Source organism: Staphylococcus pettenkoferi (assembly GCF_002902685.1).
Taxonomy (GTDB): Bacteria; Bacillota; Bacilli; order Staphylococcales; family Staphylococcaceae; genus Staphylococcus; species Staphylococcus pettenkoferi.
Window position 1 is genome coordinate 1 of record NZ_PPRN01000001.1, and the last position, 57,671, is coordinate 57,671.

Here is a 57,671-nt window from a genome sequence, read left to right on the forward strand (position 1 = left end):
TCTCGAATTCAGTCAGCAACTGCGTAGGACCACACTCAACTAATTCCTCTCGCTCTTAGAGCTCTAGGAATGGATTTTCGTTGTGGTCGAGTTCCATCATGCGTCTCGAGTCGACATTGAAAATATAATAAAGATTCATTTTAAGCGTGATTTTCATCTATCTCAAACACTAGTTTCTGTTAGTGTCCCAGCCTCTTTTTCTTCAATATTTATAATTTTGATTTGTATAAAAAGTAAAGCCTAGGACGCGTAGATATAATGATTCTGCGCGTCCTAGGCTTTTGTGGTATTTAAATTTTCCAATCCTATTTTGAATCAAAGTAATAGAATAAACGATTGAACCGTAAGAATAAATGACTTTCTGCACGTGAGAAGCTATGAACTATAGTGATAGAAAATTTATGCCTCTCCTGTTTCAATCTTCCAACTTTCAGATTGATCACGAATACTTAGAAAGTCTCGGTAGATACCATGTTCTTGCATGAGTTCTTGATGCGTTCCGCGTTGTACAATTTGTCCTTCATCTAAGACGATGATTTGATCAGCATTCTTGATAATATTAATCTTGTGCGCGATAGTAATCATAGTCTTCCCTTCACTCAAATGATCAATGGCACTTTGAATTAAGTGCTCGTTCTCTGGGTCAATGCTTGCTGTAGCCTCGTCAAAGATGATAATAGGCGCATCTTTCAATATCGCTCTTGCAATAGAAATACGTTGTTTCTCTCCGCCTGAGAGATTATTCCCTTTCTCATTAACCACTGTTTGATACCCTTGAGGTAAAGACATAATAAAGTCGTGACACTGAGCCTGTTTAGCCGCTTCAATAATGTCACTTTTAGTCGCCTCAGGCTTACCAAAGAGAATATTATTATATATCGTATCATTAAACAGATAGACTTTCTGAAATACCGTACTGATTTGCGACATTAATGAGGGAAGTGTCATTTCGCGAATATCGATTCCGCCTACTTTAATATTACCCTTGTCGATATCATAGAAGCGCATCAACAAATTACACAACGTCGTCTTCCCGCTACCCGAAGGTCCGATGATAGCGAGAGAGGTACCTGGTTGAACTTCCAAGGTCACATCATTAATCACCTTTTTATTGGAAAATGAGAAGTCAACATGGTCAAACTCAATTTTATGCTGTTGAACAGCAATTTCATGACCACCTTCATCTAGAGTAGGTGCCTCTTTAATTTGTTGCAAATCTTCTAGTGTGACTGCAATCATTTCTAATACATGAGCAGCACTATTAATGTGTTCAATACTTTCAAAAATGATAAATGAGAAGATAGAAAGCATAATTAACGTCGATAGATCAATATGGCCATTAAAATACAACATTACAGCACAAACTACAATGAAGACCGAAATCACTTTCAAACTTAGCAGATGAAGTAAATTAAACGGTGTATATTGCAATTCCACTTTAGTGTTTACACGCTTGCTATTATTTACCGCTGCGTAGAAACTTTTTAAACTTGTATCTTCTTTTGCGAAAGTCTTAATTACCTTAATACCTCTAATCATTTCAATAACTTTTTCAATCAATTGATTTTGTTGCTGATGATATAAAGGTGCATTTCTCTTACTCATTCTTTCTAATAAAAAGATACTTATCAGCGATAAGATAACGCCTAATAAAGCAACAAGCGCTACTTGAACAGATATAGTTAACAATGAAAGTATTAATACAGAAATAAGTATGTAACCATTGATGACGATATCTATCATTTTCATCGTATAATTTTCAAGAAAGGTTAAATCTGTGGTAACGGTCGTAGTTAAATTATTTGTCGTTTGATCATCGAAATATCCTAATTTAACCCCTTTCAACTTTTCACCGATCTTCAAACGTTCATCAGCTGTCATCTCATACGCAATACTTTCATGTAATCTACTCTTTGCATATGTCATCACAAAACGACCAGCAACGAGAAAGATCATCGCCAAAAAGACATTGAATATATCTTTATTGCTAATAGTTTCTTGTGACATGATTCGCGCAAATACTTGGGCAGCTAAAAAAATGGATAACGCAATAAGAATTGAATTGGCAAACGATAGCATAAATCCTGCAATCATTCTTCCTTTATATGGTGCCATCCAGTGTAGTATACGAAATGTAATTCTAAACATTTGTGAGCTCCTTTCATGATGACTTAGTTACGAAGACACACCCCAATTTCTCGAATCGATATGCGTTTGTCACATGTGATGGTATAACCCTTTCTGTTCGATTAACGCTTTATGCGTGCCTTTCTCAAGCAGTTGTTTCTCTCCTATAACGAGAATCTGATCTGCATTTTTAATCGTTGAGAGTCGATGTGCAATAACGATAAGTGTCTTGTTATGCGTTAAACTCGCTATCGCTTGTTGAATTTGTTGTTCGCTACCTGGATCAATATAAGCTGTAGCTTCATCAAGAATGACGATAGGTGCATCTTTTAACAACATTCGCGCAATAGTAACACGTTGCTTCTCTCCACCCGACAATTTATCACCAACTGAACCTACTACCGTGTCGTATCCTTCTGGTAACACGCTAATGAAATCGTGACAATAAGCTAACTTCGCTGCATGAATCACTTCTTCATCTGTAGCTTCAGGTTTCCCTAATTTGATATTATCTTTAAAGCTTAAATTGAGTAGAAAGTTGTCTTGATCAACAAACCTAATGAGTTCATTAAGATCTTTAGGTGAAATATCTTTAATGTTTACACCACCAATGTAAATATCACCACGTGTCGTGTCCCAAAAGCGTAATAGCAATTTCGCGACTGTTGATTTACCACTACCAGAAGGCCCTACGAGTGCTGTATAAGTCCGTTCAGGTATTTCAAAAGAAAGGTGGTTAAATATCATATCTTGTTCAGTATTATGATATGAGAAACCCACATCTTTAAAAATAATATCTTTAGTCTGAGGAAGACTTGGTTGCTTAGATTCTGGCAATTCATCGATCTCTAAAATAGTTGTCACATCTAATATGGCGTATTGTATAGATTTAATTTGATTAATGTAATTAGTGAAGTTTCGAATAGGTGCAACTACACCGAGAGATAGTACTAAACAGAGAAAAAATTGAGCGTTATTAAGTTGATGCACTGAAACCAAATACATTCCCATAGGTAAGACGCCTACGAATGTCGAAGGTAGTAAGCTTAAGCATAAACTCATGTATCCCCAAGTATCTCGAAACCAATTGAGTGTATGTGTCTTGTAATTATGTACAGCATCTCTATACTTTTGATAAGAAGTCTGGGACTGATTAAAGGTCTTAATAACTTCAATCCCTTCGATATATTCAACAATAGAACTATTCATATAGTTACTCGATTTCACCTGGTTATCATAGGTTGCATCGAACCCAGACATCAGCCGTTGAAATGCGAATAGTGATAGAGGTAGCGTAATTAATAGCGCGAGAGCTATTCTCCAATCAATGATGATCATAGAAATAAATATCGCTAATGATAGAAGAAGATTACCAATGACTTCAGGTATCAGGTGCGCCAGTGGCAATTCAATCTTTTCAACCTTATCTACAAATAAACTTTTAAGTTCTCCAATACTTTTACTTTCAATCACACCTAGAGGTAATCGCATCAGTTTCTGAGCAAGCCTTACTCTAATTTGACTTAAAATGTGATAAGCGGAAACGTGTGATAGTACAGTTGAAGCTCCAAAGCTGATTATTTGTATAATATACGCACTAACCGCAATCACAATGTAGATTTTAATCTCGTTAGAACTTCTGGCACCTTCAATAATCTGTAATATTAAGCGATAAATCGCCCAATAAGGAATAAGGCCAGCAAAAACACTTAATATAGATAGTAATGTAGAGCATAGTAACCTTAATTGACTCCCCTTACTAAATTCCCATAAGCTACTCATCCAATGTCGATGATTATTCATACAACGATTGCTCCTTTCTAAGATGTCTCCTCTTATATATCAATTGTGAAAAATCTATATCACTTTACCTTTGTATTGTTCAATATATGTAAGTTAACTATATACTAATTGATAACGATTATCAATATCATATAAAGATATTTATTTTCCCCGCTTTTCCCTCTAAGTTTAACGTGAGTCTCTTAGTAATCCTTAAACCTAAACAACACAAAGCAAGCCCTCCAACAATTGAAATCAACTGTTGAAGGGCTTATCGCCTATATCATATATTATTTTTTCTTCTCTTTACCTTCTGGACCAGACTTATAGTTGTAATCTGATGGCTTAATCTTGTCGAAATCTGGGTTGTCGTAGAATCTGAACAAGTCACCATTTAATACGTTGTCACTCATTTCAAGGTCTTTCACCGTTTGATTCTTACGTTTGTCGAAGTCTTTCGGTTTCTTAGTTAACGGTTTGTTATCTTTATTAGAATAAATACGACCATTCACGTATTTGTAATCTTTCGTAACGAAGTCACCGTTTCTGAATGGGACGGTATCGTTATGATCTTTAGATAACATATCAGTACCCATCATGAGGTAGTTATCTGTTTTAATGCCTAGTAAGTGTAACAACGTTGGCATAACGTCTTGTTGTCCAGCATACGTATGGTCAACTGTTCCTTCTTTACCAGGAATCTTCAACCAGAAACCTGTACGGTTCAAGTCAGTGAATTTCGCTGGAGTGATCTTTTCACCTAACAGTTTTTCCATCGCATTATTATGGTTTTCAGAAATACCGTAGTGGTCACCGTAAATCATGATGACAGAGTCTTTATAAACACCTTTTTTCTTGAGATCATTAATAAATTGCTCTAATGATTGGTCAAGATAATGTGCAGTTTGAATGTAACCATCTACAGTTGAATCACCTGTATTCGGTTTATCTATAGATGCATCTTGTTCTTTTAATGTAAATGGATAATGGTTCGTCAACGTAATTAAGTGCGTATAGAATGGTTCATTCTCTTTAGAAATGTAATCTACTGACTTTTTAAAGAATGGTTTATCTTTCAAGCCTAAGTTCTCTAAATTGTCTTCAGACATATCATAGTACGTTGCATCATAGAACTTATCGATACCGAAATGTTTATAGATTTGGTCACGGTTCCAGAATGTCTTGTAGTCCCCATGCATTACGCTCGAAGTATAGCCTTGTTTCTGATGGAGAATAGCCGGCAACGACTGATACGTATTGTCACCTTTCAGTGAGTACGCTGAACCTTGAGGTAAGCCGTACAAGCTATTATCCATAGTAAACTCAGAGTCTGATGTCTTACCTTGACCTGTTTGGTGGAAGAAGTTTGGATAATATCTAAAATCTTCATTTCCTGTTGATAATTTATTGATAAATGGTGTTACCTCTTGACCATTTACTTTCTTATTCACTAAGAATGTTTGGAAACTTTCTAAGTGAATCTTAATGATATTTTTCTTCTTCGCAGCACCGTAATACTCAGGGTTAGGTTTCGTATTCTTCTGTTTCGTATAGTTTAACACTTTCGTTAAGTCGTCTTCGTTAGCTAACGCTTTCTGTTGATTGTTCTGAATTGTCTTCACGCCATCATAAACAGTGAAGTTATACGGTCCTAAATATTTTACTAAGTATTTGTGGTCAAATGTACGTGTTAATAATTCAGGACGGTTAGATTCTGCAAAAGCTAAGTTTAAGAAGAATAGTGCAACAGCAGCTGCCATTACAACAGGTACAAACTTTTTACTAAATGCGCGTTTATCTAACCATTTATGTTTAAAAATTAAAATAAAAAGGTAAACGATAATATCGATAAAGTAAACAAAGTCGTACCATTGGAAAGAAGCACCTACTGCGCCACCCATAGAATCGACGTTACTGACTTGGTTTAACGTACTAAATGTTAAAAAGTCAGAGAAGAATCTAAAGTAAACGACGTTCGCGTATAATAGGAAAGTCAACAAGAACCCGCCTATAAAGATAAACCAGTATGCTTTCTTACCTTTGAAGAATAAGAAGATACTCAGTATCAACGCGATTAAACTATATGGATTCATTAATAATATTAAATTCTGTACTAATCCTTTCACACCTAAAGAAAAATCAACGTAGTATGAAAAGTATGTTTTTAACGTAATTGTGAGTACGGTTAATAGAAAAAACGCAAAAAGAGACAATTTCTTTTTGTGCAGGCTCATGTTTGTTCCCCCGATTATTTAGATCTGAATATGTAGGTTCATCTATTTCCCTTACATACCATCTTTATACTAGTTCGTCATTGTTATCCAAAAGCCCGATAAGGCAAGCATAAGATCTTCAATACATATAACACTAGATGGTCGAGTAACCCTTCAAACCATGCAATCTTATACTTTGATTTCATTTACAACTTCGAGTTTTCAGAAATAGCCTAAAACTCTCTAATTTTCTTATAAAACGTTATAGGTGTCGCTTACCTTCTCATAGTCATAAGCGACAACATTGACTTATTTTCACTAAATTTTTCCATTTCATCATTCTCTTTGCATGACTTGATTAATCAACCAATCGAGCTCAAAGAGATAGTTCAGTTTAATAATATATAGCAAATTATAGTAAATATCAAGTAAAAAGTGACTTTTACAAGCCACCCTACTCAATTCAAAAGTGCGACATGACAGAGATCATGCCTTATTCATCTTCTTACCTAAGAAACATAGGATTACTAAATTATAGAACGTTTCGCGTCATAAATCATCAGACTTTAGGCCGAAGTTACATTAAGCTCTATCTCAGCCTTAGAGTACTCGCACCTCGACCTCGTCATTCCTCTAAATTTAAACACGCACCTATTTCAACATTTCTAATTGCATGCGATATTCAATGGCATGGAACAACTGATTGAGCCAGTTACTATATTTCACGAGATTCTTCTCAGCTGTTTGAACGTCGATAAATTGGAACTTCAAACGTGTCCCTTGATGTTTCTGAGCCAATTTCGACAGGTGATAGCTCGCAATCGTGCCAATCTGCGGATAACTGCCCAACGTAAAATGATCATTGAGCAAGATGATAGGCGTTCCATCACGTTTCACTTGAATCGTACCTCGCTTCACTGATTGGTGACGTGGCATATCATCATAGAATGCTTGAACAGGGGTACCTTCAACCAACATTCCGATACGGTTGGCTTTGCTCGTTACCTTGTACTCGCTCGTCGTAAAGCGTGTCAGCATCTCTTGTTCAAAGTCTTCCGTACCTTTATTCGGAATTACGTGGAAGACATCTGAGATATAGTTAAATGACAACGCATAACCATCGACACCCCAATCCGCTTGATGTGTCTCTGCCAAATTCTCAAAGAGTTTATGATGTCGTTCGGTATAATCCCGTTTCATATTAATTTCGTCACCTTTACGCAATGCACGACCATGATGGCCACCAATTTGTGCTTTGAAGTCAGTAGAAGCAGACCCGAGCCAGTCGTCTAGTTCAAATCCTCCACCGATAGCGAGGTATAAACGAGAGGTATGGCGCGTTTCAGTAAAATGTAAGACGTCACCCTTATCGACGAGATACAATTTATTAGGATAAATTTCCATATGTTGCGTTGCTGCTTTGAAATTCCCACCACAAATGGCAATTAACGTGGGTTCGGTAAAACGAATACTCGCCATTTGATTGGTCATTTCTAACGTTGCTTCACCTTTATCATTAGCGACGAGACGATTCGCAATTTCATGGGCAAGCGTATCCATTGCACCACCTGGTATCACACCATTATGTTCGTAACCCTGTCTCCCGAAATCTTGAAAGTTGGAGAACAATCCTGGCTCTTCAATTATGATTGACATGGTTGATACCCTCCTAGTTCAACATCTTCTGGTCGTTGCGCTTTAAACTGCACGCTATCCCCTAGTTTTAAAGATGTAAAGTCTCTTTTTGACGGATCAAAGAGGCGCAGTGGCGTATAACCGATAACTAGCCAATCCCCATATGTATCCGTCGTAGTAATGCCTGTCTTTTTACCTTCAATAATGACTGAACCCGCTGGAATAAAGGACTTCTTCTTACCTGTATAATTCACGTATAATGACTCATCCATACCCGTGAGATACGGAAAGCCAGGTGAGTAGCCCATCATTGAAACGAAATAGGTAGGTGTTGTGTGACGTTCGATAAATGTTGCCTCATCAATTTGATAGTCCTTTATGAGCTCATTCAGATCTGGTCCGTACTGACCACCATAAATGACCGGAATTTCATTAATGACGTCATCATGATTCTCATACTTGATTTCTAATTGAATCGATTCGACTAATTCTTTCATATATAAATAAGGCGAAGCAATGTCATAATGTTTAATCATATCTCGCGCATCATAACAAATCATCATGTCAGATTCAGTTGGTACAATTTCAGTAATAAACGGATAATTTCGCGATAATAAATATTTTCTTAAAGCGAGTAAATCTTCCGTTAGATCTTTCGAGACTTCTTTCTCAATTGAGACGACAATCGCTTGGTCTCCTTGACTATATATCTTCATTTGCTCACCTCATTATTAATTATCACTCATGGTAAAATAAGCCCAAACCTCGAACGATGAACTTCACAATTTCTTGTACTAGATAATAAATGACAACACTCTCTACTATCAGCATCACAACTATAATCACTTGTTGCATGAGGTATGATAGATGTTTCTGATACCGTTTGATAGCACAATACGTTAACACTACGATAAGCACAGCACACAGCAACCAGATGATGATCATTCACTCGCCTCATTTATTCTAAAATCATGTCCTACCATAAAAATGTTCGCCTAACTTTGATTCATATCAGGCTTGACACTTCTATTAAAACTAACTTAACTTGTGTCATCTTATTCTTACACTATTTTATAGATGAATGTCGACCTCGGCAACCTCTCGCAAACTATTAATCATGTACACCTTGACCTGTTGCGCTCGAAGTTTCTCGATTAACTCCGCTTTCTGATAGTTTCTTATCTGCAATTTCCCAGTTGCTAAAAGTTCTCGACGTTTACATCCTTCCAATAAATCTCCGTCATTTGCTGGCGTGTACCATTCACCCGCTTCTTCAATGACGACATTACCGATATCAAATTCTAACACCTTGCCATCTGAACGATATAGTAAAATCAAATCCGTTTGATGATCATGTTCTAAATGGCTTCGATCTGTCGTTTTATGCGTCACCACTGATGGATCGGCGGATGGATGACTAGGTTGAAATCGCGCACTAAAACGTGATTTAGTCGGTAATTCTGCAATTTCTGATGTCACTTCTCCTTGGGCATCCACTCGCACTTTCAGTCGCCATACCTCATTGGGATAGTGCGACATTAAATACTCAATTTCTCTGTGCCAGTTCTCAGGGTCGAATTGAAAGTTCAAATCGTCACATGCATGTGCTATTCTTTCATAATGGTAACGTAGACGGGGAATCTTGCCTTTCTCTAAACGCATCGTTTCAAATAATTGCATTATAATTGCTCCAATATCTTCGTTTTATCCTTAAACTCTTGAACCTCTTGAGCAGGATCTGAATCAATCGTAATACCAGCACCTACACCATAACGTGCTTGCTCATCCACATATTCCACCGTTCGAATCGGAACATTGAAGATACTTTGCCCGCTCGGTAACATCAGGCCGAGCGTACCACAATAAATATAGCGTGGTATTTGTTCTAAATCGGCGATGTAACGCATCGTATTGAGCTTCGGTGCACTTGTGATCGAACCACATGGGAAGAGCGCTTGAAAGATTGTGTTCAGCGAAGTCTCTGACGTCACTTCGCCTGTTACCATTGAGGTCATTTGATACACCGTTTCGTATGTCTCAATCGCAAATAAATGATGCACATCGACACTACCTGTTTGGGCAATACGCGCAATATCATTTCTTAACAAATCAACAATCATGACGTTCTCCGCTTGGTCTTTCTTCGATTGCGTGAGGTGTTGATAGTTCGCCTCATCTTCCGCTTCATCTGTAGCACGTGGCGCTGTCCCTTTCATCGGCTTACTTACAATGGTATTCGGCCGTCCCCCGAAGCTCCCTTTTTGGAAGAAGAGCTCTGGTGAGAAAGACGCAACTTGTACTTCATCAGTATCGAAGAGTGCCGCATAATTCCCATGCCCTTTCGCTAACAAGGCATAGTACAAATCTGCAATAGGTTGACGAATCGCATCAGTTAAACGGGTTGTATAGTTCACTTGATACGTATTTCCTTTGACAATCGCATCTTGTACACGTTGAATATGGTCTTGCATCGTTTCGTCACTCAACTGAAATGTAAACTGCTGTTGAGGTTCGTGCGTTGCGGTCTCAAATTCTCCGTCGTAATATTGAATGCTATCAAAGATGTAAGCAGCCGCGTAGACATAGTCTTCTGGTGGCGTCACCGTCGTCATCTCAGGATTAAATGCACGTGCTGATTCGTAAGGTAGATACAGTGCGACGTAATAGCCTCTCTTCTGCATATATTCAGCAAAGCGCACCACTTCTTGCACTTCCGAAAGTTGCACCGCGATACGTTTCGTCACAAACTGTTCAAGCGACGCATGGTGCGTTTCAAAGTCATCTGAGTTCACGTAATAGCGGTAGTTAAATTGGATTTGCATGACGTTCTCCTACCTTTTCTAAAAATAGCTGAATTTGTGCACGTCCATACTCACTCAAGATGGACTCAGGATGATATTGCACACCGTAAATCGGCAATGAATGATGCATCACACCCATTGGAATCCCATCCTCATTCGTCGCACACACTTTCAATGGTTCAGTTACATCGCCTGCCATCAACGAGTGATAACGCATCACGTGGAAGCCTTGACTTAAATGTTCAAATAGTCCTTCGTTATCATGCGTAATCGCTGTCGTGTGACCATGAACAGGACGGTCACTATGTATGATTTGACCACCATAGTAAGCAATCATGAATTGAAAGCCGAGACACACACCGAGAATGGGTATCTCTGTTTCATAACGATGAAAAATATCATAGAGCTGCGGATAATCTTCAGGTCGACCCGGCCCAGGTGAAATAATTAACCCCGTCGGATTGAGTGCCTCAAGTTGTTCGACATTCGCTTCAGTACTACTGATGACTTGTATTGACGCCCCTAACTGTTGTTGAATTAAATCTACTAAATTATATGTAAATGAATCTTGATTATCGATCATGACCAGCATATATGCGCCTTCTTTCCATCCCCATAATTAATTCACTTACCTTTATTATCACAAATCTGTCCTTGATTTTACAATACAAATATATTATTCTTGTGAACGAACATAGCGCAAATTAACGCCAATCAAACAATATGAATACTCACAGAGGTTCCTAGCTTATAACCCTCTATAAAAAACTAGACCCGTGATGACACGTCTATCTTTTTTATAGAGATAGGCGTTTTTTTATGAGGTCATAAGTGGGAACGCAAATTAAAGGAGCGACTTACGTAATGACTGAACAAACTTTAGACAAAGAGAAAGCCATTGTCGTGTTTAGCGGTGGCCAAGATAGTACGACATGCCTGTTCTGGGCTAAGAAACATTTCGAACATGTCGAATTGGTCACTTTCCAATATGGACAACGTCACGACAAAGAAATTGAAGTAGCGGAAGCGATTGCGAAAGAACAAGGGCTGAAACATCATGTGCTCGATATGTCCTTGTTATCACAACTCACACCTAACGCGCTTACGCAACACGATATGGACATTGAACAAGAAGGTGACGAGATGCCAAATACGTTCGTCCCTGCACGCAACCTGCTCTTCTTGTCCTTTGCAGGCGCCCTGGCTTATCAACTCAATGCGAAGAATATCATTACCGGCGTCTGCGAAACGGACTTCTCTGGCTATCCTGATTGCCGAGACAGCTTTATCAAATCAATGAATGTCACACTGAGCTTATCTATGGATAAAGATTTCGTTATTCACACGCCGCTTATGTGGTTAGATAAAAAAGAAACATGGGCCTTAAGCGATGAGCTTGGTGTCTTAGACTATATCCGCCACAATACACTTACTTGTTACAACGGTGTCATCGGAGAAGGATGTGGCACTTGCCCAGCTTGTCAACTTCGTGCACGTGGCTTAAATGCCTATCTTGAAGAAAAAGGAGAGAAATAAGATGTTCCAACAAATGTATCCTTCAATCAACCATAAATACTCATTTGAACTTAATAAAGACTTCAATTTCTCTGCAGCACACTATATTCCTAATGAAGATGCTGGCAAATGTATGCGAACACACGGACATACTTATTTCGTCAATTTAACCATCGTTGGAGATGAGTTGGATCACAACGGTTTTTTAGTTAATTTTAGCGAATTAAAGCAACTGGTACACGGTCAGTTCGATCACCATTTATTAAATGACCTGCCCGCATTTGAAGGTCAAAGTCCTTCTACTGAAATTGTGGCTCAAACGGTTTACGAAATGGTTCAAGAACATCTCGACCAACGTGACAATCAACCGAAATGCGCGCAAGTATTCGTGCGAGAAACACCTACAAGTTACGTCCGTTATATCGCGAAGGAGTTTCGTCATGGCTAAGATTCCTGTATTAGAAATATTCGGCCCTACGATTCAAGGTGAAGGCAAAGTCATTGGGCGCAAGACGATGTTCGTCCGCACTGCCGGGTGTGACTATCGCTGTGACTGGTGTGACTCTAGCTTTACGTGGGACGGCAGCGCTAAAGATGAGATTCGCATGATGACAGCTGATGAGGTCTATGAAGAGTTAAAAGAGGTCGGTGGCGATTACTTTAACCACGTCACAATTAGTGGTGGCAACCCTGCTTTGATCAAAGCGATTCAAGATCTCGTCGACCTCTTTCAAGAGAAAGGCATTTACACTGCACTCGAAACTCAGGGCAGTAAGTATCAACCGTGGATGCGTCAAATCGATGACTTAACGATCAGTCCGAAACCACCTAGTTCAATGATGAAACCAAACCTCCCACTACTGGATGAGGTCATCGAACAATGCGTACACGATACACTCAACTTAAAAGTCGTTATCTTTGAAGAAGCTGATTTCGACTTTGCGAAGATGATTCACCATCGTTATCCATCTATCCCGTTCTATTTACAAGTGGGCAATCCTTATCTTGAAGGCGAACACGTGGATAATCATACTGACAAACTTCTCTTGCTATACGAAGATCTCGTCGACCGCGTTATGAAGAGTAGCGAGATGAATGACGTTTATGTTTTACCACAACTCCACACGCTGCTATGGAGTAATACGAAAGGTGTGTAAGAATTCCATCTTTGAAGCGCTAGTACAAGGCGCATGCTGTTAATTAATCACAGGGCTGAATGCTCGAATAGCTCATCATAGCCAAAATAAAAACAAAACAGTTCATTTTAACTAATAAGGAGTGAGACGTGTCCGCAATACAGCTACCGTCTCACTCCTTTCATGTTAGAATAACGATACGATACTTAATGTAGCTTTAGACGTTTTCAAATGCTTAAAGCGACGTTAATTGATATAATGTTGCAATAAAGTCTTAAAGATAGGAGAACACCATGCTGATACCAATCATAGTCGACATAGTTGCAGTGTTCATCATCGTATTTGCTGATTTATATAGACAACACTACAAGAAATTAAGTTTCAATACGATTATTATTTCGATGGCTGTGACTGGCTTAATCAACTTATTATTTATAAACAAATACAACTTTATCACTATAACGACAGTGGCTATGCTGTTAATATGGGCCGTACTTCAATTCTATGTTGATAGAAAGAATGGCCATGCGCTCATACATACACAACGCTTCATTGCAATCATCTTCGCGTTTGTCATGAGTTTATCTACGCTCCTTACTTACAAGATGAGTGAAGTGTCTTATTACATGTCGTTACCTTACTTAGCACCTGCTGTCTTTCTTATCGGCGGGATTGTTCTCTTCGTAAGTACATTTCAATATTCAGAGCGCAAGAAAGTGAAACCGATTCATCAACTTTCCTATCCAATGACTGTCGGCGAAATCATCATGGTTCTCTCCTTTGCGGTGATGACCATCTTAACTCCTTTCTGGTATGTGCTACTCATTATCAACTTATTATTCTGCGCATTTATTGTATGGTCGAAATTATTTTTTTCTAAAAATGATTAACCTTAAATCTTTATGGGTATAATGTACCAGCACAACGTAGAAAAGGAGGTAACGAATTATGTTAAGTTTCATTGTTATGTTAATCGTAGGTGGTATTATCGGTTGGCTAGCAGGTCTTATCGTAGGTAAAGATATTCCTGGTGGAATCATTGGTAATATCATCGCAGGTATTGTAGGTTCATTCTTAGGTCAATGGATCTTCGGTTTATTCGGCGCTGAAAACTTCGGCCCACATCCAGGTGGTGTCCACATTATTCCAGCGTTAATTGGTACTATCGTATTAGTATTAATTGTTTCATTTATCGTTGGTAAATTACGCGGTAAAAAATAACAAACGATAATTAACCCTTGTTGTTACCATTTTTAGGGACAATGATGACTTCGAATCGTCATCAACTAATGAAATGTTAACTTCAAGGGAATGAGGGCTAGAGGGCTATATACATAGTGTTCTGGTCCTTTTTTATATACGAGGACGCCCCTCTTTGCTGCAAATCAACAGTTTGAGAGGGGCGCCCTTTTATGTTCTATTAAACATGGGAATTCTGTTTCTTCTCGGATGCTTCCACATCCTGAGTACGACTTTTACCATTCAACATCTCCTGTACCGCTTGCGCCTGCAAATCATCAGTATCTGGCTCGTTCAAATTGGAAGCCTGCACGATGTATTTCGGCCGCTTCTTCACCTCATAGTAAATCCGTCCGATATATTCACCTACAATACCGATTGAGATGAGTTGAATGCCGCCAATAAGTAATATCGCTGCGATCGTTGAGAAATAACCCGGCGTTTCAATGCCGTGAACCATAATACTAATCAGTATATAAATGATATACAGCAAACTTAAGCCGAAGACGATGAGACCGAGATAAATCATAGCGCGCAAAGGTTTATTATTAAAGGAAATCAAACCATCAATGCCGTAATTCAACAACTTACTAAAGGACCATTTCGACTCACCATCTTCGCGTTCGACGTTCTCGTACGTAAACACTTGGGTATGGTAACCGATCCATGCGTAGAGGCCTTTAGAGAAACGATTCGTCTCGTCGAGTTGTGTTAGCGAAATCACTGCACGTTGACTCAATAAACGGAAATCACCGACACCGTCCTCAAGACGAATATCTTCCACGAAACGGTTAATCATACGATAATACAATTTCGTCAGCCACTTACGCGATTTGTTCTCTCCACAACGATTACGTTTCGCTATCACCTGATCATAGCCGTCCATATAACCTTGAATCATCTTCGGTATCAAATGAGGTGGATGCTGCAAATCTGCATCAATCATAATAACTGCATCACAATCTGTACTGTGCTGATAACCTGCAATCATCGCAGATTCCTTACCGAAGTTGCGGCTAAACGAAATAAATTTCACGTGTGAATCTGTAGTCGCTGCCTCTTGAATATAACTGATGGTACTATCTTTACTCCCATCATCTATAAAAAGTAAGTCATAATCGTAATGTTGACGCAGACTATCTGTTTCTAATATTTCTATCAGTTTTTTATACGTTTTTAATATGACTTCACCCTCGTTGTAACAAGGTATAATGACTCTTACTTTCATCTATTTAACACCTTTCACCCGTGGTTATCATTACTTTACCAATTATAGAATTTCATTGACGACTCAAAAGTCACAGTTTTACAAAAACTTAAAGTTGAGTTAATAACCACGTTACATACCGATTTAATTATTGCAAAAATCAACTGATTTTAAAAGAAAAACTTATTAATAAGCAATATACTTTGTTTGTATGATAAGTTTACTGATGAAATGCTATCATCTACATAAACAGTACAAGTGCTACAAAAATTCCACCAAAACAGGTCTGATAAACCTATTTGGTGGAATTATTTGCTTCAAATCATATTAAATTCTTATTTCAACGTACCGATGCGGACCTCATCTGGATCTTTACCTTGTCGCGCACCTTGATCTAGACTATCAATTTCAGCGATATCAGTGAGTTCTAGGTTGAAATCAAGGATATCGTAATTCTCACGGATACGTTCAGGTGTCTTAGATTTCGGTATGATGACACGGTTGTGCGCTAAATGCCAACGAAGTACGATTTGAGCTGGTGTCTTATCGTAACGTTCTGCAATATTCACCACAGTTGGATGATCTAATAAGCCACGATTGCGCATTAATGGCATCCACGCCGTTACTGCTATGTCATGCTTATCGCAGAAATCTTGCGTCTCTTGTTGATTAAAGTATGGATGACACTCAATTTGGTTTACAGCTGGCGTTACATCCGTTTCCGCCATTAAACGTTCCAAATGATGCGGCTTAAAGTTACATACACCGATCGCACGAATTTTACCATCATGATAAAGTTGCTCTAACGCTTTATAACTTTCAATAAACAGTTCGTCCGCTTCACACGGCCAGTGAATGAGATACAAATCTAAATAATCCGTACCTAAATTCTGTAACGATTTCTCAAAGTAAGTTAACGTCTGCTCATACCCTTGGTAATCGTTCCACAATTTAGACGTGATAAAGAGGTCTTCGCGATCGACACCTGAGTGCTTAAGGGCGCGACCCAACGCTTGTTCATTTCCGTAAAAGTAAGCAGTATCGAAGGCGCGATAACCCGCTTCAATCGCAGTCTCTACTGCCGTCTCCATTTCCTCGTCAGTAATCTTATAAACGCCGAGACCAATCTTCGGCATTGGATAACCATTGTTTAAGTAATAAGTATCTTGAACCATACGCTCTCTCCTCACTTTCATTCTCAACTTAATTTTGCCATGTTCGGCTTGAGAATGACAAGAAAGTGCTCTTCGCTGTCTGTACAGGGGCTGATATCAAGTATGATCAAAGTCAGTGATGATCACTTTATTTTGGGGAATATTTATTTTCTACATGTTCTTTCATCTTCTGCAGTCTTTTTTGATACGCCAGCTCTGCTTTTAATTCTTCATTTTCCTGTCGAAGTTTCGCAAGTTCTTCTGATGTGTGCGCAGTATCTTTTCGTGAGTGATGCTTCATTGGTAAAAGACCTCTCTTTCTAAGATTTTGCCTCTGCAGTCCACCTTAACATTTCCATTTAATCTGACTCCACCTGCTGAAAAAAGCTCGAGTCAGAACGCTAATTCCAACTCGAGCCTTGATCTACGTCATCGATTCAAACTTTCGACGCTTTCACCATTTTATTGATGGTCGTCCTCTTCTTCGTCTTCATCTGTATGACGTGTTTCGTTATATTCATATTTTAAAATAACATTGATGATTTGATGATTATCGATTTCTGAAATAATCCAACGATCAAATATTGTATCGACATAATCATTCTGTTGTAAGTTGGTGTTGTGTGCTTGTAACCAACCTCCAATCGTGTCGATATCCTCTGAATCTTCGAACTCGATGCCAAATTGATCTTGAATGTCATCTAGTAACACACGACCGTTGATTTGGAAGGTGTCGTCATTAATTTTAACAATATCGTTAACCTCGTCGTTATCGAACTCATCTCGAATTTCGCCGACAATCTCTTCCAAGATATCTTCCATCGTTAAGATACCAGCTGTACCGCCATACTCGTCAATGATGAGACTCATATGTACGTGCTCACGCTGCATGCGAATCAATGCGTCGCTAATACGTGTCGTTTCAGAAATCATCGGGAGTTCGTGAATATAGTTGCTAATGCGAATCGCTTCACCAGAGGCATACTCTGTAAGAAATTCCTTAACGTTGATAAACCCTTTCACATGGTCTTTGTCGCCATCTTCTGTGATTGGATAACGTGTAAATTGGTGTTCTTTAATCGTTTCAAGCAACTCTTCAACGTTGAAAGGTTCATTCAACGTCGTCACTTGTGTACGCGGAACCATAATATCTTTGGCGTGACGCTCATCAAATGAGAAGATATTCTGCATATATGCGAGCTCAGTTTGATTGATTTCGCCGCCATTATAACTATTATTAATGATAATCTTAATTTCTTCTTCTGACATCGCATCGTTGTCTGCATCTGGGTCTACACCCATGATTCGTATGATTAAGCGCGCAGAACCATTCATCAACCAGAGGAGCGGTTTCATAATCATGCCGAAGTAGTATAGTGGACGTGAGTAGACGAGCGCGAGTTTCTCTGTGTGTTGAATCGCAATAGACTTCGGCGCAAGCTCACCCAGTACGACGTGCAAATAAGTCACTAAGATGAACGCGATGATAAATGCAAGCGTCGTCTGCACAGGTTCAGGCATCGGGAAGAGGTTAAAGAGCGGACTGAGGATCTTCTTAAAAGTCGGTTCCCCTAGCCAACCTAATCCTAAAGATGTCACTGTAATACCAAGCTGACAAGCAGATAGGTAATAATCTAAATTGTGAATCATCTTACGAACGACTTTCGCACTGCCGTTACCTCCTGCTGCTAATTGTTCAATTCGTGTAGATCTTACTTTCACTAGCGCAAACTCAGAACCTACAAAGACAGTAGTTAATGCAATTAACAGAATAAAAATAATTAAACTAATTATGGTCGTTGTTTCCAATTAATTCCCCTAATTTAGGGATTCACCTCCAAATTGATCAGTGCCACAATGTGGTTTCCATAAGCCTAGATTACGTGTATAACTATGATATTGATTCCACGTTAAATCCTTCCCATTGTAGCACCTCCCTAAAAAAGACGTATTGTATCCATAATAGCATATTTCTAAACAATTTTAATAGTATATCACACTAAAAAGTTGGCTTTTACACTAGAACTCATGAAGCTCGCCACCTTTAATCGTCGCGATAACTTCAGTGTGCGTACCCGTAATTACGATGTCTGCATCTTTTCCCACAACAAGACTGCCCTTACTGCTATCTACACCTAACGCACGTGCTTGGTTCATGCTCGTTACACGCCACAATTCTTCAAGGTTCGCACCCGTAAACTGTTTCAAATTCTCTAAACCGTCGTTCATACGTAGAATACTTCCAGCAAGCGAACCACTCGCCAAGCGGGCTTCAGAACCTTTGACATGCACGTTCTGTCCACCTAAATCATATTCTCCTTCAGGCATGCCTTTCGCACGCATCGCATCAGTGATGAGATAAAAATGCTCGTTACCTTTCTGTTTGTACGCAATCGCCACAGCTGCCGGATGTGAATGCACACCGTCAACGATGATTTCTGTAGCGAGATGATCATTCGTCCAAGCAGCCCCAAAGACGCCAGGGTTACGATGTTCAAACGGCGTCGCTGCGTTATAGAGGTGAGTGATATGTTTCGCACCATGTTCGACCGCTTCATTCGCCTCATCAAACGTCGCTACTGTATGCCCCATTGAGAAGATAATGTCATCGTGTAGAGCTTCTAACGTTTCATGTGCACCTTCAACTTCTGGAGCGAACGTAATAATCTTGATCAATTGATTTGCAACATCTTGGAAATGACGAATCTTCTCTACAGACGGACGTTGCACATAAGCAGGGTTCTGCGCTCCCACTTTATGTTCAGAAATAAATGGACCCTCCAAATGTACACCTAAGATTTCTGCTTCTTCTGTAGAAGATTGTTTATCTTTATAAGTAGCAATCGTACTGAGCGCACGTTCGACGTTCTCATCGGATTGCGTCATCGTCGTCGCTAGGAAACTTGTCGTACCTTCACTTAAGAGATTCTGTGCTAAATGCTGTAAACCTTCTTCTGAAGCGTCCATGGCATCCTTGCCATATCCGCCATGGATATGAATATCGATGAAGCCGGGTAAGATATCGTGTCCTTGTGCGTCGTAAGTCTTCAACTCACCTGTGTAATCACCGGAGGCAATTTCTGTTATCTTACCGTCTTTGACTACCAAGTAGCCACGATCGATCACTTTATCTTCTGTATAAATTTTGCCGTTAGTAATGACATATTCCATAATTTGACCTTCTTTATGTTTAGAGTAGTAACTTTATTTTACAATAACATCGCAAGCGACGCATCTCTTTAGTTAAAAAGACCTGCATCGTCAATGATTTCGAACAATGCAGGTCTCGCAACATCTTCAATTACTTTCAATACTTACTATCATTTTACAAAATCTATTTGCCTTAAAAACTTCACTTACTACTACGTTAACTATTCGTCCATAGCTTGAGAAGCTTGGATTTCATCTTCAGAGAGTTTCGGTTTAATAATTCCGTAGATAATCGCGCTGACTAACGCACCGACCACGATAGCTAAGAGTGTTTGAAGTGAGTGACCAAAGTCTGTACCAAATACGACGAAGATACCGCCGTGTGGTGCTCGGATAGCTGAACCGAGTCCTAAAGCAATCGCACCACCGATACCTGAACCAATCATCATAGATGGAATGACACGGATCGGGTCAGCCGCCGCAAACGGAATCGCACCCTCAGTGATGAAGGATAAGCCCATCACATAGTTCGGAACGATAGAACCGCGTTGTGCTTTCGTAAATTTCTTACGGAAGATGAGCATTGCTGTCGCAAGTGCAATCGGTGGCACCATACCGCCGACCATTGCAGCAGTAATCGGTGCTGTATTCCCTTCGATTAACGCTGCAGTCGCAAAGACGTACGCTGCTTTGTTGAAAGGACCACCCATGTCAATCGCCATCATTGCGCCGACGACGAGACCGAGTATCATCACATTAGCACCGGATAAACTATTTAAACCGTGAAGTAATAAGTGGTTTAACCATGCTGCAGGCGGATTGATCACATAAATCAATGCTAAGCCTGTAATCGTTACAGATAAGATTGGATAAATTAATGTAGGTTTCAACCCTTCAAGCGCTTGTGGAATACGACTGAAGAGCTTTTTAATACCTTCAGTTAAGTAACCCGCTAAGAAACCTGCAATAATACCACCGATAAATCCGGAATCACCCGATACGGCAAGCATACCACCAACTAAACCAGCAGCGAAACCAGGTTTGTCGGCAATACTACGTGCGATGTAACCAGACAAGATTGGAATGATGAGCGCAAATGCACTGTTTTTACCAATGTTCCATAACTGTTCTGCAAACGGAATATATTCTTTGCTCTTAGGATCGAAAGAGTTCGTACCCATGAGGAAGACGATAGCCATCAAGATACCACCAGCGATAACGAGTGGTAGCATATTGGAGACACCGTTCATCAAGTGTTTGTAAATCGTCTTACCGACACTTTGTTTCTCATTTGTACCGCCGCTCGTGTTCTTGCTATCTCCACGTGCAACGAACGGTTGACGCGACGTATCTTGCGCCATGTTAATTAGCTCTTCAGGACGTTTAATCCCGTCAGCTACTGGAACTTCTACGACATTCTTGCCGTCAAAGCGATCTGTTTCAACGTGCACATCTGCTGCAACGATGATTCCAGTAGCTTTCTCGATATCCTCGCGTGTGAGTCGATTCTTCACACCGCCAGAACCATTTGTTTCTACTTTAATGTTGACGTCCATCTTGCCCGCTTGTTTCTTCAAGGCATCACGTGCCATGTACGTATGTGCAATACCTGTTGGACAAGCAGTGACTGCGAGGATATAAGGTTTCTCTTCTTCGCCTGCAGGAACACCACTCGCATCTTCTGCAACTTCTTCTGTTTCCTCGTCAGTGGCTTCGTCATCTGCTTTATTAATAATATTCAATACTTCTTCTGGCGAGTTAGCTGCAAGTAGTTCAGCACGTACTTGGTCATCCATGAGTATGCCAGATAATTTCGCTAAGGCATCCAAATGGGTTTGAGCGCCGCCAGCAGGTGCTGCAATCATAAAGAAGAGGTGTGCAGGTTGCATGTCTAAACTTTGATAATCTACACCTGCTTGGGATTTACCGAAAGCAATTGCAGGTTGTTCTACTGCTTCTACTTTCGCGTGAGGAATGGCAATACCTTCACCAATTCCTGTTGTGCTTTGTGCTTCACGATCAAAAATCGCTTGTTGATATGCTGCTTTGTCATTCAATTTCCCTGCTTGGTCGAGTTGATCAACCAATTCATTGATCACACCGTCTTTGTCTGAAGCTGACAATTCCATAGCAATGGTGTCTTTCGTTAATAATTCGGTAATTCTCATCTTGTTCACTCCCAACAATGATTGTTCAATTTCAATATTCATGTTCGTCTTCACTGTGTGCGTTCGTCTTGATTACCTTGTGCCGAAGTAGTTACGCATCAATGGACGTGATTTGTACTTGTTGTCGAATGCGATCGATGCTGTCCTTTTCCGCTAAATCATCATTAAAGGCTGTTGCAGTACCCGACGCAACGGCTTGAGCAAAAGCTTCTTCGATAGATTGGCCTTGATCCAATCCTGCAACCATTCCGGCAACTGTGCTATCTCCTGAACCTACTGTGTTAACGACCCGTCCAGTAGGCACCTGCGCTTTCAACCGTCTTTCAGCATCCATGTAGATCGCACCTTCTCCGCCTAGAGAAATAATGACAGATTGTGCACCTTTCTCGAGGATATGTTGGCCACAGCGTACAACGTCTGCATCAGATTGAATGGTCGTGTCAAACATCATTTCAAGCTCATCTTTATTTGGTTTGATGAAGCGTGGGTGGTAATCCAATACCGATTCCACTAGTTCTTTTTCAGCATCTACCACAAACTGTGCCCCTGTATGACTTAAGATTTCGACAATTTGTCGATACGCATCTCTAGGCAAACTTTTCGGCATACTACCTGCAATCACAACCGTATCCTGTTCAGTTGTCTCTCGCATTTGTTGTAAAAGGGCTTCAAATTGCGCTTCAGTCACTTGCGGTCCTGGCGCATTAATTTCAGTTTCCGTATCTGTTTTCAACTTAATATTAATACGCGTATCTTCAGACGTTTCGATAAAACGCGCTTCAATACCCTGACTTTCTAATTGTTCACGTATAAATTGACCCGGGAAACCACCCGCAAAGCCAAGTGCTGTTGTGGGCGTATCCAACGTCTGCAGCACACGCGATACATTGATACCCTTTCCACCTGCAAACTTCTGCGTCGAAGTTGCACGATTCAGTCCTTCAAGTTGAAAGTCTTCTGTATAGACGACATAGTCAATAGAAGGATTGAGTGTTACCGTGTAAATCATGTTAAACCTCCTATCAAGTGATACTGTTGAGCATATGACTGAAATACGTCTAAAGCGGTTATTTGTTCAGAAACGAGGACCGATACTGAGGAAGTTATCGGAACCGTCGCGAAATAAACTTTGTCATATTTCGTATGATCAGCTAGAACGTAAGTGTGAAAGCTAAAGTCAATCGCATACGCTTTAATCAATGCCTCTTGTTCATCTGGCGTCGTTAAACCGTGATGGAGATCTAAACCGTTAATCCCGATAAAAGCTTTATCAAAGCGATATTTCTTCAACGTTTCCAATGCATTAACGCCTACAGTAGCTAATGTCGTCGCTTTAACTTCGCCACCTAATGTTAACGTCTTGAAACCATATTTCAGTAACTCTTCCACATGTGTTAAACCGTTAGTTACCACGGTCACATGCTTCGCTTTGATAAATGGAATCATCTCCAGCGTCGTTGAACCAGCATCGAGAAAGATACAGTCATGATCTTCTACATATTCTGCTGCTTGACGCGCAATCTCTTGTTTCTCTTGTAAATTACGCGTGCGTTTGTCTGCGAGTTTCGCCTCTGTCACCACGGATTGATTTAATGCCGCGCCACCATGAACGCGAGAAAGCTTGCCCATCTGTTGCAGTTTAGACAAATCTCGTCGTACTGTCGACGCACTACTTCCAGTATGGTCAACCAATTCTTGTAAGGTTAAGAATTCTTTGTTTCTCAATTCAGATAAAATCATTTCATGACGCTTCTCACTGATCATCGCTCATCCACCTCATTTCACCTTTATTATAATGTCATCGCTTTCATAATTCAATCATTTTTAACCAAATTCATTCAAAAACAATCACTGTATACACGAAAATATTCCAAAATCTGTCAAATTCGGTATACAATATGGGAGCAAGACAGAAATCCAAGATTTCGTAGTCTTGCCCCCTCAAGGATGACTAGAGTTCGAGAAAGCGATAGCTATCTCGAATTCAGTCAGCTACTGCGTAATTGTATATATAGAACTAACAGTTTCGTACTTATTCTTTCAATGTCAACACGATATTGAGACAGAAATCTAAGATTTCGTAGTCTTGCCCCCCGCACATGTCTGACTAGTAATTGAGAAAGCGTCAGCTATCTCAATTACAGATAGATACTGCGATAAGCATGAGTTAATATCTTTATCAAAAATTAAGATCTCTCTAAATGAGATGACTTTATATCTATAGTTTATTCTTATTGTAATCTTCGAACGACACGTTCTGCTTCTAAATCACACTTTGTGTAATATCTGCATACTGACCTTCAACGACTGTGATTAAATCTTGTGGCGCTACTTTAATTTGTGTGCCTCGCTCACCACCACTAATGTAGATATAAGATAACAACGTCGCTGTCTCATCTAGTGTAGTAGGGAATAAGCGTTTCATTCCTACTGGGGAACATCCCCCTCTTATATATCCGGTCACTTGTTTCAGGTCGCGCATCGGCATGAGATTCAGTTTCTTCTCATGTACTGCCTTAGCAGCCGCTTTCAAGTCTAGTGTCTCTGTCACAGGAATAACAAAGACGTAATGCTCATGATTCGCATTCTCTAATACAAGGGTCTTAAAGACATGTTCTGGATCTTCTCCTAAACTATGCGCAATCGTTTCACCATCTTGATGGGAATCCTCAACTTCATAATAATTAACTTCAAACTCTACGTCCGCGCGCTCCAACATGCGCATCGCATTAGTCTTTTTACGCTTCATACCTGACCCCTCCTTTCTGTCATTAAAAAATACAAACAAGCGCAATAACTTGTCTGTATTTATTCAAATCGTAGGCTCTGCAATAGCTTGACCATCAGGCGTCACTCTAACTTTGTACTCCAGATGCTTTGTAGGTTGTACGAATACATAACGCCAACCTGACTCATCATGGCTTCTCTTCCTATATCTATCCAAATCATGATTGTAAGTTTGTGCTGTGGTTCGCGCTATTACATCCGCTTCTCGCTCATCTATTTGAACGTGGTTTACCTTTGGCCGTTTCGGAATTTGATCATAGAGATGCACGTGCAAGTGTGGGTCGACCGTTACGCGTTGATAGCTCTTAGGACGCTTGCTATCTATAAAGGTGAATTCATAGTATGGCTCACCCTTAGAAGTTTGTGCAAGTGTATAGTGGTGATAACGTGATTGCATATGCGCGTTCTTCAAATGAGTGTCGGCTGCTTGACGCGCGCGTTGTAACGTTGGAAGCTGAGACAGGTCACTTTGATTTGCTGAAGTCTTAATCGAAGTATTCTCTACATCCTTATGAGGTACTTGTTTTGTTGCCGCATGAATCTCAGGATGCAACTTGAAATGCGCTTTCTTGTCCAAAGATACGCGTTCACCAGTACATCTAAAGATCAATTCATGCAACTTACATAACGCCTGGTGATTCGTTGCGATATAGATGAGACCAATCAAACAACTCGCCAATACGAAGGCAAATAGCGATAACATAATATTTTTTCCATTCATCTGCCAAGAAAGTACTCCTTTAGTATTTCCTATATCTTACCACGTACTTAACATATTTATTGTAATATAGTTTGCAATTTAAAATAAACGTAATATAGGTAATATAAAGGTAACAGACGCCCTCATTTTACTGGCGTTTTTCAATATCACATGCCTACAAACTCTCTTAAACCTTGCGCTTACGTAAGGCTTTTTCAATAAAAATCACACCGATACCTAAAACCATCACTAACGTCGACATGTAGAGCGGAAAGTTATAATTCACGTCGTATAATCCACCTGCTACGAGCGGGTCCGATAAAGTTTCCCATACTCGTAAAGGTTGAGTTGAGACCTCCTGCGAAGCCTTGACGGTTACCCGCGATGTTTGAAAAGTAATTCGTTAACGCAGGTCGAATCATATCGAAACCGATAAAAACGACGAAACTAATAATCATAATCGTCCAATAGTGACTTGCGAAAGTTAATGAAATCAAAATAATGCCTGAATAAACTAACGCATAGTTAATAAACGTAAGTTCTTTCAAATACTTCATAAACTTATCAAATAGCAAGACTTGGAAGATAGCGCCGAGTATACCGCCGCCTGTGATGGCAATCGAGATATCGAATGGCTGATAGTGCGCTTTGTCCGCAGTGTATAATGGGAACAGTGTTTCGAACGCGGATAAACCGAAAGCGAGAATGAGCGTAATTAACACAGGTGTCACGAACACTTTCCAATTAATCTTGCCTAACACGTCTGTTTGATAGTGTGTAAAACCAGCTTGCGTATGATGTTTCGGGTTGTGAAGTAACGTCACTGAAAGAATGAGTGCTAACACACCTGTCGTCCCAGCCATGTAGAACGGCAAACGGTGAGAGAACTCGGCCAAGAAACCACCTAAACCAGGGCCTAGGATAAAACCTGAATTAATGATGGCTGACATATAACCAAAGTTCTTCGCTTTATCTTTCGGATTTGAAATATCCGCAATCATACCTGTTACACCAGGCATAATCATACCTGCACTCCAACCACCGAGCACACGTGAAACGATTAATAATGAGAATGTGTGACTCGTCGCAAAGAGAAACTCAGAAATTGAGAAAAGGACGAGACCTATACAAATGATGAGTTTCTTCCCTAACTTGTCTGCGAGCGTGCCTCCAAAGGGTGAAATAATCATTTGGGCTAGTGCGAAGACGGCTACAAGTATACCGAGATCGCTCCCTTTTAATCCTAAATCTTTCAAATAGACTGGAAGAACTGGAATCACAAGACCAATACCTAGAAAGACAAGAAATATATTAAAGTATAAGATAAGAAATTGCTTCTTCATATAGATCCTCCAATCCTATAATGATGTTATCTTTGATGTTCAACAACTTATGATTGATACAAGACTTATCGCTCATATTATTTTATAATTTTAAACTATCCGTGCGTTCCTACACAATCAATACATATTATAAGCCGTTAACCGTTGCATAAAGCAGTACATCCTAGTATCATTTAAATTTCAATTCTCACATCTTGCGTGGGTTTCGCGTTAGTATTTAATAGTAGTTGCGCTTCATTACGACGATACGATGATTGCGTAACATTGCGCAGTGGTGAACAATTATAAACACCGACGAAACCTGAAATGCTTAGATGTGAATTTCAATGAAAGTAGGTGACGTTGTGAGCGCACGTTATATCGCTCGAATCGTCTTTCTCATATTATTTGTCTTATCTTTATTTGATCACATTTTTCAATTTATGACTTTGAATTTATTTTTAGCTTATGTACCGTTCGAACTGTGCTTCTTATTAAGACTATTTAAACCACAGCACCGTTTCGAATGGCCATTATTTGTCATATTTAGCTTAATCTTTATCTTTATGGTGCCGAATACGTTCTACATGATTACAGATTTAATCCATCTCAAGCAGTTTATCTTTAATTTCTACGCTGGTCTGAATTTAACTGAATGGATGTATTTCACTTATCTCTTAGCTGGCGTCTTTCTCGCGCTATACTGTCTCGTACTCATGTTCCGTGAAATTCGTTATTTCACTCCGTATCGCTGGTTCAATCGCGCACTCATCTTGATCATGATGTGCTTAAACGGTTTCGGTATTTACATCGGTCGATTCTTGAGATTACATTCCGTTTATCTCATTAACGAACCTCTACGTATCGTTCGTAAACTCGTGACTCAAGTCGACTTGAAAGCGATGGCCTTTGTATTGTTGATGGTCACCCTTCAACTCTTACTCTACATCTTTATGAAAGGAGTTCGTAGCTTCAATTAATATGAATATCTTATTATTTATTATCATTATTATCTTACTGCAATTGCTCATCGGTCATCTCTGGCACAAAGTTGGCATGAGTCGTGGAGTCGCAATCATTCTGTGCTGTCTTCCACTGGGCATCGGGCTTTTCCTAATGCAGCTCTTCTACTACGAACGCCGTTATCCACATTGGGAGCTTGATAAGGCGAAGAAATTGCCGTTAAAGTACATCTATCTTCTCACCTTTGTCGAATTCATCGCATTATATATTTGTATTTTTAAAATGTGAGCCAAAAAGAGCAGGACAATGAACACGCCATTGTCCTGCTCTTTCTTCGTATTCTCTATTTATCTCTTACAATCCGTGCTTTTTATCTAGTAAATGATTCGCATCTGCGTAAAGATACATTAACGTTCCAAACAAAGCAAAGGATAGTACAAACAATATCAACGTTAATATCGTTGCTCGTTTGAAATGTTTAATAAACGCAATAAATAAAATCCCACCATTATATAGGAAGAAAAGACCAAATAATACGAGCATGATATTAATATCTGCGAAAAAGATATTGAATAACAGCACGATTACTGCAAATACAACAAATGGAATTCGAATGAAATTACGTTCAAACTTATATTGTCTTTCATAATAATCTTCATTATGAGTCGTCATAGCATCGCCGCTCCTTTTCCTTAATTATACTGTAAATCATGCACTAAAGATTGTCTATTTCATGACGTTCTTATCAAGTAAACTGCAACATGTCTAGCTGATTTCTTAACCGGTTGACGTCCAAGCCTTCTCCTATCAATACGAGCTTTAATGGCATGTCACTTTCTACTATCTCATAACTTGGTATTCCTGACGCATATTGGAAGAAATAAGTTGCATCAGGCATATCTCGAAAGCGCATATAACCTTTTAACCGCAAGACGTTAGAAGGCAATTTCAAGATGAATTTGTAGAACAACTTCCGATGTACAGGCCCCGTAAAGGTATAAACCAAGCTGTTGATACCGAGATGAGATGTCTTGTAAGATTCAATCGCCGTGCCCTCGGGATGTTCCACAGGTTCAATTTGAGCGAGATCCACCTGCCCATAGGAAGTATACACGCGTGGTGCAAAGGTGTTACTGTAAGACAACAGATGATCGATGTGCTTTAAATAGTCATCCTCAACTAAATCTGTCTTATTAATAATGATAAAATGACTCGCAGCAAGTTGATCACTCATTAAGCGAGACATATCCTGTGAATACTCATCCATAGTCAGTACTCCTTGTGCATCCGCCATCCCGATAATGGTAGGCACAGCTAAGCGGTCCGTTAAATCTGGAAACAGACATGCCGTGTAAATATCGAGGGGCTGAGCGATTCCTGTTGCTTCTATTATAATGTGCGTCAGAGATTGATCTTTCGTTAATTCCATAAGTTGATCAATCAATTCTGTACTCGAATCACAACACACACAACCATTCAATATTGGATACACCTTAGTTTGAGTCTGCTTTATGTCATCTTCAACGTAAAAATTTCCATATTCATTAAGGATAATAGCTAATTTCTCATCATTATTTAATAATTGTTTAATATACTCATTAAGAAAGGTCGTTTTACCACTCCCTAGAAATCCGGTGATAATTGTAACCCGCACTTCTCTGTTTTTTCTTTTCTTCATATTATCACTCATTTCTTTTCGAATGTTTGCGTAAAAATTAAATATTATATTTTATTTGACCTTTAGTAGTTATCTCAGTAATTATCTTCTTACTTGATAAAACAAGGGATATCTTCTACACTTTAATCATACTTTATTTTAGCAATGCAGTGCGAAAAAGTATTTTAAAAAATTTGTATCACACAACAAAGACGGATTCAAATCCGAATACAGAGAGAGAAAATTACGGATAGAATGTCTGGAGGAGAACTTTATGTCTGAACAACTTAATTTGAAGGAGCAACTTTGCTTTAGTTTGTACAATGCTCAAAGACAAGTTAATCGCTACTATTCAAACAATGTCTTCAAAAAGTACAAACTTACTTACCCACAATTCTTAGTTCTTACTATATTGTGGTCAGAGTCACCAGTCAATGTTAAGAAAGTTGTTACTGAACTTGCATTGGACACTGGTACAGTTTCACCACTACTAAAACGCATGGAACAAGTTGACCTAATCAAACGTGAACGTTCCGAAATTGACCAACGTGAAGTGTTTATTCATTTAACAGAGAAGAGTGAACAAATTCGTCCAGAATTAGATTCTGCTTGTAACGAAGTAGCTGAAGCAACTTCACTTACAGAAGACGAATTTAGAGAGCTTAACCGTTTACTCGGTAAGATTATCACTGCTTTTACTGAAAAAGATAAATAATAGACAATTGTTATATATAACTCATATCACAATGGTATATGTGTGAAGTACAAGCGGGAGATGAATCTCATGGTTCATCTCCCGCTTTATTTGTCATCTAAAGAAAGAACGCAGTCGTACTATATCCCTACATTTTTAAGATAATTCAACTACACGTTTCAAGTATGAATCAGTAGACATCAATGTCTCGTAACGATCAAACTCAACAATTTGACCATCGATGACGACTGCCACTTTATCAAACTGAGGTAAAATATTGAGATCATGCGTTGCTACGATTAAAGTCTGCGCACGTTCATGGATTACATTCATCACTTTATCAGCAGTCGCACGATCTAGCGCCGTTGTTGGTTCATCGATAACCCACACCGGCAAATCACGTAAGAGTAAACGCGCCAAACCAAGACGGACTTTTTCTCCGCCTGACAATGTTTGCCCTTCTAAAGTCACCTGCTTATCTAAATCTAAGTGACTTAAGTCTAGCACATCTAATACAGCACGTAACGTCGTATCATCAGCGTCACTGAGTAAGTTCTCTCTCAACGTACCATCAAATAATTGTTGCGATTGGAGGGACCCACTCATCAACGTATATTTCTCTTCGTCAGTGAGTTCATGCATTGGTACACCTTGAATCATTACTTGGCCCGCTTCACTCTGATATAAACCTAAGATAAGTTGTAGCAACGTACTTTTACCAGAACCAGAAGGGCCTATCAACGCCACATGCTCGCCCGCTCTAATATTTAGATGCACATTATGCAATAACTGACTTTCTTGATTCGCATACCTGAAATTCACACCATGGAGTTCGATTTCACTTGCATCAGATGAGATTTCGTCGCTCGTATGTGACACTTCTTGAGATGTAGAATGCGCAATCACTTCATTAATATCATGCCAAGCGCGATCCGTTTCTGCTTTGTAGTAAGCCACATTACTCATCGGTACCGCTTGTTCAAATAACGTGAGCAACATCAAGACGATACTCGTTAAATAAATGACATTGACGTGTCCTGCTTGCACTTGAGCAACCCCAAGCCACAATGTGAGAAAGAGCGCGACCATTGAAACAAGGTTCAATCCAAGGTCATAGAACGCGATAAACTGCTGTTCCTTATGACTCGAACGTTGGTAGCGTTTAAGATCTTCCTCCGCCATTTGTTGATAAGTCGCTTGTTGGTTAAAACGAGAAAGCTCTGAATATCCTACTTTGTAATCGTAAAAGCGACCTAAAAATTGCGATTCATCTTGCGCTACTTGTTGCATATAACGCCGTGCTTTCTTCGCACTCAACCACGGTAGCACACCTAAAGAAATACCCATGCTTACCAAGATGATTAACGCGTGAACGTATGAAAAGAAGATCATTGTTACCAACGTAATGATAGCGGTGATGCCAATGACAATGGGTGGATAGTATACTCTTAAATAAACATTCTGTAAGGACTCCACGCGATTAACGATACGTGCGAGTAAATCACTTGAGCGAAAGCGACGATAGACATCTGGAACGACGGGAACGAGACCGCGATACATTTGAACGCGAACGTCACGCAACATCGTAAACGTTGTCCGATGGGAAAGAAGTCGCTCAATGTAACGTGCAATCGCTCTGAGAAAGCCAAACATTTTAACTGAAACAACCAAGACCATTAACGCAAAGAGCGGTGCACCTAATGCACTTTCTGTCACCATATAGCCACTGAGAAAGAACATGCCAAGTGCAACTAAACTACCAATTATACCTACTAATATTGAAAGAATCAGATCTCTATCCGGTCTAATCTTCATTTGTGGCTTCACCTCTTCCACTCACATACTTCGGTTCGGACCGACGACGCGCATCACTGTAATGAATACCACCGTCGCGCAGAACAATGTGTTGCTGAACGTGATTTAACGTAGAGGCACGATGAGCAATCACAATCATAGCCGTAGTGGTAAAATGTTTGTCAATTGCCTCTTGAATCAGCTGTTCAGTTTCAATATCAAGTCCCGTCGTAGGTTCGTCTAGAATAATTAAATCAGGCCGTAACAATAAGACACGAGATAGTTCCAAACGGCGCATTTCACCGCCTGACAACATTTCTCCGCCTTCACCTATCGGCGTATCTATACCGTGTTGCAAGTGTGCAACCTTATGCTTAAGCCCTACTTCTTCTAATCCTTGCCAAACTTGAGTATCCGTGTACGTCTGGAACATCGTCACATTCTCACGTATCGTTGCATTAAATAAATATGGAGATTGACTTAACATCCCTATTTGTAACTGAGAAGAAGCATACGTTACGGTGCCATGCGTTGGTCTTAGAGACTGGGCAATTAATTGTGCGAGTGTCGTTTTACCTACACCACTAGGCCCAACTAATGCCAGATGTTCACCTTGATGTATATCTAAGTTAATGTGTTGCAACACTTGAGGTTGCTGGGCATCATATCGAAAGCTGACATCATTCAGACGAACGAGCGGTGTCTGCGTCGTATCATAAGCTGCCGTCCGTTGCGTATCTTCCGTTTCATCCAACATATCAAAGACCACATCAGCTGATCCCTCACTTTGTTTACCAGTATGGAAAGACTGACCAAGATCTTTAATCGCGTTATAGAACTCAGGCGCAAAGAGAAGTGCGATGACTGCCGTTTCGAAAGAAATATTATGGAATAAGATGAGCCCTAATCCTACTTCCAAAGCGACAATCCCAATCCCTAGCATACTGATAAATTCCAACATTAATCCGGAAAGAAAGGCACTTTTCAAGATTTGCATCGTCAGCGTTCTAAAGCGCGTACTTTCTTGATCTATTGAGGCGATGGAATCTTCCGTCTTTCTAAAGAGTCTGAGTGTGACAAGCCCCTGGACTTTGTTTAAGAACCGTTGACTAAAATGATTAAGATACGTCATCTTGTCTTTCGCTTCGTCTCGCGTTTTTAAACCAAAAACGATATAGAATAGAGGAATGAAAGGTGCTGTCACTAACATGATCAAGGCAGTGTTAAGATGAATCACACACATCGTTACGATAATAAAAGCTGGCACGAGCATCGATTTAAACACTTGAGGCAGATAATTATTGAAGAATGGAGCGATATCATTGATGCTTTGCGTTAACGATGCGAGTTGAGCGCCTATCGGTTGGGTGAGTCGTCGATTTAACATAGCATTTCTGAGCCGATACTGCACACGTCCGGCTAAGTGATTACCTGCCATGTCATTGGCGCTAGTGAATAGTGCGCGTAACAATAAACTTACTAATAGAATCGCCCACACCGTGAAATGTGGCGCTTCACCATGCATGAGAATACGATGGAGCACTTTACCAATTGCTATATTCTGTGCGATGACAGCACTTGCCACACCAATACTCATCAATCCTAATAACAACAGAAACCATTTATATTGAAATGCATATTGCATGAGTCGTTTCACATTCATCACCTCCATCAATTATAAATCTTCACGTTGAAATATAAATCAATTCGCTTACTGGAACTTTAGACTGAATTAATAGAATTAGTAGCAAAATTTAAAATTCATGTGCTATGATAATGAATTGAAACAAAGATAATATTAATGAATATGAAAGTAGGTAAATTATGATCATCATTGAATTGATTAAAGGGATTATACTCGGTATCGTTGAAGGTCTAACTGAGTTCGCCCCTATATCTTCTACTGGGCACATGATTCTCGTAGATGATATTCTCTTGAAATCGAAAGAATTTCTCGGACCTGAATCTGCTTTTACCTTTAAAGTAGTGATTCAACTCGGCTCAGTATTCGCAGCAGCGTGGGTCTTCCGCGAACGTTATTTCGAAATGTTACATATCGGCAAATATAAGAACGAACCTGTGGACGGCTTCCGCTCTAAACCGAAACGACTAAACTTGTTTCATATCTTGATTGGTATGATTCCGGCAGGTATACTTGGCGTGCTCTTTGACGATTTGATTGAAGAATATCTATTCAGTGTACCTACAGTGATGATTGGGCTACTCATCGGCGCATTCTACATGATCGGTGCTGATATCGTGAGTCGTCGCATCAAGAACCCACAAACGGTCGACCAAATCAGCTATTTCCAAGCGTTCGTAATTGGTCTATCTCAAGCCGTAGCGATGTGGCCAGGGTTCAGTCGTTCAGGCTCAACGATTTCTACAGGTGTATACATGAAGATGACGCATAAATCTGCATCTGACTTCACCTTTATCATGTCCGTACCAATCATGTTAGCCGCAAGCTGTCTCTCACTTGTGAAACACATTGGTAGTATTCATGCGACAGATATTGCTTTCTATTTCCTAGGCTTTGTCGCAGCATTTATCGTTGGCTTAATCGCGATCAAGACGTTCTTACATTTAATCAATAAGGTCAAATTAATTCCGTTCGCTATCTATCGTATTATCTTAGTCGTGATTATCGCCATTCTTTACTTTGGTTTCGGCTTAGGTACTGGCATTAGTGGTGAATAATAAAACGCACTTAAGGATATGTTCAGACATTCTAAACCGATGATTGCATCGTTACGTCTGGAACATATCCTTTTTTTACTATCTCAACTAGCTCTAGAAGAGACGTGTTATAATAAAAGTTAAGTGGTGCAGTAAGCCAAAGTTTACTGCCGAACGTTAAGGGGTATTAGACAACATAGTATAGATGAATATGGAGGCAACGTATATGGATAAACAGAAACTTATTCGCACAATCGTGACAGTCGCACCAGTATTTCTCGTGCCATTAATCACTGAACGTAAACGTATCAAAGAACATCCAGATGTTAAACGTGCTGCCGATGCTACAGGTCGTGCATCGAAGAAAGTCGCGCATAAATCCGTGGACTTTAAAGACGCAGTTGTTGATAAATCTGGAGACGCTAAAGACTACGTTGTTGAAAAGAAACATCAATATGATCAAAAACGCAGATTGAAACAAATCGCGAAACAAAATGATCCGAAATACATCGAAAAGCAAGAAAAGAAACAAGAGAAGAAAGACCGTAAAGAGGCGCACAAACTCGACAAAAAGCTAGAGAAAAAAGCTGAAAAACGTCGCAAACAAGAAGCAAAAGTACAAAAACAGAACGAAAAACAACGTCAAAAAGATCTTAAAAAAGCCGACAAACACATGAAAAAAGCTGGCTTTACACCGAGCGAACTTGACGATGCTGCTACGCAAAAAAGCAAACAGCTCACACATGAACAAGTTCAGAACGAACAAGCAGAGCTCGCTCAGAAAGATCGTCGCGCTGCTACTAACCAAGATAACGGTGCACGCTAAGATGTTTAACCGCATACTTATAGATGGAGATGCTTGTCCAGTCATTGATTCAATCGTTGAACATACTGAAGGGACAGGCATCTCCGTACTTATATTACGCAGTTATAGCCATTTCTCGCTGAATAATTATCCGGAACATGTCGAAGTCACATACGTAGACGACGGTCCAGATGCTGTAGACTACAAGCTTCTTGCCATCAGTCGTCCCACTGATTTAGTGATCACGCAGGACTATGGATTGGCTAGCTTACTTCTCGACAAAGTCTATCAAGTTCGTCACCATAATGGTAAGCTATATAATAGTAAAAATATTCAACAACTATTAGATCAACGACATCAATCTGCACAATTACGTCGTAGTGGTGTCCGTACGAAAGGTCCTTCAAAGTTCAGTGCAGAGCAGCGACGTCAATTTGAACGAGTGTTACAACGATTGATTGAACAGGATACAAGATAGGAGGAAACAATTGTGAAACGAATTGCAGTCTATTGCGGCGCAAGCAAAGGTCGAAATGAAATTTATGTCAAAGAAGCGTACCAACTTGGTAAATATATGGCCGAACAAGGTTACGAGCTCGTCTTTGGCGCTGGTTCTGTGGGCATTATGGGTGCGATACAAGACGGCGTACTCGATGCAGGCGGCCACGCGATTGGTGTCATGCCTAAGATGTTAGATGAGAAAGAGATTACAAGTCAGAAAGTGAGCGAACTCGTGCTCGTCGATTCCATGCACGAACGTAAGAATAAGATGACTGAACTTGCAGATGCCTTTATCATGGCACCAGGTGGAGCAGGTTCTCTCGAGGAATTCTTTGAAATGTACAGTTGGTCTCAAATTGGTATCCATCAGAAACCGATTGCTGTCTTCAATATCAACGGTTTCTTTGAACCGCTTCAAAATATGCTCGATGGAATGATTTCAGAAGGCTTTATTGATGCTAAATACAAGAATCTCGCACCTCTGTGCGATACGAAAGAAGCATTGCTCGAAACGCTTGAGAACTATCAACCACTCGGTGTGCGTACGTACGATTAAGAGTTGTTGGTAGCTTTAGGTAAAATGCGTGGTTATTGCGCGTGTGAAATTAGCGTTTCGTTTGAATATAAAAGCGCCAGTCGGATCGATAATGAGTTTGAACCTCGTCGACTGGCGTGATTTTGTATTGGATTAAAGAGATTTAAATTTCGGAGATTTTAATGGTGACTCACACTAACGCATTTAATTTACAGGATCTACCTCCCTATTTAATTAACAAGACCTACCTGGCTCGCTAACGTTTGGTCATGAGCTAAAATGGTATCCACAGCCTCACTGAGGCGCTTAATATAATCTTGATGATGCGCTTTCACTTTTTTTACCTTTGATTTCTTATCATCAAGTTTCTCTTTATGGTCAGTCAACACAATCTTTTTCGTTACGCCCCCTATCTGTAACGCTTCTAGAATTTCATCTTCATCCAATTGACTCCCTAAATCTTTAGCATCTTCAAGCCCGTTATTCCAGATATAATCATATTCGCCGATGGTATGGTTATATAAGTCGATTAAATTATCTAAATCTGTATTCAACTCCTTCTTCAAGTGGTTCGCCACAGCTAAGGCATTTGAATCATCTAAATACTTCAGAGCTGTCTCAGTGAGCATCCCACCAATCTTCTATTTCTACATGGGTACGCTTTATTTTCCTCTATAACAAAAAAAGCCCTATAACACACCTACACAACGCGTGTCATAGAGCTTGTTTTAACTATTTTAATGTCTAATTTTACCTAGTAATGAAGAAACTGCATACCAGAATGGCTTAATCGGTTTAATAAAGTCACCGATGTACTCTTCGACATGCGCATTAAAGCCTTTCTTGAACTGTTGAACGCCGGCGTCTTCAGCATCCTCACTGAAGTCACCCGTGATACCATAGAAATTGTAGCGTTCAATACCGTTCTCTAATGCGAACTTGGTCATTTCCCATTGTAAACGATAGGCGCCCATGTAACGGTTGTATTTCGGATTGGAACCGCTCGATAAGTAATACACTTCGTGCTCGTTGTGAATGTAAAGGGCTGCGGCTAAATCTAATTCTTTACCATCTGTTTGAATCATTTCTTCTGTTTCAGCAATCTTGCGTTGGTTACCATTAAGTTGCTGAGTAAGCTGATTATGCTTGTTCTTCTGTTTCTTAGAATTTGGACTCTCTTCTAAAGCTGTGTTAACTTCCGCAATCTGTTGCTCTAAATCATCATGTTTCTCGCGTAAAGTCGTCAAATATTTGTCTAAATCTACATAAGCTAATTTTAATGAAGCATTGTCACCATAGACTTTCTGCATGTATTCAAAGTACGCTTCATCTCTGAATTTAAAGCCATGCTTTTCTTCAGCCATATGGAACAAACGATAGAACTTAGGCGTTTCCTCTATAGACAGATCTTTAACTTCTACGCCCATTTCATACGTCTTTTTAATATTACGACGTGTTTGATAGTCCATCTCATTCAGTACTTCTTTACCATTCTTACCTTTGAGGTCGAGCACGGAAAGCCAGCGAATTTGACTCATATCTGAATAACCTGTCGTATAACCTTGATGTTTATAGCCGAGCTGTTCGAGTTCTTTTTTAAAATGCTCATTATGATAGCGTTCGAGAATTTCACCATCTGCATTGCGCACACTTTCTAATAGATATGGATCTACTAGGACATAAAGGCAATTTTCTTTTTTAAGATAGTCTGCCAGATTTTTAAAGAAAAAGTTCACCAGTTCAATGTTGTTATAATCCATCACTGGTCCACGATGCGTATAGAAATAGTTAAAGAATTTGAAAGAACGTGCTTTCGTTAATAAACAAGCAGCTAACACGCTCTCACTGTCATCTTTCACACCTAATAAATAGGCATCTTGAAAGTGTTCAGCTCGATATTCATAATGCGCTGCGCTTTGAGTATAATGCGAAAAATGGTGATCGACAAATTCTTGAAATTCTTTAGTTGTAAGTTGAGTAAAATACATAGCGTAACTCCTTTATAATCATGACATCTCTTATTTCTACTTACTTTACAATGTTAAGAAACTTACAGCTTATTGTAACATTCTTTTAATATATTCGTCATATTGTACACAGCTTAACAATGGTAGGCTAGCCATTCTGCACTAACACCCACCACTTAAGAGGACGTTAAATCTTTATAGTATCTGACGTGGCGTTTTAACGGATGGTATTTTCCCAAATTAGGATATTCAAAGTCGTCGTAGTGCGACATCCCTATCTTATCCATCACTTTACGCGAACTCGCATTTCCTTCCGCCGTCAATGCATAAACTTCAGTGATACCCTGCTCCTGGGCATACGCTAACACCGCTTCAGCTCCTTCAGTCGCTAGGCCGTTCCCCCAAACTTCAGGAATCAGCCGCCAACCTATTTCGTAAAATGGTAGCTCTTTAAACCGATACTTACTTTCTTTCGGCAAATAATTCAAACCGATAAAGCCTAACCACTCGTTCGTTTCCTTTAATTCAACGGCAAACAATCCAAGTTGATGTTTATGAATAATATCATTCATGAGTCGCATATCCACTTCAGATTTACGATAACTCAACAAATCAGGAAAGTAACGTCTCACTTGCTTATTCGCGTTCATTCTTTGAAAGGGCAGTAAATCTTTCTCGTTCCAATCCCTCAATATTAAACGGTCAGTTTCTATATAAATAGTCATATTCACACCTCTGATCCATCTCTGCTATACAGTAAATGAAAAGGGATGTTAATGACGTTGTTTCATGCGTTTCCTCGTCTAACATCCCACAGACTGTTCTATTTATAGTTGTTGGAAATCTCATCAAATTCAACTACATTTCATGCTATGACATTCCCTATTGATGTGTAGTCTCATCGCTATCATGCGCGACAGGTGTCATTATGATTTCGTGATATAGCTAATGAGTTCCACGTGTACAGGTACTTCCTTCAAGCGTTTACGTTCTGATTTAGGTGCCGTAAACGTCGCATCAATGAAATCACTTTGGTTATTCAAGTGATATGTAGCTACAAACGTATCTGTATCAGATTCGAAATTAGGTAAATGCGCAATGACGCGTTTGATTTCGCCAGTTGAATCTACAATTTCACGTCCTGTAATATTTTCAAGTTCTCTACCTAATTCTGGTAAAGTAATTGATCGACCTTCTAATAAACTGAATTCTTGTTCATGCATTTCGATTCATCTCCTTACTCTGATTACCCATCATCTCAGCACTTTTTTGTAGTGGCGTGCGCACCAACGTTGTTTATCTTCACCATTTTTAATTCTATTATTTGATAGCTTTCCTATAATTATCCTTTTTAATACCCTTTTTTTAAAATAGTTAAACGTCTACACGAGAAGTTCAAATCAGGCGTTGCTAATTCAGGATTCAGGGTTTAGCGCTTAACGCTCTCGCTTGCACTTCATATATTATACAGCGAACGGTTTGACTTCGCAAAATGAGACTGACATTAGTAGCGTTCATCCTGTGCATCCCTAGTCTTTTGAGGAATTCGAATCGCTATCTTCGTCACTTTCAGAGGCAGTTGGACTATCTTTGTCGTCACTGTCCGCATCCTTATCTTCCTCTTTATCACCTTCATCGCTGTCACTCTCAGAATTAGAGCCGTTCACATCATTTTGAAGATCTTTTTCCTTATCTTTAAGCTTATCATTTTCCTCTTCAAGCTTTTTCTTTTCTTTTTTCAATGATTTATTCTCTTTTTCAAGTTTCTCTGAATCTTTTTGTAACGACGCTTTTTCGTTACTTTTACCACAAGCAGACAGTGTCAGCGTTGCGGCGAGAATCAATACTAACCATTTCTTCATAAATGGACTCCTTTACTCAATATTTCATATTTATTCTACCATTTCAGATCACGAAGTTCATGGATCAACTTAAATCGTCGTCGTTTTACAGATAAAAGTAAAGAGAGACATTCCTTCCAACTTCACAACTTAATCTCATATAGAAATAAGAATTGATTTATTTAAAATACTTCGTCATAATATGTCATAATACGAATTTATTAATACAAAGGACTGCTGACGACAATGAAATCTACCGATAAACTCACACGCGAGAACAACGTTAAAGCGCTGAGGCTAAACAATACCGACCGAGAAATCTTTGAGAACTACATGGCGTACGTTCGAGCAGAATTACGGGTGAACTCACATGACTCTGAGAAGATGCTGAACCGCATACTCAAACGCTTACTCGTGGCCGAAGACAAAGGCACACATGCGATGGATTTCTTTGACCATGACCCTAAGGCGCACGCGCGCAAAGAGATCAAAGCGTTACCTAACGAAACCTTTATCAATATATGTAAATATATTATTCAACATTTCATATTGTTATTAGGTTTGTTCTGCTTTCTTAAAGGGTTTATTGGGTTCTTTATTCGAACTTCACGGATTTATTTATATACTTTCCCTATTACGATTGTAGTAGGTATTGTTATCATCTTTCTTTTTATTTGGATGTTGTTTAAAACGATACAGATGCAGTGCTTTTCTAAATCACATTGGTCGTGGATATTGGCGTATATCATTATTTTGTGTCTAATGATTTCGTTATTCTATGTTATTTTTATCCCGCAATCATTTTTAGCATTCGGTCCCTATATTCGAGTAGGCAATTGGACCTTTATTCTCATATCGATTGCGTTAGTTCCAATTTCATTATATATTGATCATCACTTTGTAAATAAAGATGCGAATACGTCGTTATAATATAGAAATAAGGTTATCCCTCTACCCAGAGTTGATTAATGTCCTCTGAGGAAAAGGATAACCTTTTTTTATTACGCTACTCGTTCTTTCCTATTTATATACATATTAACTAATAGAAGAATTAAACCGATTAATGTGAGTAGTGGTGCAATGAAACTTAAATATTGTATAGGTAAACTTTCAACAACGACGCCTCCGATAAAGGCCCCGAGTGCATTTCCAAGGTTAAATGCTGATTGGTTCAGCGTGCTCGCTAAAGTAGGTGCGTCTTGAGACACCAAAGTACTTTTAAACTGCAAGGAAGGGCTCATACTGAAACCGATAAAGCCAAATAGGAAGATACCTACGACCATCGCCACGGCACTCATCTGAATAAAGTAAAGCGCAATGAAGTAAATGATGAATGTGATAAAGATGAGTTGCAAGGCACGGTTCAAGTTCCAATCCGCGAGCTTACCTCCGAAGATATTTCCAAGAGTCACACCTACGCCAAAGATGATGAGCATACCAGAAATGAAGTGCTCAGGTATTTCAGTGACATCCGTCAATATCGAAGAAATATACGTGAAATAAGCAAAGACACTACTGAAGCCAAAGAGTGTAATGCCTAATGTGAGCCACATTTCTTTCTCTTTCAGAATACGAAGTTCTTTCAACATAGATGACTTCACTTCTTCACGCGTCATTGGTACGAAGAAGACGATACCTAATAAAGCGATGAAACCAAGTATAGCGATGACGACAAAGGTCATTTGCCATCCAAGATTCTGACCGATGAGTGTACCGAATGGCACGCCTAAGATGTTACTCAGACTGAGCCCCATAAACATCAATGCCATGGCACTTGCACGTTTCTCAGGTCTCACCATGCTTGCGGCAAGAATAGAGCCAATGCCGAAGAATGAGCCATGTGCTAATGACGTGATGATACGGCTTGTTAGCATAAAGGCGTAGTTAGGACTCAAAGCCGCAGCAACATTACCAACTATGAATATTCCCATCAACGTCAGCAACAAATATTTACGGTTCCATTTAATTGTTAACATGACGAGAATGGGACCGCCGATTGCTACACCCAACGCATAACCGGTAATCAGCTGTCCTGCGTCACTGACTGAGACATTCAAATCGCGCGCCACATTAGGGAGTAACCCCATGATGACGAATTCTGTCATTCCAATCGCAAACGCGCCAATGGCTAACATCCAAATTGCTACAGGGTACTTCATTTCTAGCCCTCCCTCTTATTTATTATCGATGACATTATATATCACAAATTTTGTAATAAAATTACACGAGAGCGATTATACTAAAAATGAAGTCCTTACCTCAACCCCTTTACTTAACTTTTTCTTATGAAAACGCACTCAATTCTAATTTCCACTAATATCCCTACTAGTAAATTCAGTTGAGCGTAGCCACCTTAGCCTAGAAAGCTTGCACACTAAAAATAAAAAAACGACCAGCGCACGCTCTTCAAGCATACCCTGGCCTATCATTCATTTTATCCTCAATAGTTAAAACACAAGCGCATCAAGCAAGAACCAAATCACCATAATGACCATGATTAATGCTTGTGCCGCTGTGCTCGCTAAGAATGCGACAATCGAACCGAAGCTCGCGCTCAATGCTTTCGTGAAATTCGGTTCTTGAATCATTTCAACTACAAATACAGCGATGAAAGGAATGATGATAATGCCAAATGGTGGGAAGACGAAACAACCCACGATCACACCAATCAACGCGACCCACTCGCTCGTCTTCGAACCGCCAAATTTGTTGACGAAATATTTATTCATCAAGAAATCAGCGAGCAGAATAAATACTGTAAACACAATCATCGCGGCATAGAAGATCCACGAAAGATGACCGTTGTGCATACCAAATTGATAGATTAAGAATCCAATCCATAAGAAAGGTAAGGACGGGATAATCGGTTTAATTAACCCGATAAATGCGACGACGAACGCCGCAATAATGAGTAACCATAATATGACTGTCATGCGTTATCTACTCCATTGTCTTTTTTAGTAAACTGCTGGTCTTGTGTGAAAAAGATTAGTATAACTCCTAGCAAAAGCGATGTTGCAGAGACAAAGAAGACTTGACCTAAACCTACCAAGTCACTCATCACTCCACCGAGTAAATTCCCACATAGCTGACCAATGACCATCGCATTGGCGAATAATGTTGAAGAATAACCCGGGAAATCAGGAAGAATGTCTTGGAAGTAAGTAATGCCAAGTCCTAACAGAATCGCTAGGAAGAAGGCCAAGAAGATTTGACCTATAATCATCGCAATGATGCTATCGAATATGCCTATACTAGCGAAGAAGACACTTCCACTCAGACCGCCTAGCATGAGTAAAGGACGTGTACCTACCTTAGATGACAACACGCCTAAGACAATCATGAAGGGCACTTCTAAACCTGCACAAATACCTGCAAGCACGCCCACATAGCGGCTTGTGTCATGAAGATAATCCGTAATAAATAAAGGCATATTCATCGTATACATCCATTGCCCAATATGTAATAAGATAAACCCAATAAATGGGATAAGTAGTGGCAAATTCTTCAACATATTGGGGGCTTTCGCTTCGACATGAGTTTGCGTAGAGACTTGATGTTGTGTTTGTACATTTTTAAAGAAAAAGACTTGCAGAAGTAAGGTGAAAAGCACAATCGTAATCGTCCCTGCGAAGAGACCGGAGAAACCTTGCGCATCAATAAAGAACGACCCAATAAACGGACCGAATGCGAATCCAAAGGAGAACATCGATCTCAAGACAGCATTCGCAAACTTCGCTCGATCACGTAATGATGACTGATTAATCGCTTCACGAGCTGACGCGTACATTTGTGGCATAGCAGGCGCAAATAAGCCCTGGAATAACGCGTACAACACGAGATAGAGCCACTTGTTATGTATATAGAAGTAGAGTCCGAAACTCATCGCACCCATGAAGAGCGCACAGATAACTAAAAATTTACGGTTAATTGTATGCGTATCAGAGAAACGCGCCACTATGGCATTGACAGTGAATTGACTCACGGCAGCCGCTGCGAGCAACAAACCAAACTGTGGACGCGACATCCCTAACTCTTTCGTAGCAAATAAGACGAGAAAAGGGATGGTAATGGCGATACCTATCCCTAATAACATCATATTGACTACAAATAATTTATAGTTCTTTATATGTAATAGTTCTTTAAACATTGTAGTCCTCCTCGTCTAGCGGCAAACAAAGATCCTTACGATTTCTTCACATACTCCATGACTAAGTTGATAAACGAATCGACTTGCGGCAACTGCACCATACTTGAATCATAGCTAAGGAAAGTCGAACGAATCAGTGGATCTTGACCAAGATGCACACGTTGCGTCGCAAATTGTTCTTGATCGATGTGTTTCATCATAATTTCCGGCAGAATCGTCACACCTACGCCATTCAGCAACATTTCTTTACATGTCGCCACTTGGTCCACCGTAATCATTGCGTGATAATCTTGCCCGAGATGCTGACTGTACCAATCTTTAATTTGATTAATATAAATCGGATCAGCTTGAAACTCAATAAATGGCAAATTGCTCACTTGTTCTTTACGATCACGCGGGTAAATAAAGTAATGCTCATCATTATAAAGATGCGTATTACTCAAATTCATAATCTTGTTACCGCGAATAATCATGACATGATAATCTTTGTGATTTGCTTTAATTTGTTCACTGGAGCCAACTTGAACTTGTATTTCTACATTTGGAAATTGGCGTGTATAGAGATTGAGTACTTCAGGTAATAACGTTTGCCCAATAAGAGAGGAACAACCAATCGAAATCTTCCCATTGACCTCCCCGATATGCGCTTGCATCTTATCGCGGAAGAGACGCTCACGATTCAGCATATCCTTCGCATGCTCGATGATCATAGCCCCTTCCGTCGTCGTAATCAGCTGCTTCTTCGTACGGATAAAAATGTCTACGCCAAACGCACTCTCAATGGCTTTCAAACGTTGGGTTACTGCGGGTTGAGATATGTAGAGAATCTCAGCTGCTTTGCGCAAAGTCTTGGTTTCATTCAGTGTAGTCAGTAAACGATAATCTTCTATCTTCATAGTTTCCCCCTATAACAACTTTTCAGATATTCTGACTTATCTTTAGAACATTATTAATTAAATTCTTAAACCTTATGCTTCTATCAAGAATAACCCTTCGTTAATTGAAATTTGCGATCACTTCAACTTCACCTTGTATCCTATGCCCTGAGATGACAGGCTCACGTGTGAGTGTTGCGCTATTTACGAATAAACTTAGAGTAATCTTTCAAAGTCTTAGGTTGCTCTTTCTTCACAGTCCGAGTTTGCTGCTTGCTGTCATTGTGCTGCTGTTCATTATTATGACGTTGCCACTGTCCTTTATTTTTACGTTGTGGCTTATGATTATTTTTATTTTTAAAATGTGATTGTTGCGCACGCGTAGTATGTGATTTCTGATTACGGTCTTTACGATGTTTCGGCTTAAATTTATTTCGAAATTTCGAATGACGTCCCTGCGCTTTTTGTTTTATTTTATGAAAACAATACATAATCTTATCTTGCATTGCAGGAAAATCAGCGTCGATCTTAATCATGAGTTGATGCGCGATTACATACGCCTCATGATATTGCTTGTTCGTAATCTCTGCGTCGTTGAGGGCGCGCAATAAGTCGTCTTCATCAACGAGCTCATACTCACCATTAGGTAAGACCAAGACATCTAAGAAGAGATCAAGTGTACGCGCATGCCCACGTTGCGTAATATTCTTGATATTAATATCGAAATAATACTCAAGCGGATTCCCTTGGTCATCCATCATCACTGTAATACTATAGCGTTTCTTGTCAGGCAGAATCTGTAACCATTGATAGCCATCATCAGCCACGATAATATTGCGGTTGACCACCGATACCTCGAGAGGATCTCGCACCTTGTGCATCTCAACCAAGCCGATAATGCCTTTAAACTTATTGTTGTTAACTCTAACTTCGGTATAATCTCTATCTATAATACGACGCCAGTGACGTTTATCGATATATTTTACTTTCACTGCCATCACTCCTTGATATTAATTATATAGAAGTGCTTTCCCTATGTCATCCTCTGTCTTATATGTCCCACGAATTATTTCATATATTCTCTGGCGTAGTAGGTTAAAATTATGGGTTTTACAGACCTAACATTTCGTCAACTTCCACAGGAGAGTAGGTACGTGGGTCGTTTCTGTATGCTTCATTGTTATGGCCACCCTCCCTTTCATTTTATTTATAAAAAGAGATAGACTCCGCCTGTGCGAAATCTATCTCTACTCGTGCTTATGCCTCTTCTAAATCTTGCGCATCTAAAGCCATAATGTCATTAACTTCTTTCAAATGAGGATATTGGTCGTTGAGCGTTTCCTTACTGAACAACTCAAATTGATTAAAATCAAAGCCAGGCTGGCACATGCAACCTACCAACGCATAGTCGCCATCCTCAATATTCGAACCAAATATCGTCCCTTTAGGAACCACGTATTGCAACACATCACCTTGATCGATATTTGGGCCAATCGTTACTTTCTCATACTTCCCATCTGGATGAATCATATGAACAGTTAACGAATCACCCGCATGATAATACCAAATTTCATCTGAATCAATACGATGAAAATGAGAAATATTCGATTGAGTTAGAAGAAAGTAAATACTCGTATAAGCAGGACGTTCTGATGGGCGACTTTCATCCTTAATAATCTCTTTATAATACCCACCTTCAGGATGAGCATTCAATCCAAGCTGCTCAACCCAGCGCTTCGCTTCAACAATCATTAATCTGTGAGCTCCACGTTATGGAATACGTTTTGAACATCTTCTAACTCTTCAATCGCATCGATTAATTTCTCAAATTGCGTTTGATCATCTGCAGATAACGTCACTTCATTCTGTGGCAACATTTCAAACTCAGCCACCTCAAAGTCCGTCACACCATACTGTTTTAAAGCCTCTTGAACTTGAGCAAATTGATCAGGCTCCGCATACACTACGATAAGCCCATCTTGATCCACGATATCACGTACATCCACATCTTGTTCCATCAAGGATTCAAGCACCGCATCAGGGTCATCACCCTCAAAAGCAAACGTCGCCGTGTGGTCAAACATGTAAGTCACCGAACCAGAAATACCCATGTTCCCACCATTCTTACCGAAAGCCGCACGTAAATCCGAAGCCGTACGATTCACATTATTCGTCAACGCATCCACGATGATCATAGAACCACTCGGACCAAAGCCCTCATATCTAAGGTGGTCATAATTCTCTTCGCCGCCACCTTTCGCCTTCTCAATCGCTTTATCAATAATATGACGCGGAACAGAATACGTCTTCGCCTTCTCCAACGTTAAACGCAACGCTTGGTTAGATTCCGGATCCGGCTCACCCGATTTCGCCGCTACATAAATCTCCTTACCAAAGCGCGCATAAATTCTACTCGTATTTTTATCTTTTTGGGCTTTCTTCTCTTTAATATTATTCCATTTACGACCCATAATGTCATCTCGCTTTCTATTTCACTACTAATTATCATTATATATTATACATCATACACAAGCCATAACCTAGACGTAGACGTTGATTCCAGTTTTAATATGTTGAGTAAAATGAGTGTGATATAAGTTAATGTGCATTTAATTTTCAATGTTATGACTCTCGCTTGCAAGCAGGACAGAGATCTTCAGAAGCGTAATCCTAAACTTGTGAGAGTAACTAGATTTAGAAAATCTCCACATCTTAAACGACTACAGACACCATCTTCGACTTAACCACCTATTACTTTATTAACATAATAATAAAGCGATTGTGTGAATCATGGTGGACTTTCATTTAGTAGAAGACACTCCTTTCCCCATCCCTAGAATAGCTAGTATGTGAGTGCAATAACGGAAACTTTAACTTAGAATAATACACTCTCTTCCTTAACTCTAAAATAGCAGAAGTTTATGTAAGGAAAGAAACTATATCTTTAGAAAGAAACACCCTCTCCTTAACTTTAACTTTATAAGTATGTGCGTTTGAGAACAGAAACTATAGCTTTAGAACCGCACACCCTATTCTCACCCAAAAATAAAGCTACTGTTGTGTTGTGAACAGTAACTTTCAATTATTATGAGCTTAAATTCTTTACTATTACTATATTCAGACACAGGATTGCGCCAGACATTATACCTATGGCGTCTAGCCTCAAACGCGACGCTTGAGGGATCCTAGACGAAACCGAAAATCCATTTTCGCTTGCAACAAAAGCGAAAATTAGTTGAGGTCGTCCCCTTGGCAAGCGCGTTTTAGAGGCTCAGCCATACATTCCACTATCTCCCCAATAAGCAATCCTATGTCGTAAGACATAAAACATTATTTCCATTTAACACTAACTACAATATGGTTAGTACTAATTCATTATATTTAGAAGCCCTTTATTTAGAACCGCACACCCTATTCTCACCAAAAAAAATAAAGCTATTGTTGTGTTGTGAACAGTAACTTTCAATTATTGTGAACTTAGATTCTTTGTCATCACTACATTAAGACACAGGATTGCGCCAGGCACTACACCTATGGCGTCTAGCCTCAAACGCGACGCCTGAGGGACCCAAGACGAAACCGAAAATCCATTTTCGCTTGCAACAAAAGCGAAAATTAGTTGAGGTCGTCCCCTTGGCAAGCGTGTTTTAGAGTCTCAGCCATACATTCCACTATCTCCCCAATAAGCAATCCTATGTCGAAGACATAGTAAAATTAGTACAAGACACTAAAATAGAACAAACAGAAATAAACACCATAATTAGTAAGAACAAATTAGAACGAAACAACCAAATAGAACTAACAGTAATAAACACTATATTAGTTCAACTAAACATAAAATAACAGAGCACAAAAAATTGCTACTGTTCACTCCCAAACAACAGTAGCAATTCTAAAAATACAAAGATTCATTACCAAAGATGTTATTTATCTATAAAAGCCTCAACCTCATCCAACAAATCACGGTACCGCTGCGCATTCCCTTCATCCATGAACAGATGAACCTTACGCTCATCCTCCTCAGAACGCACTTTACTCACACGGTCTTGATTAATCAACTTGCGAATAGAGGCTAACACTTTAGTACGACTCAAATCCAGCTCTTTCGTGGCAATCTTCAAGAAAGGTTGCATCAACATATTTTGCTTACTACAATTCTCTTCAATTACTTCCAAAATCGCTAGATCATTGATTGATAATTTATAATGAGTACTTAGAAAATCCATCAAACCTTTGTACTTCTTATAAACTTCAAGCAACTTCGCCTTCTTCTCAGAATTCATGTTGTTACACCTCCCGTTATAAGTAGGCAGTCTATATACCATTTTCTCTTATAATAGGAGGCCTTGTCTTTGCTATTTGTTTCTATTCCTTTGTCATAATTACGAATAACCTCAAATTAAGTTGTAACAAACATATAGCGATGAGCAAATAGTTTTAGAATTTATCCGTCTGTGCGTTTTTAAAAATATGCATAATGCGCACACTATTGTAATGCAATTTAAACTCTAAAGTCGACTGACTAAAATCATGTTCAAAGATTTCGAACTGAGGTTGATTAAATTGCTCAATCTTCTTCACAAGCGGCGTCGACCACTCGTACTTGTCTCTCAAGCTCGACGGTACGATTTGGTTAATATTACCTTGCTTACCATCAAAGTTCTCACTATAAATCAGATGATTCCCATTGATAATACTGTGCTGAATGTCCATCGTCATCCGTGCGGGCAACGCTTTACGATCTAGCGCTTCACCTTCAAGAATGCGCCAGTCATAGATATAAATCGTGACCTTCTCTTCCTGCATCGCAACGATATAGTGGCCATAATCTCTGAGCTTAATATCCTCCAACTCTAAGAAACGATGGAGCAAGATATTGAGTACGGAGCTAAAGCCATTTTTATCATAAAGATAGAGATGTTCACGTCCGCTTAGCTGCTGAAACAGCTCCACACCGATACCACCAAAGCTATTCCACGTCTCCTTCAACATCTCCATCAGAATCGGCGGACTATCCATCAGTTCGGCAATCTGGTCGTTTGAAAGCAGACGATTCTCTAAGTTGAGCAAGAAGTATTTCTGATCATCAATATCCATCCGCTGTATGATGTCTTTAATATTGGTAAAATGAACGAGCTGTTTCGTCAGCACTTGTTCTGAATCTTCAACAAGATATGGAGGATTCAACCGTGCATTATCGATAAAGTAATATTTAAAGTTAATGCGTTTAAGTTGTGCTTCTAATTGCTTAAATTCAGTCGGCTGATTCAATAAATCTGTGATATCAATTCCGAAATCAACTTGGAAATTGTAATTCTGCATATGAATCAAATGACGGTAAATTGTCTTCAAATCCATCGTCGCTAAATTAAAGATATAAGCGAAACCTTGCGCCGCTTCTTTCGTCAACTTGTCGTTACCTTCAATCGTGCGTTTCACGAGTGGCCATAAACACTCAAGATGCCAATGAAGATCTTCTTTAGAATTAATACGAAACGTAATACTCAGTTGGTTCTCTAATAAACTGCTCGTTATTTGATGTTTCTCCTCTTCAGTGAGTTCATAAGTTAGCGCTTTCGCATCAACTAGACAATAGAAGATGATATGTTCACTTGCTTCTGTGCGATAAAATGTAAAGTCTTCTAAAAATAGTTTTTTCATCTCGGCTACCGTGTAAATTTGTAGCACATTACAACATGGACGGTATGATTTCGGATTGCCCTCATCAATGCGAATATCACTCGTACTACTGCATTGCATCGCTTTGTCATTAATAAGTGAGAGTAACGTTTCCTCGTCATAGTGACGTTCTTGCGCCGTAGCAAGATGAACGACTTTCTGTGATTTATCTAAATTACGATAATCATTCGGCGAAACACCAATATAGGCTTTAAACTTTTTACTATAACTTGCGCCATTACTGAATCCACACTGCTCAGAAATTTCCTCTAAGGTATGATTTCTGCCGATTAAATAACGCATTGAACTAGCGATACGTATCGAGTCAACATAGTGCTTCACACCAATACCTAACACGTTGTAGAACTGGCCGGAAATATTAGATTTCGAAATATATAATTTCTCTGATAGCGCGCTCAGTGTCAGTTTGTCTGGCAAGTGATTAAAGATATATTCGAGAATTTCACCAAACTTACCATATCCTGTATAGTTCAAATGCTGATTGACAATAGACGCATTAATCTTAGCTTCATCGACAATAATTTGGACGATATCCGTCATCCATTTCTCGAACTGCGCTTCAGTCAACGTATCCGTCAGTTGCGCATGGGCGAGCTGTAACATCTTACGCATGATTTCATTCGTCGATTGAATTAAGTTGATAATGTATTTGTAATCAAAGAAATTTACGCCCACCTTCTCAAACCAGTCACTCGCAATATACAACATAATGCAAGTACCGTTCTGAGAAATTTGGTACGTTTCAACATCGTTAATCAGTATGAAATCGTCTGTTACGGAATGAACTTTGGAAATGCTATGTATATCGAGAGTGCCTTGGAGCGGTAGAAATAGCAATATGCCGTCAATACATCGTGCTGTGGGATAGTGCTTCTCAGTTAATAATTGCAAGCATTGTGTTTTCATAGTAGAACCTCTTTTAATATATGATCTTCATATGTATGAAAGGAGCGAAGTGCGACTGACAAATGTGAAGCGATAGGCAATAGGTAACAATCTTTCTATTCTCAACTTATTGAGTATGAACTATTATTATAACTTATACATTAAACGATTACCTAGTATTTTATTTAACAAATCATTATATCTTATATCAAATGTGACTCTATCAATTGAATAATGAATGAACTTGAGTGGAGAATAACGAAAAAAGCTAGGACAACTTCTCGAATTATCACTTCAACAATGTTGCCCTAACTTTTCCATTGTATCTAGTAGGTTAGTGCGTCTTGATGGTCAGTGCATCACTTTCTCAAACGATTAGCGATACGCAATACGTACTTGATAATATGCAGTAAGTTTAAGAATAGATTAAAGCCAAGTTCTCTAGGGGTAAAGGAACCTCGTTTCATGCGGTTAAAATCATAAATCGTATACATCAGGAATAGGAGTAAGCCGACTACCATAATGACCGTATGCAGAATCGGGTTATGAATAAAGATTCCGACGATACTCGCAATAATCAAGGCGATTAAAGTCACGAAGAGATAGCGTCCCATTCCAGATGCATCATTAATAAGGAAATAACCGATTAAGCCGAAGACGATAAACGCTACGATAGCTAACGCAACGTTCTTATAGAAGACTTCAGCTCCTAAGCTTTGTAAGTAATACGTAAAAGTCGCGTAGGATAATAATCCTAATACGATGGTGTAAATATGAGAAATAACGATACCATATTTACGTGCGCGTTTCACGAACAACGTGATTAAAACGAGGACTAATAGCGCAAAGGATAACGGCTGGCGCCAGGACATAGGTAAATATTGTCCGAAATAACAGCCGATACCGAAGATAATCCAATAATATACGAAGAACAGCCAAACCTTACCATAGGATTTGGATTGAGACTTAGACTGGGATTGTTTCTGATGTTGATGCTTGGACGATGCTGAATGTGTAGTTTCTGACACACGTTTCACTCCTTACTTTAGTCTTAATTATATGATTCACTATTTTAATAGTCATGAAACATATCATGTGATGCTTGCCATATTACTTTATGTAATACTTTATATTAAATGTTACAACATTATTAATACCTAATATTCATAAATCTTTGCGATAACTTATTGCCATGCGCAAAACAAGGCTTTTTATATTTAAAATATTTGACTTTAAATTATTGCAATATTACATCTTTATAACAACATACACAAATCGGATTAATTTTGTTAGTATGGGTTATAAATCAATTAGTAAATCACAATTCTTGTGTTAACAAGTTGAAGGAGGAGTACTTTTGAAAAAGAAAGTAGCATTTGCAGTAACAGCTGCGTCTGGCGCTGCTGCAGCTTTAGCGCATCATGATGCAGACGCTTCTACGCAACACACAGTGCAATCAGGAGAGTCATTATGGTCAATCGCTAACAAGTACAATACGACACCAGATCAATTGAAACAAAGCAATAACTTGAACAATAACATGGTCTTCCCAGGCCAAGTGATCAATATCGGTGGTGGCAGCGGAGCTCAAGGAGCAAGTGCTAGTTCAAACGGTACTGCTCAGTCATCTGGTGCTTCTTCACACACTGTTCAAGCAGGCGAATCACTAAACATTATCGCTAACAAATACGGTGTTTCTGTTGATGCCTTAATGCAAGCGAACAACCTTAATGGTTATTTAATTTCACCAAACCAAACATTAAAGATTCCTAATGGATCTTCAAATAACTCTACACCAAATGTAGGTTCAGGCGGTTCTGGTGGCGCTACAGACATTTCAGACCAAGATACACCTACATTTAACGATTCAAACCTTTACGACTGGGGTCAATGTACTTGGCACGCATTCAACCGTCGTCAAGAAACTGGCAAACCTATCAGTACTTACTGGTATAACGCTGAAGGTTGGGCAACTAAAGCACAAGCTGATGGTTTCCGTGTAGACAATTCTCCAGCAGTAGGTTCAATCTTACAAACAACTGAAGGCCCAGTAGGCCACGTAGCTTACGTAGAACAAGTTAATCCTGACGGCAGTGTGCTTGTTTCAGAAATGAACTACAACACACCACCAGGCACAGTAGGCTACCGCACTATCCCAGCATCACAAGCTTCTAGCTATAGCTATATTCATTAATTAGATGAGAAAGAGAGACACGTCATTTATCCACTTCACTGTTGTGTTGTATGCGGTGAAAGTAGATAAGACGTGTCTTTTTTATTTGAAATTCTACTGGTTAAATTCGTTTTATTTTACGGTGATTATAAAATTGATTTTTACACTGATAGCCTTTTTATTTTATGTAAGAGTCTAGTTTAGTTTTACAAACCGTTTAATTAAAGGTAATCGGCTTTAAACGCAATCAAATAGCAATTGCAAAAACAATTTGAGTTTGGGTAGTGTCAATTCAAGATTTTTTGGGTTAGCTTATATTGACATATATCGAATTTCATATATACTTTGAACTATGAATACAATAAATATTTTCAAAGCATTGTCCAACGAAACCAGGCTTAATATTTTGATGTGGTTGAAAGATCCTGATAAATATTTTCCTAAAGAAGATTCAGATAAAAAACCTTATATCTTTGTTGATCACGATTCTAAAAAAAGAGGCATTTGTGTTGGAAAGATACAAGAAAAAGCTAATGTTTCACAATCTACTATTTCTCAGTACTTATCACTTATGCAAAATGCCGGTTTATTAAAATCTGTACGTGATGAACAATGGACTTATTATCAGCGTAACGAAGAAACTTTAAAATGGTTATCTAATTATTTTAAAACAGAAATCTAAAAGTGAGTGGATTTCTGTTTATTTTTCGTTTTCTTATATCGAAATTCCTAGATATACAAATATTCATATAAAAGGAGGAAATAATCAATGCGTTATATTGGATATATTTTTGCTTTATTAGCAGGAGTATCCCTTAGTTTTGAAGGAGCTATTTATGGTGAATTAGGTAAAACAATCGGGCAGTTAGAAGCCAGTTTTTATAATTTTTCTGTAGGAACTATTATTTTGGGTTTACTTTGTTTATTTTTTGGTAAAGGAAAAATTTCATACGCAGTTGAGGATCCTAAATGGAAGTTATTGGGTGGCGTTTTAGGCGTTATTTATTTAACAGCTATTGTAATTAGCATTCCATTCGTGGGTGTTGGTATAACAATGGTTTCCGTAATTATAGGTCAGCTAATAATTAGTATGATTATAGAGCATTTTGGTTGGCTTGGTAGTGAACAATCTGAAATCAATAAAGAGAAAATATTTGCTATCATTTCAATGGTAATTTCGCTTATTTTAATCAACTAGGAGGACTAAAAATGGGAATAATTATTGTTTTTTTAACTTTATTTAGCGGTGTGGCATTAGGAACGCAATCAGCTATTAATGGTACATTCAGTAGAAAGGCTGGAACAATTGAAACTACATTTTTAACTTTTATTACTGGTGCAATGCTTTTAACAATTATTGTTCTATTCTTTGGGCATGGAAATATACTGGCTATTTTTAAAGTTCCTGTTTGGCAGTTAAGTGCAGTTTTCTTCGGAATACTATTTGTACTTTTTTCTGTTATAGCAGTTCCTAGTATAGGAATTATTGCAGCTAATATTACTATTATTGTAGGACAACTCATTGCTGGTATAGTTATTGATAATTTTGGTTGGTTTAATAGTTTAGTCATTCCCTTTGATATAAAACGTTTTGTTGGATTGCTATTTATGTTCGTTGCGCTTTACTTTATATATAAAGGTAATACAAAAGATACTAAGAAGTCTTATACAAATACTGATTAGTTTTTAAGTAAAATAAATTTTAGATTATGTGAGTGAACATAAAATTAAATATATAGCAACTATATTTCGACTTTATTTTTGAACTATGAGTGGTTAATAATTAACCACTCATTTTTTACACTAGCCAAAATAAAGGGTCTGAGATTAATGCATGCAAGTCGGTCTATTCAGAACGAAGTAGCTAGAAAATGCAAAACTTACCCCCACTATTAATAATGAAGAAAATATGATTGATTTGATGAGCGAACAAGATCACTTTGCAGCTAGCGAAGAAACTGGTGGATGAAACTATAAACTAACCGAGACGACACTTAAATATAATTGCGACTAATTTCATTAAGAATAAAGTACAGAGTAGTCGATGGGTCCCACCTGAATTTGCTAAAGAAATGCAACAATTGATCTCTAAATATTTAAGCAAACTAGGTGAACATACGAATGAGAGTGCGAAATATTGTAACCCCTACCTTTTAATTGAACCCCTCACAACACAAAAACGTTGCTTGCCTCCCCTATTCACTCAAGAGAGACAAACAACGTCTAGACGCTTTATATTAAGTTAAAGAAGAAATTAACGATAAAGTACACGATTGCCGCTAATAACGCTGAAATCGGCAATGTGATGACCCACGTAATAATCATACGTTGTGCAGTCGTCCACTTCACACCTTTAACACGGTTTGACGCACCCACACCAAGGATAGATGAAGATACAACGTGTGTCGTTGACAGTGGGAAGTGTAAAGATGACGCTACGAAGATTGTGAGCGCAGAAGACAAGTCTGCTGCTGCACCGTTCGCTGGGCGAATCTTCATGATATTACCGCCCACGGTCTTGATAATCTTCCAACCTCCGATGGCTGTACCTAGACCCATCGCTGTCGCACAGGCAACTTTAACCCATAGTTGCGGTTCAACACTTGGGCCGTGCTGTAAGTTCGCAACAATTAAAGCGAGGGTAATAATCCCCATCGATTTCTGCGCATCATTGGTACCGTGTGAGAATGATTGCAGAGAAGCTGTGAAGATTTGGAAGAATCTAAAGTTACGATTCGTCTTAGTTAAGTTCGCATTCTTGAAGACCACTTTGACGATAGAATAAATACAGAAACCGACACAGAATGCGATTAATGGTGATAATAAAAGTACGATGATAATCTTCGTAAAACCTTGGTAATGCAAGACATCAAATGAACGTTGAGATGCGATGGCAGCACCTGCGATAGCACCGATCAACGCGTGAGATGACGAACTTGGAATACCATAGAACCACGTCACCAAGTTCCAAATAATCGCAGCAAGTATTGCTGATAAGACGACAATCAAGCCGTTCTCAAGTTTAAATGGATCGACGATATCTTTCGTAATCGTACCAGCTACCCCTGTGAATGTCAGCGCACCGATGAAGTTCATCACGGCTGCTAACATGATAGCTGTACGCGGTGTTAATGCACGAGTTGAAACAGCTGTTGCTACAGCGTTCGCAGTATCATGGAACCCGTTGATAAAGTCAAAGACGAGTGAGAAGATGACGATCACTATCGTGACAACTAGAATATAATCCATAATTGAGGACTCCTTAGCTATTTTTCATGATAATTGTTTCAAAGTTATTTGCGACTGCCTGACATTTATCAGCAATTTCTTCCATGCTCTCGTATATTTCTTTAATTTTAATCAAAGTAATTGGATCAGTTTCGCTGTTGAAGATATGCTTAATAGACTGACGTAAGATGCCATCACAGTTCGTTTCAAACTCTTTAATATTGATAGAGTGAATACGCATGTGTGTGAGCTTCTTATCTACGAGCAAGCCTACCGCAAGCTTCATTT

General features: G+C 39.2%; 56 protein-coding genes and 1 pseudogene (1 of these 57 running past the window's edge). 17 read left to right on the forward strand and 40 right to left on the reverse strand.

Annotated features, from left to right (window positions below; all coding sequences use genetic code 11):
• Positions 1–399: 399 nt before the first annotated feature.
• The 8 genes from CD126_RS00005 to CD126_RS00045 all read right to left on the reverse strand — a co-directional run bounded on the left by CD126_RS00005 (position 400) and on the right by CD126_RS00045 (position 11,150).
• Entirely contained in the window at positions 400–2,148 is a 1,749-nt protein-coding gene (locus tag CD126_RS00005) for an ABC transporter ATP-binding protein (RefSeq protein ID WP_103369847.1), read from the reverse strand.
• Between the two features lie 69 nt (positions 2,149–2,217).
• On the reverse strand, positions 2,218–3,930 hold the full coding sequence (locus tag CD126_RS00010; RefSeq protein WP_049408148.1) for an ABC transporter ATP-binding protein: 1,713 nt from the start codon (positions 3,928–3,930) through the stop codon (positions 2,218–2,220).
• A gap of 269 nt (positions 3,931–4,199) precedes the next feature.
• The gene (gene ltaS, locus CD126_RS00015; protein WP_103369848.1) at positions 4,200–6,143 is read right to left on the reverse strand and encodes a polyglycerol-phosphate lipoteichoic acid synthase LtaS; all 1,944 of its coding nucleotides are present in this window, start codon (positions 6,141–6,143) and stop codon (positions 4,200–4,202) included.
• Between the two features lie 630 nt (positions 6,144–6,773).
• Positions 6,774–7,778 (reverse strand): 5-oxoprolinase subunit C family protein, encoded by a 1,005-nt coding sequence (locus CD126_RS00020; RefSeq protein WP_002471775.1) that lies wholly within the window; start codon positions 7,776–7,778, stop codon positions 6,774–6,776.
• A complete protein-coding gene (locus CD126_RS00025; RefSeq protein ID WP_103369849.1) occupies positions 7,766–8,473 on the reverse strand; it encodes a 5-oxoprolinase subunit B family protein in 708 nt (235 codons plus the stop codon). Before CD126_RS00025 ends, CD126_RS00020 begins: the two co-directional genes overlap by 13 nt.
• A 355-nt stretch (positions 8,474–8,828) precedes the next feature.
• Positions 8,829–9,437, reverse strand: a complete 609-nt coding sequence (locus tag CD126_RS00035) for an aminotransferase class IV (protein WP_049408140.1) — start codon at positions 9,435–9,437, stop codon at positions 8,829–8,831.
• The gene (locus tag CD126_RS00040; RefSeq protein ID WP_103369850.1) at positions 9,437–10,579 is read right to left on the reverse strand and encodes a chorismate-binding protein; all 1,143 of its coding nucleotides are present in this window, start codon (positions 10,577–10,579) and stop codon (positions 9,437–9,439) included. Before CD126_RS00040 ends, CD126_RS00035 begins: the two co-directional genes overlap by 1 nt.
• A complete protein-coding gene (locus CD126_RS00045) occupies positions 10,563–11,150 on the reverse strand; it encodes an anthranilate synthase component II (RefSeq protein WP_103369851.1) in 588 nt (195 codons plus the stop codon). Before CD126_RS00045 ends, CD126_RS00040 begins: the two co-directional genes overlap by 17 nt.
• A gap of 272 nt (positions 11,151–11,422) precedes the next feature.
• Here CD126_RS00045 and queC point away from each other — a divergent pair, with 272 nt between their 5' ends.
• The 5 genes from queC to CD126_RS00070 all read left to right on the forward strand — a co-directional run bounded on the left by queC (position 11,423) and on the right by CD126_RS00070 (position 14,430).
• Positions 11,423–12,094, forward strand: coding sequence for a 7-cyano-7-deazaguanine synthase QueC (gene queC, locus CD126_RS00050; RefSeq protein WP_049408152.1), 672 nt, complete (start codon positions 11,423–11,425; stop codon positions 12,092–12,094).
• A 1-nt stretch (position 12,095) separates the two neighbouring features.
• Entirely contained in the window at positions 12,096–12,521 is a 426-nt protein-coding gene (queD, locus tag CD126_RS00055) for a 6-carboxytetrahydropterin synthase QueD (protein WP_103369852.1), read from the forward strand.
• Positions 12,514–13,230 (forward strand): 7-carboxy-7-deazaguanine synthase QueE, encoded by a 717-nt coding sequence (gene queE / locus CD126_RS00060; protein ID WP_103369853.1) that lies wholly within the window; start codon positions 12,514–12,516, stop codon positions 13,228–13,230. Before queD ends, queE begins: the two co-directional genes overlap by 8 nt.
• A gap of 272 nt (positions 13,231–13,502) precedes the next feature.
• Positions 13,503–14,099 (forward strand): hypothetical protein, encoded by a 597-nt coding sequence (locus CD126_RS00065; protein ID WP_049408131.1) that lies wholly within the window; start codon positions 13,503–13,505, stop codon positions 14,097–14,099.
• 58 nt (positions 14,100–14,157) lie between these two features.
• The gene (locus tag CD126_RS00070) at positions 14,158–14,430 is read left to right on the forward strand and encodes a GlsB/YeaQ/YmgE family stress response membrane protein (RefSeq protein ID WP_049408129.1); all 273 of its coding nucleotides are present in this window, start codon (positions 14,158–14,160) and stop codon (positions 14,428–14,430) included.
• Positions 14,431–14,629: 199 nt separating this feature from the next.
• Here CD126_RS00070 and CD126_RS00075 read toward each other — a convergent pair whose 3' ends face one another.
• The 11 genes and pseudogenes from CD126_RS00075 to norA all read right to left on the reverse strand — a co-directional run bounded on the left by CD126_RS00075 (position 14,630) and on the right by norA (position 26,957).
• Complete coding sequence (locus CD126_RS00075) at positions 14,630–15,676, reverse strand: glycosyltransferase family 2 protein (protein WP_049408127.1); 1,047 nt, start codon at positions 15,674–15,676, stop codon at positions 14,630–14,632.
• Between the two features lie 314 nt (positions 15,677–15,990).
• Positions 15,991–16,830 carry an aldo/keto reductase gene (locus tag CD126_RS00080; protein WP_049408124.1) on the reverse strand — a complete coding sequence of 280 codons (840 nt, stop codon included), beginning with the start codon at positions 16,828–16,830 and terminating at the stop codon, positions 15,991–15,993.
• A 127-nt stretch (positions 16,831–16,957) separates the two neighbouring features.
• Positions 16,958–17,110 (reverse strand): hypothetical protein, encoded by a 153-nt coding sequence (locus tag CD126_RS12060; RefSeq protein WP_160313436.1) that lies wholly within the window; start codon positions 17,108–17,110, stop codon positions 16,958–16,960.
• A 161-nt stretch (positions 17,111–17,271) separates the two neighbouring features.
• Entirely contained in the window at positions 17,272–18,618 is a 1,347-nt protein-coding gene (locus tag CD126_RS00085; protein WP_103369854.1) for a hemolysin family protein, read from the reverse strand.
• Positions 18,619–18,828: 210 nt separating this feature from the next.
• On the reverse strand, positions 18,829–19,983 hold the full coding sequence (gene nagA / locus CD126_RS00090) for an N-acetylglucosamine-6-phosphate deacetylase (RefSeq protein ID WP_103369855.1): 1,155 nt from the start codon (positions 19,981–19,983) through the stop codon (positions 18,829–18,831).
• A 197-nt stretch (positions 19,984–20,180) separates the two neighbouring features.
• Positions 20,181–22,127, reverse strand: coding sequence for a PTS fructose transporter subunit IIABC (locus CD126_RS00095; RefSeq protein ID WP_103369856.1), 1,947 nt, complete (start codon positions 22,125–22,127; stop codon positions 20,181–20,183).
• 91 nt (positions 22,128–22,218) lie between these two features.
• Positions 22,219–23,136, reverse strand: coding sequence for a 1-phosphofructokinase (gene pfkB, locus CD126_RS00100; RefSeq protein WP_049408118.1), 918 nt, complete (start codon positions 23,134–23,136; stop codon positions 22,219–22,221).
• Complete coding sequence (locus CD126_RS00105) at positions 23,133–23,891, reverse strand: DeoR/GlpR family DNA-binding transcription regulator (RefSeq protein WP_103369857.1); 759 nt, start codon at positions 23,889–23,891, stop codon at positions 23,133–23,135. Before CD126_RS00105 ends, pfkB begins: the two co-directional genes overlap by 4 nt.
• 499 nt (positions 23,892–24,390) lie before the next feature.
• A complete protein-coding gene (gene ybaK / locus CD126_RS00110) occupies positions 24,391–24,876 on the reverse strand; it encodes a Cys-tRNA(Pro) deacylase (protein WP_049408114.1) in 486 nt (161 codons plus the stop codon).
• 63 nt (positions 24,877–24,939) lie between these two features.
• Positions 24,940–25,635 carry a hypothetical protein gene (locus tag CD126_RS00115; protein WP_049408112.1) on the reverse strand — a complete coding sequence of 232 codons (696 nt, stop codon included), beginning with the start codon at positions 25,633–25,635 and terminating at the stop codon, positions 24,940–24,942.
• 166 nt (positions 25,636–25,801) lie between these two features.
• Positions 25,802–26,957: pseudogene (gene norA, locus CD126_RS00120) on the reverse strand (multidrug efflux MFS transporter NorA).
• 344 nt (positions 26,958–27,301) lie between these two features.
• Here norA and CD126_RS00125 point away from each other — a divergent pair.
• The gene (locus CD126_RS00125; RefSeq protein ID WP_049408151.1) at positions 27,302–27,916 is read left to right on the forward strand and encodes a DUF1361 domain-containing protein; all 615 of its coding nucleotides are present in this window, start codon (positions 27,302–27,304) and stop codon (positions 27,914–27,916) included.
• Between the two features lies 1 nt (position 27,917).
• Positions 27,918–28,187 carry a hypothetical protein gene (locus CD126_RS00130; RefSeq protein ID WP_198465100.1) on the forward strand — a complete coding sequence of 90 codons (270 nt, stop codon included), beginning with the start codon at positions 27,918–27,920 and terminating at the stop codon, positions 28,185–28,187.
• Positions 28,188–28,253: 66 nt separating this feature from the next.
• Here the strand turns inward: CD126_RS00130 and CD126_RS00135 are convergent, their stop codons facing one another.
• Together CD126_RS00135 and CD126_RS00140 are read right to left on the reverse strand one after the other, a co-directional pair.
• Positions 28,254–28,571, reverse strand: a complete 318-nt coding sequence (locus CD126_RS00135; protein ID WP_002471804.1) for a hypothetical protein — start codon at positions 28,569–28,571, stop codon at positions 28,254–28,256.
• A 73-nt stretch (positions 28,572–28,644) separates the two neighbouring features.
• On the reverse strand, positions 28,645–29,577 hold the full coding sequence (locus tag CD126_RS00140) for a CobW family GTP-binding protein (RefSeq protein WP_049408106.1): 933 nt from the start codon (positions 29,575–29,577) through the stop codon (positions 28,645–28,647).
• Between the two features lie 253 nt (positions 29,578–29,830).
• On the opposite strand from CD126_RS00140, the gene mgrA reads away from it, so the two are divergent.
• Positions 29,831–30,271, forward strand: a complete 441-nt coding sequence (mgrA, locus tag CD126_RS00145; protein WP_002472550.1) for a global transcriptional regulator MgrA — start codon at positions 29,831–29,833, stop codon at positions 30,269–30,271.
• Positions 30,272–30,406: 135 nt separating this feature from the next.
• Here mgrA and cydC read toward each other — a convergent pair whose 3' ends face one another.
• The gene (gene cydC, locus CD126_RS00150) at positions 30,407–32,065 is read right to left on the reverse strand and encodes a thiol reductant ABC exporter subunit CydC (RefSeq protein ID WP_232620110.1); all 1,659 of its coding nucleotides are present in this window, start codon (positions 32,063–32,065) and stop codon (positions 30,407–30,409) included.
• Positions 32,055–33,707, reverse strand: a complete 1,653-nt coding sequence (locus CD126_RS00155) for an ABC transporter ATP-binding protein/permease (RefSeq protein WP_082143060.1) — start codon at positions 33,705–33,707, stop codon at positions 32,055–32,057. The genes cydC and CD126_RS00155 overlap by 11 nt, the downstream gene beginning before the upstream one ends.
• A 161-nt stretch (positions 33,708–33,868) precedes the next feature.
• Between CD126_RS00155 and CD126_RS00160 the strand changes: the two genes are divergently transcribed.
• From CD126_RS00160 to CD126_RS00175, 4 genes are all read left to right on the forward strand, one after another.
• Complete coding sequence (locus tag CD126_RS00160) at positions 33,869–34,744, forward strand: undecaprenyl-diphosphate phosphatase (protein ID WP_049408101.1); 876 nt, start codon at positions 33,869–33,871, stop codon at positions 34,742–34,744.
• A 205-nt stretch (positions 34,745–34,949) separates the two neighbouring features.
• Positions 34,950–35,549 (forward strand): hypothetical protein, encoded by a 600-nt coding sequence (locus tag CD126_RS00165; protein WP_002472512.1) that lies wholly within the window; start codon positions 34,950–34,952, stop codon positions 35,547–35,549.
• A gap of 1 nt (position 35,550) precedes the next feature.
• A complete protein-coding gene (locus CD126_RS00170; protein WP_103369860.1) occupies positions 35,551–36,006 on the forward strand; it encodes a YaiI/YqxD family protein in 456 nt (151 codons plus the stop codon).
• Between the two features lie 12 nt (positions 36,007–36,018).
• A complete protein-coding gene (locus CD126_RS00175; protein ID WP_049408096.1) occupies positions 36,019–36,585 on the forward strand; it encodes an LOG family protein in 567 nt (188 codons plus the stop codon).
• 209 nt (positions 36,586–36,794) lie between these two features.
• Here the strand turns inward: CD126_RS00175 and CD126_RS00180 are convergent, their stop codons facing one another.
• From CD126_RS00180 to CD126_RS00200, 5 genes are all read right to left on the reverse strand, one after another.
• A complete protein-coding gene (locus tag CD126_RS00180) occupies positions 36,795–37,193 on the reverse strand; it encodes a hypothetical protein (protein WP_049408095.1) in 399 nt (132 codons plus the stop codon).
• A gap of 108 nt (positions 37,194–37,301) precedes the next feature.
• Positions 37,302–38,552, reverse strand: coding sequence for an aminoacyltransferase (locus tag CD126_RS00185; RefSeq protein WP_049408091.1), 1,251 nt, complete (start codon positions 38,550–38,552; stop codon positions 37,302–37,304).
• 155 nt (positions 38,553–38,707) lie between these two features.
• Positions 38,708–39,256 (reverse strand): GNAT family N-acetyltransferase, encoded by a 549-nt coding sequence (locus CD126_RS00190; protein ID WP_049408089.1) that lies wholly within the window; start codon positions 39,254–39,256, stop codon positions 38,708–38,710.
• Between the two features lie 201 nt (positions 39,257–39,457).
• Positions 39,458–39,754, reverse strand: coding sequence for a hypothetical protein (locus tag CD126_RS00195; protein WP_002472533.1), 297 nt, complete (start codon positions 39,752–39,754; stop codon positions 39,458–39,460).
• 306 nt (positions 39,755–40,060) lie between these two features.
• On the reverse strand, positions 40,061–40,393 hold the full coding sequence (locus tag CD126_RS00200) for an SA0632 family lipoprotein (protein WP_049408087.1): 333 nt from the start codon (positions 40,391–40,393) through the stop codon (positions 40,061–40,063).
• Positions 40,394–40,618: 225 nt separating this feature from the next.
• On the opposite strand from CD126_RS00200, the gene CD126_RS00205 reads away from it, so the two are divergent.
• The gene (locus CD126_RS00205; RefSeq protein ID WP_049408086.1) at positions 40,619–41,302 is read left to right on the forward strand and encodes a DUF1129 family protein; all 684 of its coding nucleotides are present in this window, start codon (positions 40,619–40,621) and stop codon (positions 41,300–41,302) included.
• Between the two features lie 71 nt (positions 41,303–41,373).
• On the opposite strand, the gene CD126_RS00210 is transcribed toward CD126_RS00205, so the two are convergent.
• The 10 genes from CD126_RS00210 to CD126_RS00255 form a co-directional block, all read right to left on the reverse strand.
• Complete coding sequence (locus CD126_RS00210) at positions 41,374–42,531, reverse strand: MFS transporter (RefSeq protein ID WP_103369861.1); 1,158 nt, start codon at positions 42,529–42,531, stop codon at positions 41,374–41,376.
• A gap of 288 nt (positions 42,532–42,819) precedes the next feature.
• On the reverse strand, positions 42,820–43,305 hold the full coding sequence (locus tag CD126_RS00215) for a DUF456 domain-containing protein (RefSeq protein ID WP_049408082.1): 486 nt from the start codon (positions 43,303–43,305) through the stop codon (positions 42,820–42,822).
• Positions 43,302–44,522 carry a sugar efflux transporter gene (locus CD126_RS00220; RefSeq protein ID WP_049408080.1) on the reverse strand — a complete coding sequence of 407 codons (1,221 nt, stop codon included), beginning with the start codon at positions 44,520–44,522 and terminating at the stop codon, positions 43,302–43,304. The genes CD126_RS00215 and CD126_RS00220 overlap by 4 nt, the downstream gene beginning before the upstream one ends.
• Positions 44,523–44,557: 35 nt before the next feature.
• Complete coding sequence (locus CD126_RS00225; RefSeq protein WP_002472595.1) at positions 44,558–45,418, reverse strand: LysR family transcriptional regulator; 861 nt, start codon at positions 45,416–45,418, stop codon at positions 44,558–44,560.
• A 179-nt stretch (positions 45,419–45,597) separates the two neighbouring features.
• The gene (locus CD126_RS00230) at positions 45,598–46,389 is read right to left on the reverse strand and encodes a ribonuclease FAU-1 family protein (protein WP_103369862.1); all 792 of its coding nucleotides are present in this window, start codon (positions 46,387–46,389) and stop codon (positions 45,598–45,600) included.
• Positions 46,390–46,654: 265 nt separating this feature from the next.
• Positions 46,655–47,146, reverse strand: a complete 492-nt coding sequence (locus CD126_RS00235) for a cupin domain-containing protein (RefSeq protein ID WP_232620146.1) — start codon at positions 47,144–47,146, stop codon at positions 46,655–46,657.
• 2 nt (positions 47,147–47,148) lie between these two features.
• Complete coding sequence (locus CD126_RS00240) at positions 47,149–47,868, reverse strand: YebC/PmpR family DNA-binding transcriptional regulator (RefSeq protein WP_103369863.1); 720 nt, start codon at positions 47,866–47,868, stop codon at positions 47,149–47,151.
• A gap of 1,452 nt (positions 47,869–49,320) precedes the next feature.
• Complete coding sequence (locus CD126_RS00245) at positions 49,321–49,680, reverse strand: transcriptional regulator, SarA/Rot family (protein ID WP_002472520.1); 360 nt, start codon at positions 49,678–49,680, stop codon at positions 49,321–49,323.
• Between the two features lie 154 nt (positions 49,681–49,834).
• A complete protein-coding gene (locus CD126_RS00250; protein ID WP_103369864.1) occupies positions 49,835–52,003 on the reverse strand; it encodes a helix-turn-helix transcriptional regulator in 2,169 nt (722 codons plus the stop codon).
• Between the two features lie 338 nt (positions 52,004–52,341).
• The gene (locus CD126_RS00255) at positions 52,342–53,010 is read right to left on the reverse strand and encodes a Bax inhibitor-1/YccA family protein (RefSeq protein WP_049408066.1); all 669 of its coding nucleotides are present in this window, start codon (positions 53,008–53,010) and stop codon (positions 52,342–52,344) included.
• A 329-nt stretch (positions 53,011–53,339) separates the two neighbouring features.
• On the opposite strand from CD126_RS00255, the gene CD126_RS00260 reads away from it, so the two are divergent.
• From CD126_RS00260 to CD126_RS00275, 4 genes are all read left to right on the forward strand, one after another.
• Positions 53,340–54,176, forward strand: a complete 837-nt coding sequence (locus tag CD126_RS00260; RefSeq protein ID WP_002472522.1) for a CHAP domain-containing protein — start codon at positions 53,340–53,342, stop codon at positions 54,174–54,176.
• A 331-nt stretch (positions 54,177–54,507) separates the two neighbouring features.
• Complete coding sequence (locus CD126_RS00265; protein ID WP_049408064.1) at positions 54,508–54,837, forward strand: ArsR/SmtB family transcription factor; 330 nt, start codon at positions 54,508–54,510, stop codon at positions 54,835–54,837.
• An 87-nt stretch (positions 54,838–54,924) separates the two neighbouring features.
• Positions 54,925–55,353 (forward strand): DMT family transporter, encoded by a 429-nt coding sequence (locus CD126_RS00270; protein WP_049408063.1) that lies wholly within the window; start codon positions 54,925–54,927, stop codon positions 55,351–55,353.
• An 11-nt stretch (positions 55,354–55,364) separates the two neighbouring features.
• On the forward strand, positions 55,365–55,838 hold the full coding sequence (locus CD126_RS00275; protein WP_049408061.1) for a DMT family transporter: 474 nt from the start codon (positions 55,365–55,367) through the stop codon (positions 55,836–55,838).
• 549 nt (positions 55,839–56,387) lie between these two features.
• On the opposite strand, the gene CD126_RS00280 is transcribed toward CD126_RS00275, so the two are convergent.
• Complete coding sequence (locus CD126_RS00280) at positions 56,388–57,404, reverse strand: inorganic phosphate transporter (RefSeq protein ID WP_103369865.1); 1,017 nt, start codon at positions 57,402–57,404, stop codon at positions 56,388–56,390.
• Between the two features lie 13 nt (positions 57,405–57,417).
• Positions 57,418–57,671, reverse strand: the 3' portion of a protein-coding gene (locus CD126_RS00285; protein ID WP_049408058.1) for a DUF47 domain-containing protein. Its footprint extends 364 nt past the window's final position; the window shows 254 of its 618 coding nt (coding positions 365–618); its start codon lies beyond the right edge, outside the window — the gene reads right to left on this strand; the stop codon is at positions 57,418–57,420.

Excerpts from the sequence above, each read along its gene's own strand:
- cydC (WP_232620110.1), bottom strand. The coding sequence starts at position 32,065 with ATGAAGATTAGACCGGATAGAGATCTGATTCTTTCAATATTAGTAGGT.
- CD126_RS00210 (WP_103369861.1), bottom strand. The coding sequence starts at position 42,531 with ATGAAGTACCCTGTAGCAATTTGGATGTTAGCCATTGGCGCGTTTGCG.
- CD126_RS00080 (WP_049408124.1), bottom strand. The coding sequence starts at position 16,830 with ATGGTTCAAGATACTTATTACTTAAACAATGGTTATCCAATGCCGAAG.
- CD126_RS00265 (WP_049408064.1), top strand. The coding sequence starts at position 54,508 with ATGAATACAATAAATATTTTCAAAGCATTGTCCAACGAAACCAGGCTT.
- CD126_RS00070 (WP_049408129.1), top strand. The coding sequence starts at position 14,158 with ATGTTAAGTTTCATTGTTATGTTAATCGTAGGTGGTATTATCGGTTGG.
- CD126_RS00225 (WP_002472595.1), bottom strand. The coding sequence starts at position 45,418 with ATGAAGATAGAAGATTATCGTTTACTGACTACACTGAATGAAACCAAG.
- CD126_RS00045 (WP_103369851.1), bottom strand. The coding sequence starts at position 11,150 with ATGCTGGTCATGATCGATAATCAAGATTCATTTACATATAATTTAGTA.
- CD126_RS00020 (WP_002471775.1), bottom strand. The coding sequence starts at position 7,778 with ATGTCAATCATAATTGAAGAGCCAGGATTGTTCTCCAACTTTCAAGAT.
- CD126_RS00215 (WP_049408082.1), bottom strand. The coding sequence starts at position 43,305 with ATGACAGTCATATTATGGTTACTCATTATTGCGGCGTTCGTCGTCGCA.
- queE (WP_103369853.1), top strand. The coding sequence starts at position 12,514 with ATGGCTAAGATTCCTGTATTAGAAATATTCGGCCCTACGATTCAAGGT.
- CD126_RS00140 (WP_049408106.1), bottom strand. The coding sequence starts at position 29,577 with ATGAAGAAAAGAAAAAACAGAGAAGTGCGGGTTACAATTATCACCGGA.
- queD (WP_103369852.1), top strand. The coding sequence starts at position 12,096 with ATGTTCCAACAAATGTATCCTTCAATCAACCATAAATACTCATTTGAA.
- CD126_RS00190 (WP_049408089.1), bottom strand. The coding sequence starts at position 39,256 with ATGACTATTTATATAGAAACTGACCGTTTAATATTGAGGGATTGGAAC.
- CD126_RS12060 (WP_160313436.1), bottom strand. The coding sequence starts at position 17,110 with ATGAAGCATCACTCACGAAAAGATACTGCGCACACATCAGAAGAACTT.
- CD126_RS00160 (WP_049408101.1), top strand. The coding sequence starts at position 33,869 with ATGATCATCATTGAATTGATTAAAGGGATTATACTCGGTATCGTTGAA.
- CD126_RS00065 (WP_049408131.1), top strand. The coding sequence starts at position 13,503 with ATGCTGATACCAATCATAGTCGACATAGTTGCAGTGTTCATCATCGTA.
- CD126_RS00040 (WP_103369850.1), bottom strand. The coding sequence starts at position 10,579 with ATGCAAATCCAATTTAACTACCGCTATTACGTGAACTCAGATGACTTT.
- CD126_RS00130 (WP_198465100.1), top strand. The coding sequence starts at position 27,918 with ATGAATATCTTATTATTTATTATCATTATTATCTTACTGCAATTGCTC.
- mgrA (WP_002472550.1), top strand. The coding sequence starts at position 29,831 with ATGTCTGAACAACTTAATTTGAAGGAGCAACTTTGCTTTAGTTTGTAC.
- ltaS (WP_103369848.1), bottom strand. The coding sequence starts at position 6,143 with ATGAGCCTGCACAAAAAGAAATTGTCTCTTTTTGCGTTTTTTCTATTA.
- CD126_RS00200 (WP_049408087.1), bottom strand. The coding sequence starts at position 40,393 with ATGAAGAAATGGTTAGTATTGATTCTCGCCGCAACGCTGACACTGTCT.
- CD126_RS00135 (WP_002471804.1), bottom strand. The coding sequence starts at position 28,571 with ATGACGACTCATAATGAAGATTATTATGAAAGACAATATAAGTTTGAA.
- CD126_RS00155 (WP_082143060.1), bottom strand. The coding sequence starts at position 33,707 with ATGAATGTGAAACGACTCATGCAATATGCATTTCAATATAAATGGTTT.
- CD126_RS00280 (WP_103369865.1), bottom strand. The coding sequence starts at position 57,404 with ATGGATTATATTCTAGTTGTCACGATAGTGATCGTCATCTTCTCACTC.
- ybaK (WP_049408114.1), bottom strand. The coding sequence starts at position 24,876 with ATGAAGCGTAAAAAGACTAATGCGATGCGCATGTTGGAGCGCGCGGAC.
- CD126_RS00220 (WP_049408080.1), bottom strand. The coding sequence starts at position 44,522 with ATGTTTAAAGAACTATTACATATAAAGAACTATAAATTATTTGTAGTC.
- CD126_RS00185 (WP_049408091.1), bottom strand. The coding sequence starts at position 38,552 with ATGTATTTTACTCAACTTACAACTAAAGAATTTCAAGAATTTGTCGAT.
- CD126_RS00025 (WP_103369849.1), bottom strand. The coding sequence starts at position 8,473 with ATGAAGATATATAGTCAAGGAGACCAAGCGATTGTCGTCTCAATTGAG.
- pfkB (WP_049408118.1), bottom strand. The coding sequence starts at position 23,136 with ATGATTTACACGGTAACACTCAATCCTTCTATTGACTATGTCGTCTAT.
- CD126_RS00010 (WP_049408148.1), bottom strand. The coding sequence starts at position 3,930 with ATGAATAATCATCGACATTGGATGAGTAGCTTATGGGAATTTAGTAAG.
- CD126_RS00005 (WP_103369847.1), bottom strand. The coding sequence starts at position 2,148 with ATGTTTAGAATTACATTTCGTATACTACACTGGATGGCACCATATAAA.
- queC (WP_049408152.1), top strand. The coding sequence starts at position 11,423 with ATGACTGAACAAACTTTAGACAAAGAGAAAGCCATTGTCGTGTTTAGC.
- CD126_RS00250 (WP_103369864.1), bottom strand. The coding sequence starts at position 52,003 with ATGAAAACACAATGCTTGCAATTATTAACTGAGAAGCACTATCCCACA.
- CD126_RS00115 (WP_049408112.1), bottom strand. The coding sequence starts at position 25,635 with ATGAATGGAAAAAATATTATGTTATCGCTATTTGCCTTCGTATTGGCG.
- CD126_RS00035 (WP_049408140.1), bottom strand. The coding sequence starts at position 9,437 with ATGCAATTATTTGAAACGATGCGTTTAGAGAAAGGCAAGATTCCCCGT.
- CD126_RS00075 (WP_049408127.1), bottom strand. The coding sequence starts at position 15,676 with ATGAAAGTAAGAGTCATTATACCTTGTTACAACGAGGGTGAAGTCATA.
- CD126_RS00165 (WP_002472512.1), top strand. The coding sequence starts at position 34,950 with ATGGATAAACAGAAACTTATTCGCACAATCGTGACAGTCGCACCAGTA.
- CD126_RS00180 (WP_049408095.1), bottom strand. The coding sequence starts at position 37,193 with ATGCTCACTGAGACAGCTCTGAAGTATTTAGATGATTCAAATGCCTTA.
- CD126_RS00105 (WP_103369857.1), bottom strand. The coding sequence starts at position 23,891 with ATGATCAGTGAGAAGCGTCATGAAATGATTTTATCTGAATTGAGAAAC.
- CD126_RS00170 (WP_103369860.1), top strand. The coding sequence starts at position 35,551 with ATGTTTAACCGCATACTTATAGATGGAGATGCTTGTCCAGTCATTGAT.
- CD126_RS00245 (WP_002472520.1), bottom strand. The coding sequence starts at position 49,680 with ATGAATTCTGAGAAGAAGGCGAAGTTGCTTGAAGTTTATAAGAAGTAC.
- CD126_RS00270 (WP_049408063.1), top strand. The coding sequence starts at position 54,925 with ATGCGTTATATTGGATATATTTTTGCTTTATTAGCAGGAGTATCCCTT.
- CD126_RS00205 (WP_049408086.1), top strand. The coding sequence starts at position 40,619 with ATGAAATCTACCGATAAACTCACACGCGAGAACAACGTTAAAGCGCTG.
- CD126_RS00240 (WP_103369863.1), bottom strand. The coding sequence starts at position 47,868 with ATGGGTCGTAAATGGAATAATATTAAAGAGAAGAAAGCCCAAAAAGAT.
- CD126_RS00095 (WP_103369856.1), bottom strand. The coding sequence starts at position 22,127 with ATGAGAATTACCGAATTATTAACGAAAGACACCATTGCTATGGAATTG.
- CD126_RS00195 (WP_002472533.1), bottom strand. The coding sequence starts at position 39,754 with ATGCATGAACAAGAATTCAGTTTATTAGAAGGTCGATCAATTACTTTA.
- CD126_RS00275 (WP_049408061.1), top strand. The coding sequence starts at position 55,365 with ATGGGAATAATTATTGTTTTTTTAACTTTATTTAGCGGTGTGGCATTA.